The organism is Burkholderia sp. AU45388 (assembly GCF_030481585.1).
Lineage (GTDB): Bacteria > Pseudomonadota > Gammaproteobacteria > Burkholderiales > Burkholderiaceae > Burkholderia > Burkholderia sola.
In genome coordinates this window covers 1-54,519 of sequence record NZ_JAUJPV010000018.1, presented here as the reverse complement: position 1 = coordinate 54,519, position 54,519 = coordinate 1, and the positions used below count along the sequence as shown (strand labels likewise).

Annotated in this window: 54 protein-coding genes, 5 tRNA genes and 1 pseudogene (1 of these 60 only partly in view); 36 read left to right on the top strand and 24 right to left on the bottom strand. The window is 66.4% G+C overall.

Annotated elements, in window-relative coordinates:
* From QZM72_RS25035 to QZM72_RS25025, 3 genes are all read right to left on the bottom strand, one after another.
* Positions 1–975, bottom strand: the 5' portion of a protein-coding gene (locus QZM72_RS25035; RefSeq protein ID WP_089466901.1) for an exonuclease domain-containing protein. The gene continues 153 nt to the left of window position 1, outside the view; 975 of the gene's 1,128 nt are visible here — the first part of the coding sequence; its start codon is at positions 973–975; its stop codon lies off the left edge, out of view.
* Between the two features lie 141 nt (positions 976–1,116).
* A complete protein-coding gene (locus tag QZM72_RS25030; RefSeq protein WP_027783827.1) occupies positions 1,117–1,320 on the bottom strand; it encodes a cold-shock protein in 204 nt (67 codons plus the stop codon).
* Between the two features lie 231 nt (positions 1,321–1,551).
* Positions 1,552–1,716 (bottom strand): hypothetical protein, encoded by a 165-nt coding sequence (locus QZM72_RS25025; protein WP_179233374.1) that lies wholly within the window; start codon positions 1,714–1,716, stop codon positions 1,552–1,554.
* Here QZM72_RS25025 and QZM72_RS25020 point away from each other — a divergent pair.
* Positions 1,715–1,981 (top strand): hypothetical protein, encoded by a 267-nt coding sequence (locus tag QZM72_RS25020; RefSeq protein ID WP_089466900.1) that lies wholly within the window; start codon positions 1,715–1,717, stop codon positions 1,979–1,981. The genes QZM72_RS25025 and QZM72_RS25020 overlap by 2 nt on opposite strands.
* Before the next feature lie 498 nt (positions 1,982–2,479).
* The gene (locus tag QZM72_RS25015; RefSeq protein WP_089466899.1) at positions 2,480–3,625 is read left to right on the top strand and encodes a porin; all 1,146 of its coding nucleotides are present in this window, start codon (positions 2,480–2,482) and stop codon (positions 3,623–3,625) included.
* Positions 3,626–3,708: 83 nt separating this feature from the next.
* Here QZM72_RS25015 and greB read toward each other — a convergent pair whose 3' ends face one another.
* Positions 3,709–4,272, bottom strand: coding sequence for a transcription elongation factor GreB (gene greB, locus QZM72_RS25010; protein ID WP_089466898.1), 564 nt, complete (start codon positions 4,270–4,272; stop codon positions 3,709–3,711).
* A gap of 129 nt (positions 4,273–4,401) precedes the next feature.
* Between greB and QZM72_RS25005 the strand changes: the two genes are divergently transcribed.
* From QZM72_RS25005 to QZM72_RS24995, 3 genes are all read left to right on the top strand, one after another.
* Positions 4,402–4,478, top strand: a tRNA-Arg gene (locus QZM72_RS25005).
* A gap of 66 nt (positions 4,479–4,544) precedes the next feature.
* Positions 4,545–4,621: transfer RNA gene (locus QZM72_RS25000), tRNA-Arg, on the top strand.
* Positions 4,622–4,682: 61 nt separating this feature from the next.
* Positions 4,683–4,759: transfer RNA gene (locus QZM72_RS24995), tRNA-Arg, on the top strand.
* Between the two features lie 201 nt (positions 4,760–4,960).
* Here the strand turns inward: QZM72_RS24995 and QZM72_RS24990 are convergent.
* The 4 genes from QZM72_RS24990 to QZM72_RS24975 form a co-directional block, all read right to left on the bottom strand.
* Positions 4,961–7,327, bottom strand: coding sequence for a bifunctional (p)ppGpp synthetase/guanosine-3',5'-bis(diphosphate) 3'-pyrophosphohydrolase (locus QZM72_RS24990; protein ID WP_089466897.1), 2,367 nt, complete (start codon positions 7,325–7,327; stop codon positions 4,961–4,963).
* 63 nt (positions 7,328–7,390) lie between these two features.
* Complete coding sequence (gene rpoZ, locus QZM72_RS24985) at positions 7,391–7,594, bottom strand: DNA-directed RNA polymerase subunit omega (RefSeq protein WP_006025620.1); 204 nt, start codon at positions 7,592–7,594, stop codon at positions 7,391–7,393.
* A gap of 58 nt (positions 7,595–7,652) precedes the next feature.
* Complete coding sequence (gmk, locus tag QZM72_RS24980; protein ID WP_089466896.1) at positions 7,653–8,336, bottom strand: guanylate kinase; 684 nt, start codon at positions 8,334–8,336, stop codon at positions 7,653–7,655.
* A 7-nt stretch (positions 8,337–8,343) separates the two neighbouring features.
* The gene (locus tag QZM72_RS24975; RefSeq protein ID WP_089466895.1) at positions 8,344–9,267 is read right to left on the bottom strand and encodes a YicC/YloC family endoribonuclease; all 924 of its coding nucleotides are present in this window, start codon (positions 9,265–9,267) and stop codon (positions 8,344–8,346) included.
* 173 nt (positions 9,268–9,440) lie between these two features.
* Here QZM72_RS24975 and rph point away from each other — a divergent pair, with 173 nt between their 5' ends.
* From rph to QZM72_RS24930, 9 genes are all read left to right on the top strand, one after another.
* Complete coding sequence (rph, locus tag QZM72_RS24970) at positions 9,441–10,181, top strand: ribonuclease PH (RefSeq protein WP_089466894.1); 741 nt, start codon at positions 9,441–9,443, stop codon at positions 10,179–10,181.
* Positions 10,174–10,800 (top strand): RdgB/HAM1 family non-canonical purine NTP pyrophosphatase, encoded by a 627-nt coding sequence (gene rdgB, locus QZM72_RS24965; RefSeq protein ID WP_089466893.1) that lies wholly within the window; start codon positions 10,174–10,176, stop codon positions 10,798–10,800. The genes rph and rdgB overlap by 8 nt, the downstream gene beginning before the upstream one ends.
* A gap of 34 nt (positions 10,801–10,834) precedes the next feature.
* Positions 10,835–12,049 carry a radical SAM family heme chaperone HemW gene (gene hemW / locus QZM72_RS24960; RefSeq protein WP_011544847.1) on the top strand — a complete coding sequence of 405 codons (1,215 nt, stop codon included), beginning with the start codon at positions 10,835–10,837 and terminating at the stop codon, positions 12,047–12,049.
* 44 nt (positions 12,050–12,093) lie between these two features.
* A tRNA-Ser gene (locus QZM72_RS24955) sits at positions 12,094–12,181 on the top strand.
* Positions 12,182–12,322: 141 nt separating this feature from the next.
* Positions 12,323–12,718, top strand: a complete 396-nt coding sequence (locus tag QZM72_RS24950; protein ID WP_089466892.1) for a hypothetical protein — start codon at positions 12,323–12,325, stop codon at positions 12,716–12,718.
* Positions 12,719–12,961: 243 nt separating this feature from the next.
* Positions 12,962–13,255 carry a hypothetical protein gene (locus tag QZM72_RS24945; protein WP_089466891.1) on the top strand — a complete coding sequence of 98 codons (294 nt, stop codon included), beginning with the start codon at positions 12,962–12,964 and terminating at the stop codon, positions 13,253–13,255.
* Between the two features lie 315 nt (positions 13,256–13,570).
* The gene (locus QZM72_RS24940; protein WP_089466890.1) at positions 13,571–14,062 is read left to right on the top strand and encodes an energy transducer TonB; all 492 of its coding nucleotides are present in this window, start codon (positions 13,571–13,573) and stop codon (positions 14,060–14,062) included.
* Positions 14,063–14,368: 306 nt separating this feature from the next.
* Positions 14,369–15,679 (top strand): MFS transporter, encoded by a 1,311-nt coding sequence (locus tag QZM72_RS24935; RefSeq protein WP_089466889.1) that lies wholly within the window; start codon positions 14,369–14,371, stop codon positions 15,677–15,679.
* A gap of 104 nt (positions 15,680–15,783) precedes the next feature.
* Positions 15,784–15,963, top strand: a complete 180-nt coding sequence (locus tag QZM72_RS24930) for a hypothetical protein (protein WP_089466888.1) — start codon at positions 15,784–15,786, stop codon at positions 15,961–15,963.
* A gap of 14 nt (positions 15,964–15,977) precedes the next feature.
* Here QZM72_RS24930 and waaC read toward each other — a convergent pair whose 3' ends face one another.
* Positions 15,978–16,976, bottom strand: a complete 999-nt coding sequence (waaC, locus tag QZM72_RS24925; protein ID WP_089466887.1) for a lipopolysaccharide heptosyltransferase I — start codon at positions 16,974–16,976, stop codon at positions 15,978–15,980.
* Positions 16,977–17,167: 191 nt separating this feature from the next.
* Here waaC and QZM72_RS24920 point away from each other — a divergent pair, with 191 nt between their 5' ends.
* Entirely contained in the window at positions 17,168–18,724 is a 1,557-nt protein-coding gene (locus tag QZM72_RS24920) for a chloride channel protein (protein ID WP_089466886.1), read from the top strand.
* Positions 18,725–18,840: 116 nt separating this feature from the next.
* Here QZM72_RS24920 and QZM72_RS24915 read toward each other — a convergent pair whose 3' ends face one another.
* The 5 genes from QZM72_RS24915 to QZM72_RS24895 all read right to left on the bottom strand — a co-directional run bounded on the left by QZM72_RS24915 (position 18,841) and on the right by QZM72_RS24895 (position 22,122).
* A complete protein-coding gene (locus QZM72_RS24915) occupies positions 18,841–19,242 on the bottom strand; it encodes a YXWGXW repeat-containing protein (protein WP_089466885.1) in 402 nt (133 codons plus the stop codon).
* Positions 19,243–19,403: 161 nt separating this feature from the next.
* A complete protein-coding gene (minE, locus tag QZM72_RS24910; RefSeq protein ID WP_006476634.1) occupies positions 19,404–19,658 on the bottom strand; it encodes a cell division topological specificity factor MinE in 255 nt (84 codons plus the stop codon).
* Between the two features lie 12 nt (positions 19,659–19,670).
* On the bottom strand, positions 19,671–20,486 hold the full coding sequence (gene minD, locus QZM72_RS24905) for a septum site-determining protein MinD (RefSeq protein ID WP_006476635.1): 816 nt from the start codon (positions 20,484–20,486) through the stop codon (positions 19,671–19,673).
* Between the two features lie 59 nt (positions 20,487–20,545).
* Positions 20,546–21,328: a septum site-determining protein MinC gene (gene minC, locus QZM72_RS24900; RefSeq protein ID WP_301739486.1), complete on the bottom strand. Its 783-nt coding sequence runs from the start codon at positions 21,326–21,328 to the stop codon at positions 20,546–20,548.
* A 170-nt stretch (positions 21,329–21,498) separates the two neighbouring features.
* Positions 21,499–22,122 (bottom strand): GNAT family N-acetyltransferase, encoded by a 624-nt coding sequence (locus QZM72_RS24895; protein ID WP_256979659.1) that lies wholly within the window; start codon positions 22,120–22,122, stop codon positions 21,499–21,501.
* 556 nt (positions 22,123–22,678) lie between these two features.
* Between QZM72_RS24895 and QZM72_RS24890 the strand changes: the two genes are divergently transcribed.
* Positions 22,679–23,839 (top strand): alkane 1-monooxygenase, encoded by a 1,161-nt coding sequence (locus QZM72_RS24890; RefSeq protein ID WP_301739485.1) that lies wholly within the window; start codon positions 22,679–22,681, stop codon positions 23,837–23,839.
* Positions 23,840–24,169: 330 nt separating this feature from the next.
* Here the strand turns inward: QZM72_RS24890 and QZM72_RS24885 are convergent.
* Together QZM72_RS24885 and serS are read right to left on the bottom strand one after the other, a co-directional pair.
* A tRNA-Ser gene (locus QZM72_RS24885) sits at positions 24,170–24,260 on the bottom strand.
* A 115-nt stretch (positions 24,261–24,375) separates the two neighbouring features.
* A complete protein-coding gene (gene serS / locus QZM72_RS24880; RefSeq protein ID WP_089466883.1) occupies positions 24,376–25,677 on the bottom strand; it encodes a serine--tRNA ligase in 1,302 nt (433 codons plus the stop codon).
* Positions 25,678–25,922: 245 nt separating this feature from the next.
* Here serS and QZM72_RS24875 point away from each other — a divergent pair, with 245 nt between their 5' ends.
* Positions 25,923–26,192, top strand: coding sequence for a DUF2164 domain-containing protein (locus tag QZM72_RS24875; protein WP_089467906.1), 270 nt, complete (start codon positions 25,923–25,925; stop codon positions 26,190–26,192).
* Between the two features lie 16 nt (positions 26,193–26,208).
* On the opposite strand, the gene QZM72_RS24870 is transcribed toward QZM72_RS24875, so the two are convergent.
* From QZM72_RS24870 to QZM72_RS24860, 3 genes and pseudogenes are all read right to left on the bottom strand, one after another.
* Positions 26,209–27,519, bottom strand: a complete 1,311-nt coding sequence (locus tag QZM72_RS24870; RefSeq protein ID WP_089466882.1) for a replication-associated recombination protein A — start codon at positions 27,517–27,519, stop codon at positions 26,209–26,211.
* A gap of 278 nt (positions 27,520–27,797) precedes the next feature.
* A pseudogene (gene lolA / locus QZM72_RS24865) lies at positions 27,798–28,472 on the bottom strand (outer membrane lipoprotein chaperone LolA); the annotation flags it as partial.
* A 46-nt stretch (positions 28,473–28,518) separates the two neighbouring features.
* Positions 28,519–30,828 carry a DNA translocase FtsK gene (locus tag QZM72_RS24860; protein ID WP_089466880.1) on the bottom strand — a complete coding sequence of 770 codons (2,310 nt, stop codon included), beginning with the start codon at positions 30,826–30,828 and terminating at the stop codon, positions 28,519–28,521.
* A gap of 382 nt (positions 30,829–31,210) precedes the next feature.
* Between QZM72_RS24860 and trxB the strand changes: the two genes are divergently transcribed.
* The 3 genes from trxB to QZM72_RS24845 all read left to right on the top strand — a co-directional run bounded on the left by trxB (position 31,211) and on the right by QZM72_RS24845 (position 33,699).
* Positions 31,211–32,173, top strand: a complete 963-nt coding sequence (gene trxB, locus QZM72_RS24855; protein WP_050011600.1) for a thioredoxin-disulfide reductase — start codon at positions 31,211–31,213, stop codon at positions 32,171–32,173.
* Between the two features lie 136 nt (positions 32,174–32,309).
* Positions 32,310–33,089, top strand: a complete 780-nt coding sequence (locus tag QZM72_RS24850) for a Smr/MutS family protein (RefSeq protein ID WP_089466878.1) — start codon at positions 32,310–32,312, stop codon at positions 33,087–33,089.
* The gene (locus QZM72_RS24845; RefSeq protein ID WP_089466877.1) at positions 33,076–33,699 is read left to right on the top strand and encodes a trimeric intracellular cation channel family protein; all 624 of its coding nucleotides are present in this window, start codon (positions 33,076–33,078) and stop codon (positions 33,697–33,699) included. The genes QZM72_RS24850 and QZM72_RS24845 overlap by 14 nt, the downstream gene beginning before the upstream one ends.
* Before the next feature lie 97 nt (positions 33,700–33,796).
* Here the strand turns inward: QZM72_RS24845 and QZM72_RS24840 are convergent, their stop codons facing one another.
* The 4 genes from QZM72_RS24840 to QZM72_RS24825 form a co-directional block, all read right to left on the bottom strand.
* Positions 33,797–34,915, bottom strand: a complete 1,119-nt coding sequence (locus QZM72_RS24840) for an ABC transporter ATP-binding protein (protein WP_089466876.1) — start codon at positions 34,913–34,915, stop codon at positions 33,797–33,799.
* A gap of 112 nt (positions 34,916–35,027) precedes the next feature.
* Positions 35,028–35,885, bottom strand: coding sequence for a carbohydrate ABC transporter permease (locus QZM72_RS24835; RefSeq protein ID WP_301739483.1), 858 nt, complete (start codon positions 35,883–35,885; stop codon positions 35,028–35,030).
* Entirely contained in the window at positions 35,875–36,813 is a 939-nt protein-coding gene (locus tag QZM72_RS24830; protein WP_011544827.1) for a carbohydrate ABC transporter permease, read from the bottom strand. The genes QZM72_RS24835 and QZM72_RS24830 overlap by 11 nt, the downstream gene beginning before the upstream one ends.
* A 138-nt stretch (positions 36,814–36,951) precedes the next feature.
* Positions 36,952–38,199 carry an ABC transporter substrate-binding protein gene (locus QZM72_RS24825; protein WP_301739482.1) on the bottom strand — a complete coding sequence of 416 codons (1,248 nt, stop codon included), beginning with the start codon at positions 38,197–38,199 and terminating at the stop codon, positions 36,952–36,954.
* 431 nt (positions 38,200–38,630) lie between these two features.
* On the opposite strand from QZM72_RS24825, the gene zwf reads away from it, so the two are divergent.
* From zwf to QZM72_RS24790, 7 genes are all read left to right on the top strand, one after another.
* Positions 38,631–40,100, top strand: coding sequence for a glucose-6-phosphate dehydrogenase (zwf, locus tag QZM72_RS24820; protein WP_089466873.1), 1,470 nt, complete (start codon positions 38,631–38,633; stop codon positions 40,098–40,100).
* Positions 40,101–40,188: 88 nt separating this feature from the next.
* On the top strand, positions 40,189–40,869 hold the full coding sequence (pgl, locus tag QZM72_RS24815; protein ID WP_301739481.1) for a 6-phosphogluconolactonase: 681 nt from the start codon (positions 40,189–40,191) through the stop codon (positions 40,867–40,869).
* Positions 40,847–42,775 carry a bifunctional transcriptional regulator/glucokinase gene (locus QZM72_RS24810; protein ID WP_301739480.1) on the top strand — a complete coding sequence of 643 codons (1,929 nt, stop codon included), beginning with the start codon at positions 40,847–40,849 and terminating at the stop codon, positions 42,773–42,775. Before pgl ends, QZM72_RS24810 begins: the two co-directional genes overlap by 23 nt.
* 315 nt (positions 42,776–43,090) lie before the next feature.
* Positions 43,091–43,318 (top strand): hypothetical protein, encoded by a 228-nt coding sequence (locus QZM72_RS24805; protein WP_301739479.1) that lies wholly within the window; start codon positions 43,091–43,093, stop codon positions 43,316–43,318.
* Positions 43,319–43,333: 15 nt separating this feature from the next.
* Positions 43,334–43,765, top strand: a complete 432-nt coding sequence (locus QZM72_RS24800) for an STM2901 family protein (protein WP_301739478.1) — start codon at positions 43,334–43,336, stop codon at positions 43,763–43,765.
* The gene (locus tag QZM72_RS24795) at positions 43,765–44,121 is read left to right on the top strand and encodes a DUF1493 family protein (RefSeq protein ID WP_089466868.1); all 357 of its coding nucleotides are present in this window, start codon (positions 43,765–43,767) and stop codon (positions 44,119–44,121) included. Before QZM72_RS24800 ends, QZM72_RS24795 begins: the two co-directional genes overlap by 1 nt.
* Before the next feature lie 103 nt (positions 44,122–44,224).
* Complete coding sequence (locus QZM72_RS24790; protein WP_301739477.1) at positions 44,225–44,653, top strand: type VI secretion system amidase immunity protein Tai4; 429 nt, start codon at positions 44,225–44,227, stop codon at positions 44,651–44,653.
* 60 nt (positions 44,654–44,713) lie between these two features.
* Here QZM72_RS24790 and QZM72_RS24785 read toward each other — a convergent pair whose 3' ends face one another.
* Positions 44,714–45,931, bottom strand: coding sequence for a Bcr/CflA family multidrug efflux MFS transporter (locus QZM72_RS24785; RefSeq protein ID WP_089466866.1), 1,218 nt, complete (start codon positions 45,929–45,931; stop codon positions 44,714–44,716).
* 248 nt (positions 45,932–46,179) lie between these two features.
* Between QZM72_RS24785 and QZM72_RS24780 the strand changes: the two genes are divergently transcribed.
* The 9 genes from QZM72_RS24780 (at position 46,180) to QZM72_RS24740 (ending at position 54,316) form a co-directional block, all read left to right on the top strand.
* Entirely contained in the window at positions 46,180–46,638 is a 459-nt protein-coding gene (locus tag QZM72_RS24780) for a hypothetical protein (protein ID WP_089466865.1), read from the top strand.
* 171 nt (positions 46,639–46,809) lie between these two features.
* Positions 46,810–48,093 (top strand): glutamate-1-semialdehyde 2,1-aminomutase, encoded by a 1,284-nt coding sequence (hemL, locus tag QZM72_RS24775; RefSeq protein ID WP_089466864.1) that lies wholly within the window; start codon positions 46,810–46,812, stop codon positions 48,091–48,093.
* 15 nt (positions 48,094–48,108) lie between these two features.
* Entirely contained in the window at positions 48,109–49,230 is a 1,122-nt protein-coding gene (ribD, locus tag QZM72_RS24770) for a bifunctional diaminohydroxyphosphoribosylaminopyrimidine deaminase/5-amino-6-(5-phosphoribosylamino)uracil reductase RibD (protein WP_089466863.1), read from the top strand.
* Positions 49,231–49,244: 14 nt separating this feature from the next.
* Positions 49,245–49,874: a riboflavin synthase gene (locus QZM72_RS24765; RefSeq protein ID WP_089466862.1), complete on the top strand. Its 630-nt coding sequence runs from the start codon at positions 49,245–49,247 to the stop codon at positions 49,872–49,874.
* Between the two features lie 315 nt (positions 49,875–50,189).
* Complete coding sequence (locus tag QZM72_RS24760; protein WP_089466861.1) at positions 50,190–50,708, top strand: DUF1993 family protein; 519 nt, start codon at positions 50,190–50,192, stop codon at positions 50,706–50,708.
* Between the two features lie 195 nt (positions 50,709–50,903).
* On the top strand, positions 50,904–52,046 hold the full coding sequence (gene ribBA, locus QZM72_RS24755) for a bifunctional 3,4-dihydroxy-2-butanone-4-phosphate synthase/GTP cyclohydrolase II (protein WP_089466860.1): 1,143 nt from the start codon (positions 50,904–50,906) through the stop codon (positions 52,044–52,046).
* A gap of 53 nt (positions 52,047–52,099) precedes the next feature.
* Positions 52,100–52,615, top strand: a complete 516-nt coding sequence (gene ribH / locus QZM72_RS24750) for a 6,7-dimethyl-8-ribityllumazine synthase (protein WP_006476661.1) — start codon at positions 52,100–52,102, stop codon at positions 52,613–52,615.
* Complete coding sequence (gene nusB / locus QZM72_RS24745) at positions 52,612–53,049, top strand: transcription antitermination factor NusB (RefSeq protein WP_006476662.1); 438 nt, start codon at positions 52,612–52,614, stop codon at positions 53,047–53,049. Before ribH ends, nusB begins: the two co-directional genes overlap by 4 nt.
* A gap of 70 nt (positions 53,050–53,119) precedes the next feature.
* Complete coding sequence (locus tag QZM72_RS24740) at positions 53,120–54,316, top strand: pyridoxal phosphate-dependent aminotransferase (protein ID WP_089466859.1); 1,197 nt, start codon at positions 53,120–53,122, stop codon at positions 54,314–54,316.
* Positions 54,317–54,519: the final 203 nt, after the last annotated feature.

Below are 54,519 nucleotides of genomic sequence, written 5' to 3'. Positions count from 1 at the left end.
ATAGCACCAGCCGTCGATCACATGAAACAGGCGGCGCTCGCTGTTCGCCTCGAACGCGACCGCGCCTTCGAACGGCCAGGGTGCACCGCCCGCGCGGCCGGCGTCGGCCGTGGGCCGCCGGTTGTACGACGGGCGCAACCGGGCGATCCATTGCGCTTCGGCCAGCATCGCCCCCAGCTCGTTGCCGGTCTCGCGCCATTCGACACGCCGCACCTGCTGCGCGAGCCGCATTTCCTTCGACGAACGGCGCTCGCCGGTCAGCAGGGCGCGCAGCCGCTGGCGCACGCGCACGCTGCGGCCGACATACAGCGCTTCGTCACGTTCGCCGAACAGCGCATACGCGCCGCACCCTGCCGGCGCGGTATCCAGCCAGGCTTCGGTCAGATCGCCGCCCAGACGGAAGTGGCGCGTCGTGCGCGCGATCTGGTCGCGCAGCCGATCGAGCGGCACGATGTCGTGCAGCTGGCGCCAGAACTGCCAGATCAGGTCGGCATCGGCCAGCGCGCGGTGACGCGCGGCCGGAACGAGCCCATGCCGTTCGATCAACGCATCGAGCCCGTGCCGCGATTCGCGCGGAAACAGCGCGCGCGACAGCCGTACCGTACAGAGCACATCGGGATTGAACGCCAGGCCGGCGCGCTCGAATTCGGCCCGCAGGAAGCCGCGGTCGAAGCTCGCGTTGTGCGCGACGAACAGCTTGCCGTCGAGCCGCTCGAACAGCGCCGGCGCGAGCGAAGCGAACGTCGGCGCATCGCGCACCATCGCGTCCGAGATGCCCGTCAGTTGCTGAATGAACGGCGGAATCGCCTGCCCCGGATTGACGAGGCTCGTCCACGTCGACACGCCGAGCGGTCCGATTTCGACCACGCCGATTTCGGTGATGCGGTGGTCGGCGGACGAGCCGCCGGTGGTTTCAAGGTCGACGAAGACGAGTGGCTGCTCGCGGGCGGGATCGGACGGAACGGAATCGGACATGAAAAGACAGGGAAACGATGCTTCCGTGAGTATGCACCGGCACGCGTACTCGGGCCAGCCCGGACCGGCCCCGCCCCGTCTCCGGAAAACAAAAAGCCCCCGCCATGCGGGGGCCGGACGTGATCGGCAATGCGCGGCGCGTCAGACCGCCTGGATATTCGCTGCCTGCTTGCCTTTCGGCCCGACTTTGACCTCGAACGAAACACGCTGGTTTTCCTTCAACGTCTTGAAGCCGTCCATCCGGATTTCGGAAAAGTGCGCAAACAAATCTTCACCGCCATTGTCCGACGTAATAAAGCCAAAACCTTTAGCATCGTTAAACCATTTCACGATACCGGTATCCATGTCTTCGTTCCCCACTCTATAAGATCAAAAAAGCTATTTTTATAGCCGTTTCCCGAAATCCCGAAACATTGCGCCAGCACCCGCACCAGCACGCCGCCCGAGGACGGAGTGCTGACTTTATAAATTGGACAATCCGGGTGCGTCAAGAAAATTTTTAGCCGCTGCTTTCTTGAAAAGACGCTAATACCACTGGAATCGGTACACCATCACCGATTGATTAATTGATTCGCATCAAAAACCTGTCAACATTACCGGGATCGGATCGTTAATAATCCCCGCAAGTGAAATTTCTACCGGGGACAAATCGACCCGGTAAAATCCTCGGGTTTTTTCGGGTTGCATAACGTCGGCGACGTTGCGATCCTGAATCAACACCGAAAGGAAGGAGAAGGTCATGTGGCTGGACGCAATCAAGCGCTTCGCGAGCCGGCTCGGACGCGTACGCCGCAAGTCCCGCGCCTTGGCCGAGTCCCCCCGCGAAGCGCCGTACGATACTGAATTCGATATGACGTGGCACGGCGATCACTGGCAGAACCTGCTCGCATCGCCGCTGGATGCCCGTCACTACGTGATGGAAGACTGGACCAACACACCGGCGCCGATCGAAGCGGAGAAGGCCGCGCCCGCGGGCAAGCGCAAGCGTCGCTCGTACACGCCGTAGCGCCCCGAGCGGCGGGCAAAAAAAAGCGCGACTGGGAAGTCGCGCCGACAAAGGTTTGGAGATCTTTTCCGTCAACGAAAAAGTCTGCTTCGGAAAGCAGAGATCGCAGTATAGCGATAGAACTACCTTTCATTATCCATGCTCCACACAAACCTCTATTGCCGATGTGTCAATAATCGCGCTATAGCTGCCCCCGCCTACCCCTGATCGTCTGTCGCACACGCGCAACGCTCGTTGCGCGGTCCCAATCGTCATTTCGATTCGCTGCACCGCAGCGAACCCTTACGTGGCAATCGTTGACGCGCCTCTGCCGATTTTTGCGGATTCCAAAACACACTGTTTCTTAAAGCGTGGAGCGCCGCCTCTCCGCACACTTCGTACACTGCAGATGGATGTCTGATAAGCGCACCGCCGTTCTGCCGGACCGGCTACAGCGTCAAGCAAAACACGGCCGTCCGCCCAGGTTCGATCGACATCATCGTGTTGGGAGACAGATCCATGAAGAAAGCTCTGATCGTCGCCGCGTTGTCGGGGGTATTCGGTACCGCTGCCCACGCTCAAAGCAGCGTGACGCTGTACGGCCTGATCGACGCAGGCATCACCTACACGAACAATCAAGGCGGACACAGCGCCTGGCAGGAAACGAGCGGTTCGATCAACGGCAGCCGATGGGGCTTGCGCGGCACCGAAGATCTCGGCGGCGGCCTGAAAGCCATCTTCACGCTGGAAAACGGTTTCGGCATCAACAACGGCACGCTCAAGCAGAACGGTCGCGAATTCGGCCGGCAAGCGTTCGTCGGGCTCGCGCACAACACCTACGGCTCGCTGACGATGGGCCGGCAGTACGACAGCGTCGTCGACTATCTCGGGCCGCTGTCGCTGACCGGCACCCAATATGGCGGCACCCAGTTTGCCCACCCGTTCGACAACGACAACCTGAACAACTCGTTCCGGATCAACAACTCGGTCAAGTACCAGAGCGCGAACTACGGCGGCCTCAAGTTCGGTGCGTTGTACGGATTATCGAACTCGTCGGCGTTCGCGAACAACCGCGCGTATAGCGGCGGCGTGTCGTACAGCTACCTCGGCTTCAACCTCGCCGCGGCCTACTTGCAGTTGAACAGCGACGTGAACGCACTCGCGCAGGCCGCATCCGATCCGGGCGCGGTCACCGGCGACTGGACCTTCGCGTCGCGCGTGCAGCGCACCTGGGGAGCCGGCCTGAATTACGGGTTCGGCCCGGCCACGGTCGGCTTCGTGTTCACCCAGACGCGCCTGACCGGCCTGCGCGCGATCAGCGCCGGCCAATCGGGCGTGGTGGGCGGCATCACGGGCCTCGGCGACAGCGGGCGCTTCAGCAACTACGAAGTCAACGGCCGCTACGCGCTGACGCCGGCCCTGTCGCTCGCCGGCTCCTACACGTACACGCAGGGTCGCCTGTCCGGCGACAAGCCGACCTGGCACCAGTTCAACCTGCAAGCCGACTATGCGCTGTCGAAGCGCACCGACGTGTACCTGCAGGGCGAGTTCCAGAAGGTCAACAACGACGGACTGGACATCGGCGCCAACATCAACGGCCTGGGCGCCGCGTCATCGACCAACAAGCAGATCGCGGTCACGGCCGGCCTGCGTCACCGCTTCTGAGCGACCGGCACATTCGCCGTGCGCCGAAAGACGAAGCGCCCCATCGGGGCGCTTTTTCTCGGCCACGGCGCGCGGGCCGCGACTCAGGCGTCGCTCCGCGCCGGATACCGGACGTCGAGTATATCGATCGGCTGCGGGCCGACCGGTGTCATCAGCGTGACGGTGTCGCCGATCTTCGCCTTGATCAGCGCACGCGCGACCGGCGAGATCCAGCTGACGCAGCCGCGGTCTAGATCGACCTCGTCGATCCCGACGATCGTCACCGTGTGCGCCTCGCCGTCCGGCGTCTCGTAATCGACCGTCGCGCCGAAGAACACCTGGTCGACATTCTCCTGCCGGCTCGCGTCGACGACTTCGGCGAGGTCGAGCCGCTTCGTCAGGAAGCGGATGCGACGATCGATCTCGCGAAGCCGCCGCTTGCCGTAGATGTAGTCGCCGTTTTCCGACCGGTCGCCATTCGACGCTGCCCACGACACGAGCCGCACGACCTCGGGACGTTCGACGTCGATCAGGTTCAGCAGCTCGTCCCTCAGCCGCTTGTGGCCGGCCGGCGTGATGTAGTTCTTGGCGCCCGCCGGAATCGCGGGTTGAGCCTGGTCGAGATCGTCGTCGTCACCGTCCGACTCTTTGACAAACGCCTTGTTCATGATGCAGATTCAACGTGGATGACTGATTCCCAAAGGGTACACGAAGGGCGGCCGGCCAACGCCATGGCACCAAATTCGCGAATAAGGCTTCCCTTTTTATACGACTCTGCTATACTTCCGCTTCTGCGTGCGGCTGTAGCTCAGTTGGATAGAGTACTTGGCTACGAACCAAGGGGTCGTGGGTTCGAATCCTGCCAGCCGCGCCACTTTTTCGAGGGCCTTCCGAACCGAAGGCCCTTTCAGTTCAAAGCAGTAGAAGTTTGTTGTTGCGTGCGGCTGTAGCTCAGTTGGATAGAGTACTTGGCTACGAACCAAGGGGTCGTGGGTTCGAATCCTGCCAGCCGCGCCACTTTTTTGGGGGCCTTCCCATCGCAGAAGGTTCCGACAGTTGAAGCAGTACCGTTTTGCGTGCGGCTGTAGCTCAGTTGGATAGAGTACTTGGCTACGAACCAAGGGGTCGTGGGTTCGAATCCTGCCAGCCGCGCCACCTTAAAAGGGCTTTCCTCCGGGAAAGCCCTTTTTCTTTGTGCGCCCGCCTCCCCCGTCGTTCCCGCCCTCGCCCCGCGCGCCTTCGGCCGGGCACCGTCAACATCGCTCCCGCCGCGCTTTCGGCAGCCCCAATGAAAACGGCGGCCATCAGCCGCCGTCCGTCGATCATCGAATCCGCCCGCCGCGGCGCGCGTCAGCGTCAGTAATCCTGCCGCTCGCGCTCGATACGCATGCCGCCGTCATGGCGCGCATGCGCACCGTCGTCGGTCGAGCGCTCGCGCATGATCCGCATCACGTCCGGATTGGTCCTCACGCGCCGCATCACGTTCGCGAGATGCACGCGGTCGCTGACCTGGATCACGAAGCGCAGCACCGTCGACTCGTGCGTCAGATCCTCGTCCATCGCGATATGAACGATATTCGCGTCGGCCGACGTGATGTCCGCCGCGACGCGCGCGAAGATGCCCTTCGTGTTCTTCACGAGCGCCTTCACCGCGACATCGAACAGGCGGCCCGGCTGCGGCGCCCATTCGACGTCGATCCAGCGGCCCGGATCGCGGCGATGGATGCGCTGCGCGACACGGCAATCCGTCGTATGAATCGCCATGCCCAGACCGATGCCGATATACCCCATGATCGCGTCGCCCGGGATCGGGCGGCAGCACGCGGACAACTGCACGGACATCCCTTCGGTGCCGGTAATCACGACCGGCGGCGCATGATGCGCGGGATGCCGCTCGGACTTCGGCAGATCGTCGTCGGCGTCGCGGCCGCTCATCAGCACTTCGATGCGCTTGGCCATCACCGCGGCGACACGGCGGCCGAGGCCGATGTCCGCGAAGATTTCCTGACGGCTCTTGTTGCCCGTCCACTGCACGAGCTTCTCCCACACCTCCGGCTCGACATCGGCCAGCGAGAAACCATAGCCCTTCAGGCTCTGGTCGACGAGCCGCTCGCCCAGCTGCACGGACTCGTTCAGGCGCATCGTCTTCAGGTAGTGGCGGATCGCCGAACGCGCCTTGCCGGTACGCACGAAGCCGAGCCATGCGGGATTCGGCTTCGAATACGGCGCGGTGATCACCTCGACGATGTCGCCGCTCTTCAGCTCGGTGCGCAGCGGCAGCAGCTCGTTGTTGATCTTCACGGCCACGCACTGGTTGCCGAGATCGCTGTGGATCGAATACGCGAAATCGAGCGCCGTCGCGCCTCGCGGCAGCGCCATGATCTTCGACTTCGGCGTGAACACGTAGACCGCATCCGGGAACAGGTCGATCTTCACGTGCTCGAGGAATTCGCTCGAATCGCCCGCTTCGCTCTGGATGTCGAGCAGCGACTTCAGCCACTGGTGCGCGCGCTTCTGCACGTCGCTGAGATCGGCGCTGCCGTTCTTGTACAGCCAGTGCGCGGCGACCCCCGCCTCGGCGATCTCGTGCATCTTGCGCGTGCGCACCTGGAACTCGATCGGCGCGCCGAACGGGCCGACGAGCGTCGTGTGCAGCGACTGATAGCCGTTGATCTTCGGAATCGCGATGTAGTCCTTGAACTTGCCGGGCACCGGCTTGTACAGCGCGTGCAGCGCGCCGATGCACGTGTAGCAGTCGAGCGGGCTGTCGACGACGACGCGGAAGCCATACACGTCGAGCACCTGCGAGAACGACAGCTGCTTGTCGCGCATCTTGCGATAGACGCTGTAGATGGTTTTCTCGCGGCCCGTGATCTCGGCGTCGATCTTCGCGTCGGCCATCGCGCGCTGCGCGGCCTCGAGGATCTTGCTGATCACTTCGCGGCGGTTGCCGCGCGCGGCCTTCACCGCCTTCTCGAGCGTCGCGTAGCGATGCGGGTTGAAGTTCGCGAAGCTCATGTCCTGCAGCTCGCGGTACGTGTTGTTCAACCCGAGCCGGTGCGCGATCGGCGCGTAGATGTCGAGCGTCTCGCGCGCGACGCGGCGGCGCTTTTCCATCGGCACCGCGCCGAGCGTGCGCATGTTGTGCAGGCGATCGGCGAGCTTGACGAGAATGACGCGCACGTCGCGCGCCATCGCGAGCAGCATCTTGCGGAAGTTTTCCGCCTGCGCTTCCTCGCGGCTGCGGAACTCCATCTTGTCGAGCTTCGACAGGCCGTCGACCAGTTCGGCGACCTTCGGGCCGAACCGCTCGGCCAGCTCGTTCTTGGTCACGCCCTGGTCTTCCATCACGTCGTGCAGCAACGCGGCCATCACGGCCTGCGCGTCGAGCTTCCAGCCGGCGCAGATTTCAGCGACGGCGACGGGATGGGTGATGTAGGGTTCGCCGCTCTGGCGATATTGACCGAGGTGGGCTTCGTCGCTGAAATGGAACGCCGCCTTGACCTCTTTGATTTCGTCCGGAGCGAGATACTCGGCAAGCGCCGCCGTCAGTTTCGCGATCGAAACGACGCCGTGCTTGCGCGGCTGCTCCGGGGTGGCGGTCGGCCCGAACAGATGCCGAAAGGACTGTTCGAGGACCGCGTCGATGTATTGGCGCGCAGGCGACTGGGCCGTGGCTTCGGTGGTCGAATCCGCGGAGGCGGACGATGGGGTGGTGCTCATATTCGCCTCCAGGTCGAGTCGTTGCGCGCGTGGACTACATGGCTGGAACGGGCCGGATGCGCGTTACACCGGCACCTTCTTCAGCATCTCGACGCCGACCTGGCCGGCGGCGATTTCGCGCAGCGCGACGACGGTCGGCTTGTCGCGGCTTTCGATCTTCGGCGTATGGCCTTGCGCGAGCTGCCGCGCGCGATAGGTGGCGGCGAGCGCCAGTTCGAAGCGATTCGGGATTTGCTTCAGGCAGTCTTCGACGGTAATGCGAGCCATGTTGGTAATTCCTTCTGAATATAGTCCTTATTCTACCTTATGTCCCTCGTGCCCCGCGTCATTCCGCGTGGGGCAGATGGATGCCGAGCTCGATGAACAGCTCCGCGTGTCGCGCGTACTGCGAAGCAAAACGCAGGCGCGTCGCCGCGACGATGCATTCGAGTTCCGCGAGCGCCCGCTCGAAATTCTCGTTGATCACCACGTACTCCGCTTCCGACGCGTGCGCGATCTCGCTGCCGGCGGCCAGCAGGCGTCGCGTGATCACGTTCGGCTCGTCCTGGCCGCGCTTCTTCAGGCGTTCCTCGAGGGCGTCGAGCGACGGCGGCAGGATGAAGATGCCGACCGCGTTGCGGAACTGCTTCTTCACCTGCAACGCGCCCTGCCAGTCGATTTCGAGCAGCACGTCGTGGCCGTTCTTCATCTGCTCTTCGATCCAGACGCGCGACGTGCCGTAGTAGTTGCCGTGCACTTCCGCGCTCTCGAGGAATTCGTGCGCCGCGTGGCGCGCGCGGAAATCCTCGACGCTCGTGAAGTGATAGTGCTGGCCGTCCTGCTCGCCCGGGCGCGGCTTGCGCGTCGTGTATGAAATCGACAGGCAGATGTCGCTGTCCTTCGACAGCAGCGCATTCACGAGCGTCGACTTGCCGGCGCCCGACGGCGCGACGACCATGAACAGGTTGCCGGGATAGACGCCGCCGTGCAGCGAATGCGACGCGTGGCCGTCGCGGTTAGGGTCGATCATGTTGCTTTTACTCCAGGTTTTGCACTTGCTCGCGCATCTGCTCGATCAGCAGCTTCAGCGCCATCGACGCGTCGGCGAGTTCCTTCGCCGCCGCCTTCGAGCCGAGCGTGTTCGCTTCGCGATTCAATTCCTGCATCATGAAGTCGAGACGCTTGCCGACGCGGCCGCCCTTCTCGATCACGTGACGCGTTTCGTTCAGGTGCGCGGTGAGCCGCGACAGCTCTTCCGCGATGTCGATCCGGATCCCGTACATCGTCACTTCCTGACGGATGCGCTCCGCGGCTTCCTCGCGCGTGACGACCGTCGAGCCGCCTTCGGGCGCCGCGAGGCCGAGCGCTTCCTGCAGCCGCTCGACGATCTTCTGCTGGTGCTTCGCGATCAGCTCCGGCACGAGCGGCGTGATGCGCGCGACGATCGCCTCCATCTCGGTGACGTTCGACAGCAGCATCGTCGCCAGTTGCGCGCCTTCGCGCGAACGCACGACGACGAGCTCGCCGATCGCTTCCTTGCCGCAGGCGAGCACCGCGTCGCGGATCGCTTCGGCCGACACGCCGCTCTCCGCGAGCACGCCGGGCCAGCGCAGGATTTCACCCGCGCGCAGACGGCCGACGCCCGGGAACGAATCGAGCACCGCGCGTTCGAGATCGGCAAGCTGGCCGAGCGCCGACTGGTTCAGCGCGCCCGCGCCGATGCTCTGCTCGCCGCGCTGCAGGTTGATGCGCACGTCGACCTTGCCGCGCGACAGCTTGTTCATCAGCATTTCGCGCAGCGCGGGTTCGCACGCGCGCACGTCGTCCGGCATCCGGAAATTGAGATCGAGGAAGCGCGAGTTCACGGTGCGCAGTTCGACCGACACGCTGGTGCCGCCGTTGCCGGCGGCCGTCGCGAGTTCGCGCGTCGCGCTCGCGTAGCCCGTCATGCTGTAGATCATGGTTCGTCTCGCCGTCTGGTGCCCTCGCGGGCGGGGAATACATCGAGGCGCCCGGCGCATCGGAAGGCGCGGGGCGGGAAGCGCGCATTATCCCATTTTTGCGGACCACCCCGCCGGGCACGCCCGCCGTTCGGCGCTAAAATCGGGGTTTCCTCTCCTTCCGCGATTTCCCCATGACGTCTTCCGTTTCCCGCCCGAGCGGCCGCCGTGCCGACGCACTGCGCCAGGTCGCCCTCACGCGCCACTACACGAAACACGCCGAAGGCTCCGTGCTGGTCGAATTCGGCGACACCAAGGTGCTCTGCACCGCCAGCGTCGCCGAGCGCGTGCCCGAGTTCCTGCGCGAGCGCGGGCAAGGCTGGCTGACCGCCGAATACGGGATGCTGCCGCGCGCGACCCACACGCGCAGCGACCGTGAAGCGGCGCGCGGCAAGCAGACGGGCCGTACGCAGGAAATTCAGCGCCTGATCGGCCGCGCGCTGCGCGCGGTGTTCGATCTCGAGGCGCTCGGCCCGCGCACGATCCACATCGACTGCGACGTGATCCAGGCCGACGGCGGCACCCGCACGGCCAGCATCACCGGCGCGTTCGTCGCCGCGCACGACGCCGTGACCAAGCTGATCGCGGCCGGCAAGCTCGCGCGCTCGCCGATCACCGACCACGTCGCCGCGATCTCGGTCGGCGTGTACGAAGGCGCGCCCGTGCTCGACCTCGATTACGCGGAAGACTCGCGCTGCGACACCGACATGAACGTCGTGATGACCGGCGCGGGCGGCTTCGTCGAAGTCCAGGGCACGGCCGAAGGCGTGCCGTTCTCGCGCGCCGAGATGAACGCGCTGCTCGACCTCGCGCAGGGCGGGATCGCCGAACTCGTGCGGTTGCAGAAAGACGTGCTGGGTGTGAACCATGCCTGACGACCGCGCCGTCGCGCCGCTGTCGCGCATCGTTCTCGCGTCGAACAACGCCGGCAAGCTGCGCGAATTCACCGCGCTGTTCTCGACGGTCGGCATCGAGATCGTCCCGCAGGGCGACCTCGCGGTGCCGGAGGCGGAAGAACCGTTCGGCACGTTCATCGAGAACGCGCTGACCAAGGCGCGCCACGCGTCGCGGCTCACCGGGCTGCCGGCGATCGCCGACGATTCCGGCCTGTGCGTGCGCGTGCTGCGCGGCGCGCCGGGCGTCTATTCGGCGCGCTACGCGCAGCGCGCGGGCCGCGACAAGGGCGACGCGGCGAACAACGCGTATCTCGTCGAGCAGTTGCGCGGCGTCGACGACCGGCGCGCGTACTACTGCTGCGTGCTCGCGCTCGTCCGCCACGCGGACGATCCGGAACCGCTGTTCGCCGAAGGGCGCTGGGCCGGCGAGATCGTCGATACGCCGCGCGGCGAACACGGTTTCGGCTACGACCCGTATTTCTACCTGCCGTCGCTCGGCGCGACGGCCGCCGAACTCGAGCCGGCCGTGAAGAACACGCACAGCCACCGCGCGCTGGCGCTGAAGGCGTTGCTCGCGCGGCTCGCGGAGGAAGCATGAACATGCCCGACACCCCTTCGCTGCGGGAGGCGGCATGAGCCAGGCCGCGGACACCGGCGCGCGCGTCGTCGCGACCTTCACGTCGCCCGGCCAGGTGCGCCTCACGTCGCTGCCGCCGCTCGCGCTGTACGTGCATTTCCCGTGGTGCGTGCGCAAGTGCCCGTACTGCGATTTCAACTCGCACGAATGGAAAGGCGAACGGTTTCCGGAAGCCGACTATCTCGACGCGTTGCGCGCCGACCTCGAGCAGGCGTTGCCGCTCGTGTGGGGTCGGCAGGTGCATACCGTGTTCATCGGCGGCGGCACGCCGAGCCTGCTGTCGGCGGCCGGTCTCGACCGGATGCTGTCCGACGTGCGCGCGCTGCTGCCGCTCGACGCCGATGCCGAGATCACGCTCGAGGCGAATCCGGGCACGTTCGAAGCCGCGAAGTTCGCGCAGTTCCGCGCAAGCGGCGTGAATCGCCTGTCGGTCGGCATCCAGAGCTTCAACGAAGCGCACCTGAAGGCGCTCGGCCGGATTCACGACACCGCGCAGGCACGCGCGGCCGTCGAGATCGCCGCGAAGAACTTCGACAACTTCAACCTCGACCTGATGTTCGCGCTGCCGAACCAGACGCTCGACGAATGCCGCACCGACATCGAGACCGCGCTGTCGTTCGCGCCGCCGCACCTGTCGCTGTATCACCTGACGCTCGAGCCGAATACGCTGTTCGCGAAGTTTCCGCCCGTCGTCCCCGACGACGACGCGTCGGCCGACATGCAGGAATGGATCCACGCGCGCACGGCCGAAGCCGGCTACGGGCGCTACGAAGTATCCGCGTACGCGAAGCCGAATCATCAGTGCAAGCACAACCTGAACTACTGGCGCTTCGGCGACTATCTCGGGATCGGCGCGGGCGCCCACACGAAGCTGTCGTTCCCGAACCGGATCCTGCGGCAGGCACGCTACAAGCATCCGGCGACCTTCATCGAACAGGCGAAGGCCGGCACGGCCGTGCAGGAAGAGCGTGAAGTCGGCGCGCGCGACCTGCCGTTCGAATTCATGCTGAACACGCTTCGGCTCGTCGAGGGCTTCCCCGTGCACAGCTTCGCCGAACGCACGGGCCTGCCGATGAGCACCATCGAGCCGGCGTTGAAGGAAGCGGAACGGCGCGGATTGATCACGCGCGATTTCACGCAAATCGCGCCGACGCCGCTCGGCCAGCGCTTCCTCAACGACCTGCAGGAATTGTTCCTGCGCGACGACTGAACGGATGAACGAGGCGGCATTTCGGTTACAATGCCGCCTCGTGTGGAAGCGTGGCCGAGCGGTTTAAGGCACTGGTCTTGAAAACCAGCGACGGGAAACTGTCCGTGAGTTCGAATCTCACCGCTTCCGCCAGGAAGTTCGCCGAACCCCGTCCATTCGCAGAATGACGGGGTTTTTGTTTGTCCGCACGCGTGCGCCCCGCACGTTCCGACGCATCGCGCCGGATGCCGTTACAATCCCGCGCTCCGATTCGCGAAACGGGAAATCCACGTCATGAAGCCCTTCCTCGTCTCGTCGCTCGTCGCCGTGCTGGCCGCCGTCAGCACGCATGCGGCGGCCGACACCGCCTCCGGCAGCGACGCGCAGGCGTCGTGCGCGATCGCGTACGTGACCGGCGTCGGCGGTTCGCCGCGCGGCCTGAGCGAATATCTCGCGAGCCCGTCGCCGTACAACTACCTGAAGGACAACGAGCTGCAGTGCAAGGTGGGCGACGACGGACGCACGTCGAACTGCACCGGCGTGACCTACCTGCGCAACGAACAGGTCAGCGTGTACGACGATTCCGATCCGGCGACGCTGACCGTCGTCGCGCGCGTGGAACTCGATCATGGCCAGACGTATCCGGTGATCGTCGTGGTGCAGCGCAAGGACGCGCGCTGCAAGCAATGACGCGAAAAATACGATGATCCCCGTTTCCGTCGCCCGCTGATGGAACCGGCGCCCGATCGTCGACGCGCCGAAGCGACAGGGTGCGAGCGTCCGGGACGCCAGCCGCCGCACACCGTCGGACGCCTCCCGGCCCGCCCCGCCATCGCCTAGAATTCGTTCAACACGGCGACACGAACGCCGCCGCGTGTTCGATGTATTCGATGCCGCACGCGCCACCCCTGCGCGCGGCACACGGAGATCGCCATGACCGACCTGTCGAGCGCGACGGACCACGTCGATTACGAAGGCTTCGAGATCCATGTCGTGCCGGCCGCGATGCCCGGCAGCGACACGCGCTATACCTACACCGGCTACGTGTGCCATCCGGGCGTGAATCCCGCGCTGCCCGGCCATGCGGTGCCGTTCCACGCGGACGGCGAGGAAAGCTTCGCGAGCGTCGACGAGGCGATCCACGAAGCCGTGCATATCGGCAAGAGCATCATCGACGGCACGCACCCCGACCTGTCGGTCCTGTCGCTCGTGACGCACGGCTTCTGACGCGGCCGGAAGGCATCGCAGGTGATGGGTCGGCAGGCTGGCCGAGGTTGCCGCATCGGCCGAGCGCGCCGCCCGGCCGCACGATTGCAGCGCGCCGTGGCTTTCAACCTTCCGACACGCGCGTGCGCCGCAAGCGCCGTCACATGTCGCGTCACATCGCGATGCATCGCGCCCGATGCACGTTGCCCGACGCGGCGTCCAGCCGGCATCATCCGCGATCGCAACGACCGGTCCCGCGCGCTATGCGTTTCCCCCCATATCGTCTCGCGTCGGTACGCCTATCATTTTTTTATCGTCCCTCCCGGCCATCCCGTCATGCGCCCCCTTCTCCGTCCGCGCGTCGCCCGGCTGCGTGTTGCCGCGCTGGCCGTCGTCGCCCTGCTTGCCGCGTGCACGATCACGCCGCCTTCGTCGTTACGCTCGGTCCTGACGATTCCGTCGGTCATACGCGGCGGCAATCTCGACCAGTATCGCGTCGAGGTCGCGCACCGCGTCGCCGAGCGCAATCCGTCCGGCATGCTGCACGGCACACCGCAGGCCATGCTGCGCTCGCTCGTCGTCGTGGCCTTCACCGTCGATGGCAGCGGCCGCGTGATCAACGCATCCGTCTATCGCAGCAACGGCGACAGCGAGGCGGAAGCGCTCGCGCTCGCGTCGCTGCGCCGCTCGGCACCGCTGCCGGCGCCGCCGTCGCGGCTGCTCGACGGCAACGGTCGACTCGAACTGATGGAAGGCTGGCTCTTCAACGACGACGGCCACTTCCAGCTGCAAAGCACCGCGTCCGCGCAGGCGCAATCGATCGACTGACGCGCCGCCGCGGCCCGATTGCCGGTGGGCGGCGGCGCTGGCTATAATTTTCCGCACTCGCGCGGCCATCACGCCGCGCGCGCGTTCGCGCGCCGCACCCGGCAAGCGAGCCGACCACGCCGGCACCGGGCGGCGGCGACGTACCCGTCTCCATCGTCGACCGGCGAGTGACGTCCGCGCCACGGCGCGCATCCACGCCGCCACCGCGTCATCCGCATCAATCATGTGCCCGGCGGCTCCCGGCAGGCAGTCGCCTGCCCCAGCGCACGCCCAGCCCGCTGCCCCAACGACAAAACGGAGACATCCATGTCCGCATCCCCCCCGGCCGTTGCACACGCAACCGGTTCGGCCGGCGCCGTCAGCCACCGGCGCATCGTGTTCGCGAGCTTCATCGGCACCGCGATCGAGTTCTACGATTTCTACGTGTACGCGACGGCCGCCGCGCTCGTCATCGGCCCCGTGTTCTTCCCGCACGGCTCCGCGACGGCGCAAGCGCTATCCGCGTTCGTCACGTTCGGGATCGCGTTCATCGCGCGCCCGATCGGCTCGTTCCTGTTCGGGCACTTCGGCGACCGCATCGGTCGCAAATCGACGCTCGTCGCATCGCTGCTCGTGATGGGCGTGTCCACCACCGCGATCGGCTTCGTGCCCGGCTACGACACGATCGGCGCGCTCGCGCCGGTGCTGCTGTGCGTGCTGCGCTTCGGCCAGGGGATCGGCCTCGGCGGCGAATGGGGCGGCGCGGCGCTGCTCGCGACCGAGCACGCGCCGCAGGGCAAGCGCGGCTGGTTCGGGATGTTCCCGCAACTGGGGCCGTCGGTCGGCTTCCTGATGTCGAACGGGCTGTTCTTCGCGCTCGCGCTGTCGCTGTCCGATGAGCAGTTCCGCACTTGGGGCTGGCGGATTCCGTTCCTCGTCAGCGCGGTGCTCGTTGCGCTCGGCCTGTACGTGCGGCTCAAGATCACCGAAACGCCCGCGTTCCAGGCGGCGCTCGATCGCAACGAGCGCGTGCGCGTGCCGGTCGCGACCCTCGTCACGCAGCACTGGCGGCCGACGCTGCTCGGCGCGCTCGCGATGGTCGTCTGCTACACGCTGTTCTACATCTCGACGGTGTTCTCGCTGTCGTACGGCGTGTCGGCGCTGCATATTCCGCGCCAGAGCTTCCTCGGCCTGCTGTGTTTCGCGGTCGTCTTCATGGGCCTCGCGACACCGCTGTCCGCATGGGCGTCGGACCGCTTCGGGCGCAAGCCGGTGCTGGTCGTCGGCGCGCTCGCCGCGCTGCTGTCGGGGTTCGCGATGGAACCGCTGCTCGGCAGCGGCTCGATGCCGCTCGTCGCGCTGTTCCTGACGATCGAGCTGTTCCTGATGGGCGTGACGTTCGCACCGATGGGCGCGCTGCTGCCGGAATTGTTCCCGACCAACGTCCGCTACACGGGCGCGGGCGTCGCGTACAACCTCGGCGGGATCCTCGGCGCGTCGATCGCGCCGTATATCGCGCAACTGCTGGCTGCGCGCGGCGGGCTGTCGTGGGTCGGCGGCTATGTGTCGGTGGCGGCGGCGATCAGCCTGATCGGCGTGCTGCTGATGCGCGAGACGCGCGACGCGTCGCTCGTCTGACCCTTCGGGGCGACCCGGGTTGTACGACGGCGGGCGCTGCCTATACTCGATCCTGGGCGCGTCGATGCGCGCCCGGAGATCCCGCCCCGACAGGAGCCGCCGCCATGAACATCCGCCTTGCCAATGCCGATCTCGTGCTGATTCTTGCGCTCGCGCTCGGTGGCGCGCTGCTGCTCGCGCTGCGATTCCGACCGAAGACCTGGCGTGGCCTCGTGTTCGAGGCGCTGCTGGCGAATCTGGCGGCCATCGCCGCCGTCGTCACGATCGAAGCGCTGCTCGCCTGAGCCTCGGCGCCGAGTCAGGCGGACAGCCGCGCGCGCAACGCGCCATAGGCCGGGCAGACCGTATCGATCGCGTCCAGCGCCTCGTCGACGGTCGGCATCGCGCCCGGCTCGCCGATCGACAGCGCATTCGGCGTGCCGCCGATGCCGCAATGGTGGCGCGACGTCGCGACGAAAATCATCACGGTCGGCCGCTGCAGTGCGTGCGCCATGTGCACGAACCCCGTATCGACGCCCACCACCAGCGCGGCCCGGCCCAGCGCCGCGCCGAGCTCCCGTACCGTCATCGCCGGTAACACGATCGCGCCCGGCGCCCGCGCGGCGATATCGCGTGCATCGTCGTGCTCGGCTGCCGATCCCCACGGCACCAGCACGCGCACGCCGCGCGCCATCATCTCCGTGGCCAGCGCGGCCCAGTGGTCGGCCGGCCACTTCTTGTCCGGATTGGACGTCGCATGGAACAGCAGCATGAACGGCCCGCCGTCGGTCACCGCGGCCGGCAGACTCGCATCCTGCGGCGCGACGATGCCGTGCCTGGCCGGCCCTTCCGGCACGTAGCCGAGCGCCTCGCCGGCACTCACGCGCATCCCGTGCCATGCGTCACAGTCCGGACGCGGGCCGAAACGGTGCGAATACGCGAAACGCGCGCCCGTTTCGCCGAGATCCTGCGTCTGGTAGCCGACCCGGCGCGCGGCGCGCGCCAGCGACGAGATGATCGCGCTCTTGTACACGCCGTGCAGATCGATGACCGCGTCGTAGCGATGCGCACGCAACGCACCGATCGACGCCGAGATCGCCTTCAGGTCGCCGGCATTGCGCAGTTTCTTGAAGCGGCGCAGCGGCGCGCACAGGACGGCGCTCACGCCCGGATGCCAGCGTACGACCTCCGCGCACGATTCGTCGACGGCCCAGTCGACCGTCACGCCGGGGAACGCGCGATGCAGGTCGGCGACGACAGGCAGCGTCTGGACGACGTCGCCGAGCGACGTCACTTTCACGATAAGGATACGTTTCACGATAAGCGGGGGTCCTTGACTGGCCATTTGGGCATGCTAACGAGGGTTGCCATGTACAGACATTACGCGAACATTACATTTGCAACAAATTGCTTCGCTTTTGTGAATTTTTGTCGTCCGTCTCGAAGCGTTGTCGTCCCGCTGGCATCGGTTCCTTTTTATAATCTTCTCTTTGCCCTCCGGCCGAACCCATGCCGCGCCCCACTCTCCCCGCGCTGTTTCCCGCCCTCACCCGCCGCTCGCTCCGGATCTGGCGCCAGTATGGTGTTTTCTGGCTCGGCGCGATCGTCGTCGGCCTCGCGGCCGTCCTGTACGCGCGATTGATCGACTGGGGTTACGAGACTTTCCGCGCGATGCGCGATCACGCCGTCTGGCTGCCGCTGCTGCTGACGCCGGCGATCGCCGCGTTGTCGGCGTGGACCACGCGGCGCTTTTTCCGCGGCGCCGAGGGCAGCGGTATCCCGCAGGTGATCGCGACGCTGCATGCCAGCCCGAGCGCATTCGGCGCCCGACTGCTGACGCTGCGCCTCCTGTTCGGCAAGGTGCTGATCTCGTTCCTCGGCATTCTCGGCGGCTTCACGATCGGCCGCGAAGGGCCGACCGTGCAGGTCGGTGCGGCGCTGATGTTCAACCTGCGGCGCTTCTACCCGCGCTCGAACGCGCAGATCGAACGCCAGCTCGTGCTGGCCGGCGCGGCGGCCGGGTTGTCGGCCGCGTTCAATACGCCGCTCGCGGGCATCGTGTTCGCGATCGAGGAACTGACCCGCAGCTTCTCCGCGCGCGCCAGCGGCGTGCTGATCACCGCGATCATTCTCGCCGGCGTCGTCGCGCTCGGGCTGAACGGCAACTACACGTATTTCGGCACGATCAACGCCGGGCTCCATTTCCCGAAGCTGCTGGCGGTCGCGGTGCTGGTCACCGCGATCGTGACGGGCATCGCGGGCGGTCTGTTCTGCTGGTTGCTGCTGAACACGGGGCGCTGGCTGCCCGCGCAACTGCTGGGCCTGTATCGCGAGCGGCCGGTCGCGTTCGCCGCGCTGTGCGGCTTCACGATCGCCGTCGTCGGGCTCGTGTCCGGCGGCACGACGTTCGGCAGCGGTTATGCGGAGGCGCGCGGCCTGCTCGACGGCAGTCAGCAGCTGTCGGTCTTCTATCCGTTCCTGAAGATGGTGTCGATGGTCGCGTCGTACCTGCCGGGCATCCCGGGCGGGATCTTCGCGCCGTCTCTGTCGATCGGCGCCGGCTTCGGCAACGTACTGCATGCCGTATTCAGCAACATGAGCCTGCCGATGCTGATCGCGCTCGCGATGGTCGGCTATCTGGCCGCCGTCACGCAGGCGCCGATCACGTCGTTCGTGATCGTGATGGAAATGATCAACGGTCATGCGCTCGTGATTTCGCTGATGGCGACCGCGCTGGTATCGAGCCGGGTATCGCGCTTTTTCGCGCCGCCGCTCTACGAAACGCTCGCGCAGCGTTATCTGGCGCCGCCCGTCGCGGCCGCCGCGCCGGCCGCGGCAACCGCAGCGGCCGCGGCGGGCGACATGACCGACGTGACCGAACCCCGGGACGCGACCGCGGCCCCCGCCGATCCGCTCGACACGCTGCGCGACGAAGGCGGCGACGAGCCGACCGCCGCGGCGCCGGCCGACGGCGCAGCGCACACGGCGGCGGCGCACGATGCCGGGCCGGCTGCGCCCGACGCAAACGACCCGGCGCAACGGCACGGCCCGCGCGACGCTCAGTAGATCACGACGGGCGCCGGCCGGTAGTAGACCGGCCGCGCCGGCACGACGATGCACCCGGCCAGCGTGATCGCGACGAGCGCGATGGCGATTGCGGTTCTTTTCATCGCGCGCCTCCCTCAGGCCCAGTGGCCGCGCGTCCAGAACCAGTTCGGACCGCGCTGGTCCCAATGCCCGGGCACCCAGTGCATGCCGACGCGCTCGGCCTCCCAGTGGCCGCCGATCCACACGTAGCGCCCATGGTCCCAGTGCCAGTGCCCGCGGTCCCACACGTAGCCCACGCGCGCGGCCGGTACGACCTCGTAGCGCACGGGCGGCGGCGCATTCGGCGCGACGACGACGATTTCCTCGGTGCGCACGGCGGCCGGCTCCGCGATGACCATGCGCCCCTGCGGCGCGATCACCGGCGTGCCGACGAGAATCTCGTCCGCGTGCGCGGCAAACGGTGCGACGACGGCTGACAGGCCCGCGGCGAACAGCGCGAGCGCAACGATACGGCGGGAAACGATAGAGACAGCCATCACAACCTCCTGATTGAACAAGTCACGTGAGCGTATTCGTTCAATGCGGGAGGGTCGATGACGGCCGACAGGCGTCGTGTTACGGCATGCCCGAAAGTGCAACAGGGCGTAAGACGCGCACGGCGGCGGGCGCCGCCGTGCGGAGGGACACACGCCAAGCGTCAGGCTTGCGGAATCTCGATCTTCACTTCGAGGACTTCGAGGTCGTCCTGACGCTCGAGGCTCACGCGGATGTCATCGTCCGAAATATGGACGTACTTCGAGATGACCGCGACGAGCTCTTTCTGCAGCGCCGGCAGGTAATCGGCCGGCGGCCGGCCGCCGACCCGCTCGTGCGCGATGATGAGCTGCAGGCGCTCCTTCGCGACCGATGCGGACTTCTTCTTCTCGCCGAGGAGAAACGAAAGGATGGACATGGGCGGCCTCCGTTACTTGCTGCCGAAGAGGCGCTGCAGCAGGCCCGGCTTCTGGTAATCGGTGAAGCGCAGCGGCTTGTCCTCGCCGAGGAAGCGGGCGACGACGTCCTTGTACGCTTCCGCGACGTCCGTGCCGTCGATATGCACGGCCGGCAGACCCTGGTTCGACGCATGCAGCACGGCTTCCGACTCGGGCACCACGCCGATCAGCTTGATGCGCAGGATCTCGCTGATGTCCTCGAGCGACAGCATCTCGCCTTCGCTCACGCGCTTCGGGCTGTAACGCGTGATCAACAGGTGTTCCTTGATCGGCTCCTTGCCTTCGGTCGCGCGCTTCGTCTTCGACGACAGGATGCCGAGAATGCGGTCCGAGTCGCGCACCGACGACACTTCCGGGTTCGTGACGATCAGCGCTTCATCCGCGAAGTACATCGCGTGCAGCGCGCCGGCCTCGATACCGGCCGGCGAATCGCAAACGATGTATTCGAAGTCCATCGCGACGAGGTCGTTCAGCACCTTCTCGACGCCGTCGCGCGTCAGCGCATCCTTGTCGCGCGTCTGCGACGCCGGCAGGATGAACAGGTTCTCGCACTTCTTGTCCTTGATCAGCGCCTGGTTCAGGTTCGCTTCGCCCTGGATCACGTTCACCAGGTCATACACGACGCGACGCTCGCAGCCCATGATGAGATCGAGGTTGCGCAGGCCGACGTCGAAGTCGATCACGGCCGTCTTGTGGCCGCGCAGCGCGAGACCCGACGCGAAGCTCGCGCTCGTCGTCGTCTTGCCCACGCCGCCCTTGCCCGAGGTCACCACGATGATTTTTGCCATTTACCCAATACCCTGTGTTCGTCAATGAGAGCCGATCGACCCGGAGCGCGCCGCGTGAATCACGTCAGGCGCAGCGGTTCGATCATCAGTTTTTCCTCTTCGAGCCGGATCTGGACCGATTTGCCCAGTACGTCGGCGGGCAGCGGGTTCTCGGTCGTTCGATAGATACCCGCGATCGAAATCAGTTCCGGTTCGAGACACGTGCAGAAAATGCGCGCGTCGTGATTGCCGTGCACGCCCGCGAGTGCGCGGCCGCGCAACGGCGCGTAGATGTGGATATTGCCTTCCGCGATGATTTCCGCGCCGTGACTGACCGGCGCGAGCACCACGAGGTCTCCTTTCGCGTAAATCTGCTGCCCCGAACGCAACGGCCGGTCGATCACCAGCGTCTGGCCGCCGGCCTGCACGAGTGTCGGCGCAGGCTCCGACGGCTGTTCGGGCGCCGCTGCGGCTGCCGCGGCGGCGGGCTCGACGGCTGGCACGGCCGCCGGTTCCGCTTCGTCGGCCGGTTTCGCGGCCGGCGCGCGGCGATCGCGCGCCTCCAGCAACGGCAGGCCGGCTTCCCCCGCCCAGCCCTGCGTTGCCAGTGCGACGACGCCCACCGGACGCATCCGCACGTCGTTCAGCATCTGGCGGATGTCCGCGAGCGCGACGCGCTCGCCGTCAGCCAGGCGGCGGACGTCGATCGCGACGACATCGTCGGCGAAAAACTCGGGAGTCGCTTCGAAGCGCTTGACCAGTTCGGTACGCAACGCGTCGAGATCGGTCGTCTTCACGGTGAACAGCAACGTATCGACCGATCCGCTGCGCAGCTCGAAGAATGGCGATTTTTTAAGCGACATGGACACTCTGCAAAAATTTTTTGCGTATTTTACAGGCGTCCACGCAGGCGGCCATTATTTTTGGGACTCGGGATGGCGGCGGCCTGGACGGACGCACCACCGGCAGGCGGGCGGGCCCGCGGGCGATCGGGCTTTCGTCGCGCCGCGCGGCTGGCCATGTCGAGGTCGCGTCAGTGCTTCACCTGCGACACGAACAGCGATTTCATCGCGCCGGGCATCCGCGCGATCGGCGCATGTTCGCCGGTGTTGCCGAAACCGGCACGCTCGTAGAAGCGGATTGCGTTGCGGTTCGCATCGGCGATCCATGCGTAGACGTCGGTGGCGCCGCGCTCGGCAAGCCATGCGGTGGCCGTCTCCAGCAGCAGCACGCCGCCGCGCAGATGACGCACCGCATGCGCCACCCACAGTTCGCTGACGAACGCGCGCCGATCGGGCGTGTTGTCGAAATACGCGCCGATCATGCCGGCCGGGTGGCCTTCGGTGTACAGCAGGAAAGTCGTCGACTCGTCGGACACGGCGCGCTGCGCGGCGATCGCCGACGCCGCGTCCGTTTCGACGGTCAGCAATTCGGCCTCCGGCGCTTCGCCGGGCGCATAGGGCTCACGCAGCGATGCGGCGCGGAGTTCGCGATATACCCCGCCCTGATCGGCAGCGATACGACGAACGGTCAAGGTCGAACTCATGCAGGCACAGCCCCCTTCGGACAGCAAGCTAGTAGCTTCAACCGAAAGCGGGGCATGAGTCAAATCGTAATTTTCAAACGGCGGCGCGAATCGAAAGACAGCGGATGTCATCCACGACGACGTGCGCGGCCCGATGTGCAAGTGCAGCATCGATACGTCGACGCCGGGTGTTGGACGGTGAGCGCACTCTCATGATCCGGCGCTTCGCGTCGTTCTCCTTGCAATGCGCGGCCGGCCGGTTTCGAGCCGCGTTGCAACGCGTCGCCGCAGCCGTAACGCTACGTAATATAAGCGAACGAAAAGCGCTCGGCGCCCTTACTTCGGCGGCCTCATTATTGCGACGCAACATTCGTTGCAGCCCGCTCACACGCGCTCGCCCGCACTGCAGGCCGCGCCATTCATCTGACAAACGCGTCGCCGTCGCGAGCCCATCCGCCGTCGTCGGCCCGTTTCAATCGGCGCGTGTCGGCCCCTCCTCGCCCTGCGTCTCGGGCAGCGCGTCGTTTGGAGCATCGCGCCTAGCGGCGGTATTTGGCAAGCGCGCGCGCCGGTCGTATAACAGGCAGAACCGGACACCGATCCGGCGCCGCCGCGCGCATCGCGGACCACGAGGATTCGAACAATCATGCATGCGGCCGCCCGCGGGCCGGCCGACTGGAGGGAGACAATGGCAATGACCGATGGATCGGCCTCGGGCTGGTCGGATGGCAAGCGTTACCTGTGGCTGCTCGGCGCGCTGACGATCACGCTGCCGATCCTCGCCGCGCAGCTCGCGCTGTCGACGGGCCTTCACGTGTTCTGGTGGTTCGGCCCGCTGTTCGCGTTCGGCGTGATCCCGATTCTCGACACGCTGATCGGCGACGATCGCGACAATCCGCCCGAAGCCGTCGTGCCGCGGCTCGAACGGGAGCGCTATTACCGGTACATCGTCTATCTCGCGGCTTTCGTCGAATACGTCGCGTTCTTCATGGGCGTGTGGATCGTCGGCACGCACGCGCTCGCGTGGTACGACTACGTCGGCTTCGCGCTGTCGCTCGGCGCCTCGACGGGCATCTCGATCAATACCGCGCACGAACTCGGACACAAGACCGACCGCTTCGAACGCTGGCTCGCGAAGATCACGCTCGCGCCGGTCGCGTACGGCCACTTCTACGTCGAACACAATCGGGGCCATCACGTGCGCGTCGCGACGGCCGAGGATCCGGCGAGCGCGCGCTACGGCGAGTCGTTCTGGGCGTTCCTGCCGCGCACGGTGACCGGCAGCATCCGTTCCGCGTGGCGGCTCGAGAAGGCTCGCCTCGAACGGCTCGGGCATTCGCCGTGGAGCTGGCGCAACGAAGTGCTGCACGCATGGGCGATGACCGCCGTCGTGTGGGCCATCGCGATCGCGATGGCCGGCAAGGTCGTGATCCCGTTCCTCGTGATCCAGGCCGTCTACGGCGCGTCGCTGCTCGAAGTGGTGAACTATGTCGAGCACTACGGGCTCGGCCGCCGCAAGCTGCCGAACGGGCGCTACGAACGCTGCACGCCGCAGCATTCGTGGAACAGCAATCACGTCGTCACGAACCTGTTCCTGTACCAGTTGCAGCGACACGCCGACCATCACGCGAATCCGACGCGCTCGTACCAGGCGCTGCGCCACTTCGACGATGCGCCGCAATTGCCGGCCGGTTACGCGACGATGATCCTGTTCGCGTACGTGCCGCCGCTCTGGTATCGCGTGATGAACCCGCGGGTCGTCGCGCACTATCGCGGCGACATGGCGCAATCGAATATCAAGCCGTCGATTCGGGACAAGGTGCTGGCGCAGTATCCGGCGGCGGCGTGATGGGAGGACAGGACTGTGTGGATGCCGGCGAGCGCTGCTCGATGCGGTCGGCGCGCCGGCATCCGGCTTGCATGCGCACGGTTCGGCAGCGACGCCGTCACGCCATTTCCGGCAACGCGAACATGGCCCGGTGACGACGGCAGCCAGCAATGTAAAACCGTCAGGACTTCCGACAGTCGGTGCGGGACGATCGCGCCGCTATCGTCCCGGCACGATCCGATGCCCACCCCACCGTTGGCCTGTCGCCACCGCATCCGCAATCGACACGCCGCACGGACGGCCCAAAACGAAAAACCCCTTGATCCTTTCGGATCAAGGGGCTTCGTATTTTGGCGGAGAGGGTGGGATTCGAACCCACGGTACGGGGAAACCGTACGCCTGATTTCGAGTCAGGTACATTCGACCACTCTGCCACCTCTCCTTCCTTACTGCCTTCGCGGCTGGTCGTTTCCGCGAGAAAAAGATTATAAGACGAGTGCTTCGCGGCTGACAAGCCCTTTCTGCAAATTTTTTGCGAGGGCTTCGAAAGACCCGCGTTACGACGCCTGTGCCGGCGCGTCGATCCGCTCCATGCCGCCCATGTACGGACGCAGCACTTCCGGCACCGTGACCGAGCCGTCCGCGTTCTGGTAGTTCTCCAGCACTGCGACGAGCGTGCGACCGACCGCCAGACCCGAACCGTTCAGCGTATGCACAAGCTCCGGCTTGCCCTGCGCGTTGCGGAACCGCGCCTGCATCCGGCGCGCCTGGAACGCCTCGGTGTTCGAGCAGCTCGAGATTTCGCGATAGGTGTTCTGCGCAGGCAGCCACACCTCGAGGTCGAACGTCTTCGCGGCCGAGAAGCCCATGTCTCCCGTGCACAGCGTGATCACGCGGTACGGCAGGCCGAGCTTCTGCAGGATCGCTTCCGCGTGGCCGACCATCTCGTCGAGCGCCGCGTACGACGTTTCCGGCGCGACGACCTGCACCATCTCGACCTTGTCGAACTGGTGCTGACGGATCATCCCGCGCGTGTCGCGGCCGTACGAACCGGCTTCCGAGCGGAAGCACGGCGAATGCGCGGTGAGCTTGATCGGCAGCGCCGACGCGTCGACGATCGACTCGCGCACGGTGTTCGTCAGCGAAATCTCGGACGTGGAGATCAGGTATTGCGTGACCGTGTTTTCCGCGCCGCCCTTCTCGACGCGGAACATGTCGTCCGCGAACTTCGGCAATTGGCCCGTGCCGTACAGGATCTCCGGGTTCACGATGTACGGCGTATACGTTTCGGTATAGCCGTGCTGCTGCGTGTGCGTGTCGATCATGAACTGCGCGAGCGCGCGGTGCAGGCGCGCGATCGGGCCGCGCAGCATCGTGAAGCGTGCACCGGCGAGCTTCGCGCCCGTCTCGAAATCGAGGCCGAGCGGCGTGCCGACGTCGACGTGATCCTTCACCGCGAAGTCGAACTGGCGCGGCGTGCCCCAGCGGCGCGTCTCGACGTTGTCGGCTTCGTCCTTGCCGACCGGCACGCTTTCGTGCGCGACGTTCGGCATGCCCAGCATCAGGTCGGACAGACGCGCCTGGATCTCGCCGAGCCTGGCTTCCGACGCCTTCATTTCATCGCCGATCCCGCCGACCTCGGCCATCACGGCCGACGTGTCCTCGCCCTTGCCCTTCATCGCGCCGATCTGCTTCGACAGGCTGTTGCGGCGCGCCTGGAGCTCTTCGGTGTGGGTCTGGATCGCGCGGCGTTCCGCTTCGAGTGCGGAGAACGCGGCGACGTCGAGGGTGTAGCCGCGATCGGCGAGGCGCTTGGCGACGCCGTCGAGGTCTTTGCGCAGCAACTGGATGTCGAGCATGGGAGGACTTGGAAAATCGTTGTGTAAGACGGGAATTCTAACGCACCGCGCGGCCGCCACGGCGTCGGCCGGATGGACAATGCCGCAAATGGGCGACCATGGCAGTATCGCATTGGCGGTCCGCCGCATCGGCGCCCGGCGAATTGCCGCGCCTGGCCATGACGGATCGCAACACGCCCGCGCCGGCTCGCGGCAATCGAATCGAGCGGCGCGCCGGCTCCGCGTCACAGCTCCCAAGGAATCCGATGACCATCGAACTCGACAAGGATGTACGCGACCGCGCGATCGCGTCGCTGCAACGTTATTTCACAGAAAACATGGACGAGCCGATCGGCAACATCCAGGCCGGCGCCCTGCTGCATTTCTTCATTCAGGAAGTCGCGCCGGCGATCTACAACCTCGCGATCGCCGACGCGCAGGAACGCCTGCATGCACGGGTCGCCGAACTCGACATCGAATGCCACGAAGAGCCGTTCGAATACTGGAAGCAACAGCAGCCGGGCCGCAAGCGCTGACGCGCGCGCGGCGGCGTCAGTCCTTCTTGCCGGCCTCGCGATCGAGCTCGCGCAGCCACGCGAGCTTCTCGGCGATCTTCGATTCGAGCCCGCGCGGCACCGGCTGATACCAGCGCGGCTCGCGCATCCCGTCCGGCAGGTACGTCTCGCCGGCGGCGTACGCGTTCGGCTCGTCGTGCGCGTAACGATAAGCGTGACCGTAGCCGAGCTCCTTCATCAGCCTGGTCGGCGCGTTACGCAGGTGCACGGGCACCTCGCGCGACTTGTCCTGCTTCACGAACGCCATCGCCTGGTTGAACGCGTTGTAGCCGGCGTTGCTCTTCGCCGCGCACGCGAGATAGATCACGGCCTGCCCGAGCGCGAGTTCGCCTTCCGGCGAGCCGAGCCGCTCGTAGGTTTCGGCCGCGTCGTTCGCCACCTGCAACGCGCGCGGGTCGGCCAGGCCGATGTCTTCCCACGCCATCCGCACGATGCGCCGCGCGAGATACTTCGGATCCGCGCCGCCGTCGATCATCCGGCAGAACCAGTACAGCGCGCCGTCCGGGCTCGAGCCGCGCACCGACTTGTGCAGCGCCGAAATCTGGTCGTAGAAGTTGTCGCCGCCCTTGTCGAAGCGCCGCGCGTTCAGGGTCATCGCATTGCTGACGAAATCGGCATCGATCGTCGCGACCCCGGCCGACGTCGCCGCCGTCTGCGCCTGTTCGAGCAAGTTCAGGAAGCGGCGTGCGTCGCCGTCCGCGTAGCCGACCAGCGTATCGATCGCCTTGTCGTCGAACGCGAGGCCGTCGAGCGCGATTTCCTGCGCGCGCTTCAGCAACTGGCGCATCTCGTCGTCGTTCAGCGACTTCAGCACATACACCTGCGCCCGCGACAGCAACGCCGAATTGACCTCGAAACTCGGGTTTTCGGTCGTCGCGCCGATGAAGGTCACGAGGCCCGACTCGACGAACGGCAGCAGCGCATCCTGCTGCCCCTTGTTGAAACGGTGGATTTCGTCGACGAACAGGATCGTGTGGCGACCGGTACGGTTCAGCGTATCCTTCGCCTGCTCCATCGACTCGCGGATGTCCTTCACGCCGCCGAGCACCGCGGACAGCGCGATGAACTCGCAGTCGAACGCGGCCGCGGTGAGCCGCGCGAGCGTCGTCTTGCCGACGCCGGGCGGCCCCCACAGGATCATCGAATGCGGCTTGCCCGATTCGAACGCGAGCCGCAGCGGCTTGCCTTCGCCCAGCAAATGCGTCTGGCCGATCACCTCGGCGAGCGTTTTCGGCCGCAGCGCCTCGGCGAGCGGGCGGCGCGGCTCGACTTGAAACAGGTCGGACATGAACCCTCGCTCCACATCAAACGGTCGCGGCCGAACCGGCCGCCGGACCTGACATTATGACAGCCGCGCGACGGCGCCGCCGCGGCCCGGCGGGCAGTGCCCGGGTCTGTTGCCCGGGTCTGTTGCACGCGTCTGTTGCACGCGTCTGTTGCACGCGCCTGTTGCACGCGCCTGTTGCACGCGCCCGTTGCACGCGCCCCCAAACAACACGGGCCTGCCGTTGCCGGCAGGCCCGTATCGGGAAAACGGTGCAGCGACGGTCAGCCGTTGATCACGTCCGCGCCCTTCGGCACGACGAACTTGAACGTATCGCCCTTCAGCGGCAGGTTCGTCTGGATGTTCGTGAAGGTCAGCAGCGTCACGTTGCCGAACACGTCGTGCAGCTCCATCGCGGCGAGCGTGCCGTTGCGGAAACCGATGCCGATTCGCTGAAACTGCGTGTCCTGCGCCTTCGGCAGCATCTCGAGCCAGTCGATGCCGCCCTTCTCGCCGGCGTCGCGCAGCGTGTAGTTCTTGTCGAGATCGTTGCTGCCGAACAGGATCGCCGCGGGGCTCGCGCCCAGCGCGCCGTTCAGCTTGCGCTCGGTGACCTGGTTCAGGTCGCGGTCGTACACGTAGAGCTTGTCGCCGTCGGCCTGCAGCACCTGCTGGTACGGCTTCTGGTATGTCCAGATGAACTTGCCCGGCCGCGCGAACATGAACGTGCCGCTGGAATTGTCGGTGGGCTTCGGCGCGGCCTGCACGGCGCTCGCGCCTTTGGCCGCCGGCGCCTTGACGATCTGCTGCGTGAAATCGCCCTTCGCCGAACGCACCTGCGACACGAAGGCCTTCAGTTGCTCGGTGCCGCCCGCGAACGCGTGCGTCGCCGCGAGCATCAGCGATGCGCCGGCGAGCGCCACGCCGAGCCAGCGCCGCGTCGAACGAAGGGAAGGGGCGAACGAAAGTTGCTGCATGATGCGGTTTTCTCCGTGGGTGGCCGGCGCTGCGGGCGCCGCGGACTCATTCCGCGTCGCGCGCCGGCACAAGAATTTCGCGGTTGCCGCTCGACGACATCGCCGACACGAGCCCCGACTGCTCCATCTGCTCGAGCAGCCGCGCCGCGCGGTTGTAGCCGATTCGCAGATGACGCTGCACGAGCGAGATCGACGCACGGCGGTTCTTGATGACGATCTCGACCGCCTGGTCGTACAGCGGATCAGACTCGCCGCCGCCTTCGCCGGTTCCCGCGCCGGCCGAGCCCTCGTCGCCGTCGGCAGTGCCGCCTTCGAGCAGGCCCTCGACGTAGTTCGGCTCGCCCTGCTCCTTGAGCTTCTCGACGACGCGATGCACTTCGTCGTCGGCGACGAACGCGCCGTGCACGCGCACGGGCAGCCCCGAGCCGGGCGGCAGGTACAGCATGTCGCCCATCCCGAGCAGCGATTCGGCGCCCATCTGGTCGAGAATCGTGCGCGAGTCGATCTTCGACGACACCTGAAACGCGATCCGCGTCGGCACGTTCGCCTTGATCAGGCCGGTGATCACGTCGACCGACGGACGCTGCGTCGCGAGGATCAGGTGGATGCCGGCCGCGCGCGCCTTCTGCGCGATCCGCGCGATCAGCTCCTCGACCTTCTTGCCGACGACCATCATCAGGTCGGCCAGCTCGTCGATCACGACGACGATATTCGGCAGGCGCCCGAGCGGCTCCGGATCGTCCGGCGTCAGGCTGAACGGGTTCGGGATCTTCTCCTCGCGCTTCGCCGCCTCGTCGATCTTGTTGTTGTAGCCCGCGAGGTTGCGCACGCCGAGCTTGCTCATCAGCTTGTAGCGGCGCTCCATCTCCGCGACCGTCCAGTTCAGCGCATGGCCGGCCTGGCGCATGTCGGTGACGACCGGGCACAGCAGGTGCGGAATGCCTTCGTAGACGCTCATTTCGAGCATCTTCGGATCGATCAGGATCAGCCGCACCTGCTCGGCGGTCGCCTTGTACAGCAGCGACAGGATCATCGCGTTGATCCCGACCGACTTGCCCGAACCGGTCGTGCCGGCGACCAGCAGGTGCGGCATCTTCGCGAGATCCGCGCACACCGGCTTGCCGCCGATGTCCTTGCCGAGGCTCAGCGTCAGCGCCGACGATGCGGCCGCATACACCTCGGAGCCGATGATCTCGGACAGGTGCACCGTCTGGCGGCGCTGGTTCGGCAGCTCGAGCGCCATGTAGTTCTTGCCGGGAATCGTCTCGACGACTCGGATCGACACGAGCGACAGCGAACGCGCGAGATCCTTCGCGAGGTTGACGATCTGGCTGCCCTTCACGCCGGTGGCCGGCTCGATCTCGTAGCGCGTGACGACCGGGCCCGGATACGCGGCGACGACGCTCGCCTCGACGCCGAAATCCTTCAGCTTCTTCTCGATCAGGCGCGACGTGAATTCGAGCGTATCGGCGGAAATCGCTTCCTGCGTCTTCGGCGCGGGATCGAGCAGCGACACCGGCGGCAGCGTCGAATCGCCCGGCAGGTCGGTAAACAGCGGCACCTGGCGCTCGCGCTCGACGCGCTCGGACTTCGCCGGCGTGACGACCGGCGGCACGATCGTCACCGGCTCGTGATCCTCGATGCGCACGCGCTCCTCTTCGACCTTGCCTTCGCGGCGCACCGCCGCGGCCTCGCCGAGCTTGCGGTCGCGCTCGGCCTCGCGGCGCAGCTTCGCGACGTTGACGGCGGACAGGATCGCGCCGCCGACGCGCTCGGCGACCGACAGCCACGAGAAGCGGAAATACAGCGACAGGCCGATCGCGAGCGCGATCAGCAGCAGCAGCGTGCCGCCCGTGAAGCCGAACGCATGCGACATCGCGCCCGCGACGGCTTCGCCGACGACGCCGCCCGGCGCGCGCGGCAACTGCACCTTCAGCGACCACATGCGCAACGCCTCGATGCCGTCGCACGCGAGCACGACCAGCACGAACGCGAAGATTTCGGTCAGCCAGCCGATCGGCCGCTCCGGTTCGTCCGGCATCGCGTCGTGGCGCGTGATGCGGCGGTAGTTGACGGCGATGCGCCGCCCGAGCGGCACGATCAGCCAGTAGGCCGACAGGCCGAACAGCAGCAGGATGATGTCGGCCGTCCACGCGCCGACGCGGCCGGCCCAGTTCGAGATGTGATCGACCTGGGCGGCGTGCGTCCAGCTCGGATCGCGCCGGCTGTAGCTCAGCAGGGCCATCACCAGAAACGCGCAGAGCGCGACCTGGAGAATCCAGCGGATCTCCGTGAGGAGCTTCGACATCCGGTGCGGCAACGCCTGTGCCTGGGCGGAATAAGGAGCTTTTGCCATGAATCCGTATAAAGAGGACGGGCCGTGCGCCCGCCTGTCGTTCGATCGCGCTTATTGTAAACGCTGCACCGGGCCGCCAAGTGTAAATGACGGTTACATAACGGGGACGGGGTGCCGAACCGGCGCCGCCGGCAGCCGGCCGGATGCGCGCCCCCGCGACAACGCGCCACCGCATCGCGGGCCGCCGCCCGGCTCACCGCCGCGGTACGCGGGGGCACGCCACGAAACGCTATCGCCACGATTGAAACTCTCGTTCGGCAGCGCAGCAACGGGGCCTTTATAATGCGCGTCTGATACCCACCTATGACGGCATCCCGGTCAACCCGGACCGTCCGGCGAGCCCCTACCCCGCCCGCCGCAGCCGCCTTTTACGGATTCGCACATGTCCACGCCCAAACACGCCAAAGTCCTGATTCTCGGTTCCGGCCCCGCCGGCTACACGGCTGCCGTCTACGCGGCACGCGCCAACCTGTCCCCGGTGCTGATTACCGGCATCGCGCAGGGCGGCCAGCTGATGACCACGACCGACGTCGAAAACTGGCCGGCGGACGCGAAAGGCGTGCAAGGCCCGGAACTGATGGCGCGCTTCCAGGAACACGCGGAGCGCTTCAACACCGAAATCGTCTTCGATCACATCCACACCGCGAAGCTGCACGAAAAGCCGATCCGGCTGATCGGCGACTCGGGCGAATACACGTGTGACTCGCTGATCATCGCGACCGGCGCGTCCGCGCAGTATCTCGGCCTGGCCTCCGAGGAAGCGTTCATGGGCAAGGGCGTGTCGGCCTGCGCGACCTGCGACGGCTTCTTCTATCGCAACCAGGAAGTCGCGGTGATCGGCGGCGGCAATACGGCCGTCGAGGAAGCGCTCTACCTGACCGGCATCGCGAAGAAGGTCACGGTGATCCACCGCCGCGACAAGTTCCGCGCGGAGCCGATCCTGATCGATCGCCTGCTGGAGAAGCAAAAGGAAGGCGTCGTCGACATCAAGTGGGATCACGTGCTCGACGAAGTGACGGGCGAGGAATCGGGCGTCACGGGCCTGCGCATCAAGAACGTGAAGACCGGCGCGACGGAAGACCTGCACGTGCAGGGCGTGTTCGTCGCGATCGGCCACAAGCCGAACACCGACCTGTTCCAGGGCCAGCTGGAGATGAAGGACGGCTACATCCTGACGAAGAGCGGCCTGCAAGGCAACGCGACGTCGACGAGCGTGCCGGGCGTGTTCGCCGCGGGCGACGTGCAGGACAACGTGTACCGCCAGGCGATCACCAGCGCGGGCACGGGCTGCATGGCCGCGCTCGACGCGCAGCGCTACCTCGAAAGCCTGCACGACAAGAAGTAAGCCGGAAGCCTTTTCGCGGTGGGCGCTACAATGGCGTCCGCTGCCGCGAAGCGGGCTCGACCGGAAAGCCGCTGCCGCCGCGCAGCGGCTTTTTTTGTGCCCGCGCGCCCGAACGCGCCTGCCCCGTTACCGAATCATGGCGAAGAACCAGCCCCATCCGAGCGATCCCGCGAAGCGGAAGATCGCTGCCCGTCCCGTGACCCCGGCGCCCGCCGCGCCGCCGCCCGCGCCCGATGCGGCCGCGTTGCGCGGCCAGGGCCTCGCGGGCCTCGGCGCGTTGCGCAAGTCGCTGCAAGGCGAAGCTGATCGTCGCGAGCGCGCGCGCATCGAAACCGCGCAGGCCGAGCGCAAGGCGGAAGCCGACGCAAACCTGTTCCGCAACGAAATCGGCACGATCCGGCCGCTGAACGCGCCGCCGCGCGCGTCGTCGGGCCGCATGCCGCCCGACCCGGTGCCAAAACAGACGCAGCGCGACGAGGAGGCCGTGCTGAACGCGACGCTGTCCGACGAATTCGATCCCGAGACGCTGCTCGACAGCGACGACTCGCTCTATTACCACCGCCCCGGCATCAGCCGCGACGTCGTGCGCAAGCTGAGGAGCGGCGCGTGGATCGTGCAGGCGCAGATCGATCTGCACGGCATGCGGCGCGACGAAGCGCGCGATGCGCTCGCCGAATTCATCCGCGAAGCCGGCAAGAAAGGGCTGCGCTGCCTGCGCGTGATCCACGGCAAGGGCCTCGGTTCGATCGGCAAGGAACCGGTGCTGAAGGGCAAGGTGCGCGCGTGGCTCGTGCAGAAGGAAGAAGTGATCGCTTTCTGCGAGGCGCGCGGCCACGACGGCGGCGCGGGCGCGGTGCTGGTGCTGCTGCAGCCGCACGCGGCGCCGGCCGACCGGGGGCCGCGTGCCGCATCCTAGGCTGACGCTCGCGATCGCGATACTGGAGGCGATCGCCACGCTGGCTTTCGCGATTTCGGGGTTCATCGAGGCGCGCAAGAACCGCCTCGACTCGGTCGGCACGTTCGTCGTCGCGCTCGCGACCGCCTTCGGCGGCGGCACGCTGCGCGACATCCTGCTCGAGCGCCGGCCGTTCTACTGGGTCATGCACGACGACTACGTGATCGCGATCTTCGTGCTCGCGCTGTTCGCGCCGTTCGTGCTGCGCATGCTGTCGCGGCTATCGGCCGAACGGCTGCTGCTGATCGCCGATGCGATCGGGCTCGGCATCTTCAGCATCTCGGGCACGTCGATCGCGCTCGACGCCGAGATGCCGCGCTTCATCGCGGTGATGATGGGCGTAATCACCGGCGTGGTCGGCGGGATCGTCCGCGACGTGCTGTGCAACGACATCCCGCTGATCCTGCGCGATTCGCGGCCGTACGCGACCTGTGCATTCGTCGGCTGCTGGTTCTACCTGCTGCTCGTGTGGCTGCAGTTCGACTCGGTGTACAGCGTGCTGCTCGCGACCGGCTTCATCCTCGTCGCGCGGCTCGCGACGTTCAAGTTCGACGTGCGGTTGCCGCACTGACCGGCGCATCCGCGCGCGCGTCAGCCGCATCGGCGAAACGAAAAAGGGGCCGCTCATCGAAACGGCCCCTTCGTCTTTCATTCACCCAAGCGTCGCGTCACGCGATCCGCTCTTCCGACGCCGGATCGAACAGCACGGCCTTCGACACGTCGAACAGCAGCGATTGCGTCTGCCCCGGCTGCGGGTTCGCGGCCGGATGCACGCGGCTCACGATCCGTTTGCCGTTCACCTGCGCGAACACGTGCGTGTCCGGGCCGGTCGGCTCCGTCACGTCGACACGCACGTCGATCGGCTGCAGCTTCGACGCCTCGCCGTGATGTGCGTTGCGCGCGTCGGTGATGCGCTCCGGACGCAGGCCGAGGATCACCTCGCGGCCGACGTGCGACTTCAGCTTCGCCGCGTCGAACGGCAGGATCAGCGCGCTGCGCGCGAGGCCCGTGTCGATCTCGAGCGCGATCCCGCCGCCCTGCTCCACCAGCTTGCCGTTGATGAAATTCATCGGCGGCGCGCCGATGAAGCCCGCGACGAACAGGTTCGACGGCGAATCGTAAATGTCCTGCGGCGCGCCGAACTGCTGGACCACGCCGTCCTTCATCACCGCAATGCGATCGCCGAGCGTCATCGCCTCGATCTGGTCGTGCGTCACGTAGACGATCGTCGTGCCGAGACGCTGGTGCAGCAGCTTGATTTCCGCGCGCATCTCGATGCGCAGCTTCGCGTCGAGGTTCGACAGCGGCTCGTCGAACAGGAACAGCGACGGATCGCGCGCGAGCGCGCGGCCCATCGCGACGCGCTGGCGCTGGCCGCCCGACAGCTGGCCCGGCTTGCGGTCGAGCAGGTGCTGGATCTGCAGCATCGACGCCACGCGGTCGACGATCTGCTGCTGCTCGCTCTTCGGCACCTTGCGGATGTTCAGCCCGAACGAGATGTTCTCGCGCACCGTCATCGACGGATACAGCGCGTACGACTGGAACACCATCGCGATGTCGCGATCCTTCGGCGACAGGTCGTTGACGACCTTGCCGTCGATGCAGATCTCGCCGCTCGTGACGGTCTCGAGCCCGGCGATCATGTTGAGCAGCGTCGATTTCCCGCAGCCCGAGCCGCCGACCAGGATCAGAAACTGTCCGTCCTCGATCTCGATGTCGACACCCTTCAGGACCGGCACCCCGTTCGGGTAGGTCTTGTACACGTCACGGATGGAAAGGCTTGCCATGCTGTGAATCCTCTGTCTCGTCTCGCGCGGCGCACTCGGGCGCCGCGTCGGGTTCGTTTCGATGCGCCGCGCGTGGTGCGCGGCCGGTTCGTCGTATCGGATAAAGCCGCGCCTACCCCTTCACCGCGCCCGCCGTCAGCCCGCGCACGAAGTAGCGGCCGGCGACGATGTAGACGAGCAGCGTCGGCAGCGCGGCGATGATCGCGCCGGCCATGTCGACGTTGTATTCCTTCACGCCCGTCGACGTGTTGACGAGGTTGTTCAGCGCGACCGTGATCGGCATCGAGTCGACGCCGGAGAACACGATCCCGAACAGGAAGTCGTTCCAGATCTGCGTGAATTGCCAGATCAGGCACACCATGAAGATCGGCAGCGACACCGGCAGCAGGATCTTCGTGAAGATCGTGAAGAAGCCGGCGCCGTCGATGCGCGCGGCCTTCACGAGTTCGGCCGGCACGCTCACGTAGAAGTTGCGGAAGAACATCGTCGTGAACGCGATCCCGTACACGACGTGCACGAACACGAGGCCCGGAATCGTGTTCGCGAGGCCGAGCATCCCCTGCAGGCGCGCCATCGGCAGCAGGATCACCTGGAACGGGATGAAGCAGCCGACCAGCATCATCGTGAACAGCGCGTCCGCGCCGCGAAAGCGCCAGTGCGTGAGCACGTAGCCGTTGAACGCGCCGATCAGCGACGAGATCAGCACGGCGGGAATCACCATCTGCAGAGAGTTCAGGAAGAACGGCTTCATCCCGTCGCAGCGCACGCCGGTACAGGCGCCGCTCCATGCCTTGATCCACGGATCGACGGTCCAGTGCGTCGGCGGCGTCAGCAGGTTGCCGGTGCGCAGCTGGTCGAGATCCTTGAACGACGTCGACAGCATCACGTAGATCGGGAACAGGAAATACAGCGCGAACAGGATCAGTGCCGCATAGATCACTGCCCGGCTGATCGTCATCTTAGGCTGCATTGCGGGTGCTCCTCGATTCCATATACATCAGCGGCACCAGCACCGCGACCACGGTCGCGAGCATCATCACCGAGGACGCCGCGCCGAGCCCGAGCTGGCCGCGGTTGAACGAAAACGTGTACATGAACATGGCCGGCAGCGACGACGACGTGCCCGGGCCGCCCGCCGTCAGCGCGACGACGAGGTCGAAGGTCTTGATCGTGATGTGGCAGAGGATCAGCAGCACCGAGAAGAACACCGGGCGCATGCTCGGGATCACGATCTTGCGGTAGATGGTGGGCAGCGTCGCGCCGTCGACCTGCGCGGCCTTGAAAATCTCGCCGTCGACACCGCGCAGCCCCGCGAGGAACAGCGCCATCACGAAGCCGGTCGACTGCCACACGGCCGCGATCACCACGCAGAAGATCGCCTTGTCCGGATCGTCGAGCCAGCCGAACGAGAAGCTCGTCCAGCCCCAGTCGTGCATCACCTTCTCGAGGCCGAGGCCCGGGTTCAGGATCCACTGCCATGCGGTCCCGGTCACGATGAACGACAGCGCCATCGGGTACAGGAAGATCGCGCGCAGCGCGCCTTCGTTGCGGATCCGCTGGTCGAGCAGGATCGCGAGGAACAGGCCGAGCCCGACGCAGATCGCGATGAACGGAATCCCGAACCAGCCGAGGTTCGCGGCGGAGGTCCACCACACGTCGTTCTGGAACAGGTCCGTGTAACGGCCGAAGCCGTCGAATTCGTAGTTGGGCAACAGCCGCGAGCGGGTCAGCGACAGATAGCCGGTAATCAGGATGAAGCCGTAGATGAACACCACGGCGATCGCGACGCTCGGCGCGAGCACGAGCTTCGGGATCCAGCGATCGGCGAAGGCCGACATCGGCGACGTACGCCGTGCGGCGGCAGCGCCGGATCCGTTTCCGCTAAGAGGGGCAGCCACTTGATTCGACTCCTGGAACGAGGGCGGCGCAGGCCGGGCCGGCGCCGGGTACGGCACGGGCCCGCGGGCGAGCCCGTTTGCTGCACATGCAAAAACGCCCGGCCGATGAAGCGTTTCCGGCCGGGCGCCTGGCGCGCGTTACTTGACCTTCGCGGCCTTCGCGAGCGCGGCGACCGCGCTCTTCGAATCCTGCTGCGAGTTCATGAACTTCGTCACGACGTCCGTGATCGCGCCGGCGGTCGCGTCGTTCTGCGCCATCCCGTGCGCGAGCGACGGCACGTAGCCGCCCGACTTGATCGCGACCTGCTCGTCGGCGTACGACTTCTTCGCGCAGTCGTCGAACTTGTCCATCTTCACGCCGAGGCGCACCGGGATCGAGCCCTTCAGCAGGCTGAACTGCTCCTGGAAGTCCGGCGTCATGATCGTCTTCGCGAGCGCGAGCTGGCCCGGCGTCGCGTTCTTCTCGCCCTTCTGCTGGAAGAACACGAACGAGTCGACGTTGAACGTGTATGCGTTCGCGGTGCCCGGCACCGGCGCGCAGATGTAGTCCTTGCCCGACTTCTTGCCGGCGTTCTCGAACTCGCCCTTCGCCCAGTCGCCCATGAACTGCATGCCGGCCTTGCCGTTGATGACCATCGCGGTCGCGAGGTTCCAGTCGCGGCCGTTACGACCGGTGTCGAAGTAGCCCTGGATCTTGCGCACCGTGTCGAACACCGACAGCATCTGCGGCGACGTCAGCGTCGCCTGGTCGAGGTCGACCAGCGCCTTCTTGTAGAACGCCGGGCCTTGGGACAGCACCACGTCTTCCCACAGCGTCAGGTCCTGCCACGGCTGGCCGCCCATCGCGACCGGCTGGATGCCCGCGGCCTTCAGCTTGTCGGCCACCGCGAAGAATTCGGGCCAGGTGGTCGGCACCTTCGCGCCGACCTTGTCGAGCGCGGCCTTGTTGATGTACAGCCAGTTGACGCGGTGCACCGAGAACGGCGCGGCGACGGTGTGGCCCTTGTACTTGATGATCTTGTCGATTTCCGGCGGCAGGTTCTGCTTCCAGTCGCCTGCGACGGAATCGATGTTGACGAGCACGCCCTGGTCGGCCCAGTCCTGGATCAGCGGGCCCTTGATCTGCGCGGCCGACGGTGCGTCGCCGCTGATCACCTTGGTCTTCAGCGCGGTCATCGCCGCGGCGCCGGCGCCGCCCGCGACCGCGAAGTCCTTCCACACGTAGCCCTGCTTCTGCAGGTCGTCCTTCAGCACGCCGACGGCCTTCGACTCGCCGCCCGAGGTCCACCAGTGCAGCACGGTTACGTTCTCGGCTGCCTGCGCCGCCACGGCGCCAGCCATCAGACCTGCGGCGCAGAGCGCGCCCATGATCGAGCGAACTTTCATTACTTATCTCCTCCAGACTGAATCAACTCGTGAGGTTCCCTCACCGGGAACCGGCTTCTTGATAACGACGGGGAAATCGAGCCGCGGGACGCATGCAGCGTACGGGGCCGATGACCGGCCGGGCTCTTACAGAAAGCGTGAATCGAGATTCAACGGCGTGTCTCCTCTTTGTGTTTCTGGCCCGCCGCGATGATGCGACGCGAGCCCGGGGCCGACGGCGCGCGGACGATGCGCACCGCCAATGTCCGATAACATTCGGCACAAGGCGCTCCCGAAGGCGAAGCTCGCGCAGCTCGTCGACCGCGCTTCTTTTTTTCTTCACCCAGGTGCTACCCCTTGCGGCGGATTGTAGTTAAACTACAATTCAGTGTCAAAAATATTTTTATCGCACTACGGATCGCTTCCGGGCACCCCCAACACGGCGGAGACACATGCATACCGATTCCAGCTTTACCTTCGTACTTTTCGGCGGCACCGGCGATTTGTCGATGCGCAAGATCCTGCCCGCGCTGTTCGAAGCGCACCGCGCGAACATGCTGGCGGCGAGCGGCCGGATCGTCGCCGTGGCGCGACACGAATCGGATCGGGCGGCCTATCTCGAATGGGTCGACACGCACGTGAAGCCGCATGCGGCGAAGGCGGCCGGCAACGCGTTCGACGACGCGGCATGGAAGTCGTTTCTCGACCGCATCGAGTACGTGAAGCTCGATCTCGGCCGCGCGGAGGATTACGTCGTGCTGCGCGACGCGGTTGCATCGCTGCCCGGCATCCGCGTGTTCTATCTCGCGACGGGCCCGTCGCTGTTCGTGCCGATCTGCAAGGCGCTCGCGTCGGTCGGCCTGAACGAAGGCGCGCGCATCGTGCTCGAGAAGCCGCTCGGCTACGACCTGAAATCGTCGAACGCGATCAACGACGCGGTCGGCGAGATCTTCGCGGAAGGCCAGATCTACCGGATCGACCACTACCTCGGCAAGGAGCCGGTACAGAACCTGCTCGCGCTGCGCTTCGGCAATGCGCTGTTCGAGCCGCTGTGGCGCCGCGAATGGGTCGAGAGCATCCAGATCACGATCGCCGAGGAGCTCGGCGTCGAGGCGCGCGGCGACTTCTACGACAATACGGGCGCGCTGCGCGACATGGTGCAGAACCACCTGCTGCAGCTGCTGTCGATCGTCGCGATGGAGCCGCCGCACTCGATGGATTCCGACTCGGTGCGCGACGAGAAGCTGCGCGTGCTGCGCGCGCTGAAGCCGGTCGACCCGCGCGACATCGGCAAGGTGGCCGTGCGCGGCCAGTATCATGCGGGCGTGATCAAGGGCGCGCAGGTGCCCGCCTACGCGACCGAGCCGGGCGTGAAGCCCGACAGCCAGACCGAAACCTTCGTCGCGCTGAAGGTCGAGATCGAGAACTGGCGCTGGGCGGGCGTGCCGTTCTTCCTGCGCACCGGCAAGCGTCTCGCCGACCGCGTCGCGGAAATCGTCGTCAACTTCCGCCCGGTGCCGCACTCGGCGCTCGGGGCCTCCGCGCTGCGCGCCGGCGCGAACCGCCTCGTGATCCGGCTGCAGCCGAACGAGACGATCCGCCTGTACTGCCTCGCGAAGCAGCCGGGCGAAGGGATGAACCTCGCGAGCGTGCACCTCGACCTCGCGTTCGACCAGTTCTTCAAGGAAGGGCAGATGGAGGCGTACCAGCGCCTGCTGCTCGACGTGATCAACGGCCGGCTCGCCCTGTTCGTGCGTCGCGACGAACAGGAAGCCGCATGGCAGTGGGTCGAGCCGATCCTGAACGAATGGGCGCGCACGCTGAAGCCGCCGAAGCCTTACGCGGCGGGCACGTGGGGACCGGCCGCGTCGAGCGCGATGCTCGCGCAGCACGACACCTGCTGGCTCGAAGAAGAAAACTGATGCAAACCGTTGCGGCGTACGTCACCGTACGCGGCAACGTGCTCCACGATTCGTACGATTTGAACAGACAAAGCAGTCCGGAGGAGATGTGATCGAGATCCACGCTTTCGACACCCAGGAAGCGCAAAGCGAAGCGCTCGCGCGCGCCGTCGGCGATGCGCTGCGCGCGGCGCTCGCGGGCCCCGCGCGCCCGATGCTCGCGGTGTCCGGCGGCACCAGCCCGCGCCCGTTCCTGCACACGCTGTCGCACGCGGCGCTCGACTGGGCCGGCGTCGACGTCACACTGGTCGACGACCGCTGGGTGCCGGACGACGACGCGGCCAGCAACGCGCAACTCGTGCGCGACACGCTGCTGCGGCACGCGGCGGCCCCTGCCCGCTTCCTGCCGCTCGTCGACACGCGTGTGTCGCTCGACGCGCACGTCGCCGCGCTCAATGCGAACGCCGACTACCGCGTGCCGACCGTCGCCGTGCTCGGCATGGGCGAGGACGGCCACACCGCGTCGATCTTCGCCGACGCGCCCGAATGGGACCACGCGATCACGACGTCCGAGCGCTTCGTCGCCGTGCATCCGGGCGCCGCGCCCCATGCGCGCGTGAGCTATTCGCTCGATGCGCTGAAGCGCGTCGACCGGCTGTTCCTGCTGATCGCGGGCGCCCGCAAACGCGACGTGCTCGACGCCGCGGCCGCGTCGCTGCAGAAGAACGCGATTTCCCAACTGGCCAACGACAAGGGGACCCAGCTCGATGTCTACTGGTGCGCAAAGTAAGGCGGTCGTCGCGGGTCAGCATGCCGACGGCCCGCGCCTGCTCGCGGACGTCGGCGGCACCAACGCGCGCTTCGCGCTGGAAACCGGCCCGGGCGAGATCACGCAGATCCGCGTCTATCCCGGCGCCGATTATCCGACGATCACCGATGCGATCCGCAAGTATCTGAAGGACGTGAAGATCAGCCGCGTGAACCACGCGGCGATCGCGATCGCGAACCCGGTCGACGGCGACCAGGTCACGATGACCAACCACGACTGGAGCTTCTCGATCGAGGCGACGCGCCGCGCGCTCGGCTTCGACACGCTGCTCGTCGTCAACGATTTCACCGCGCTCGCGATGGCGCTGCCCGGTCTGACCGATGCGCAGCGCGTGCAGGTGGGCGGCGGCGCGCGCCGCCAGAACAGCGTGATCGGCCTGCTCGGGCCCGGCACCGGGCTCGGCGTGTCGGGGCTGATCCCGGCGGACGACCGCTGGATCGCGCTCGGCAGCGAAGGCGGTCACGCCTCGTTCGCGCCGCAGGACGAGCGCGAGGATCTCGTGCTGCAATACGCGCGCAAGAAGTTTCCGCACGTGTCGTTCGAGCGTGTGTGCGCGGGCCCCGGCATGGAGATCATCTATCGTGCGCTCGCCGCGCGCGACAAGAAGCGGGTGGCCGCATCCGTCGACACGGTCGAGATCGTCGAGCGCGCGCATGCGGGCGATGCGCTCGCGCTCGAGACGGTCGAATGCTTCTGCGGGATTCTCGGCGCGTTCGCCGGCAGCGTCGCGCTCACGCTCGGCGCGCTCGGCGGCGTGTACATCGGCGGCGGCGTCGCGCTGAAGCTGGGCGAGCTGTTCACGCGCTCGTCGTTCCGCGCGCGCTTCGAGGCGAAGGGCCGCTTCACGCACTATCTGCAGAACATCCCGACCTACCTGATCACCGCCGAGTACCCGGCGTTCCTCGGCGTATCGGCGATTCTCGCGGAGCAGTTGTCGAACCGCTCGGGCGGCGCGTCGTCGGCCGTGTTCGAGCGGATCCGCCAGATGCGCGACGCGCTGACGCCGGCCGAGCGCCGCGTGGCCGATCTCGCGCTGAACCATCCACGCTCGATCATCAACGATCCGATCGTCGACATCGCGCGCAAGGCCGACGTGAGCCAGCCGACCGTGATCCGGTTCTGCCGCTCGCTCGGGTGCCAGGGGCTGTCGGATTTCAAGCTGAAGCTCGCGACCGGCCTCACCGGCACGATCCCGATGAGCCACAGCCAGGTGCATCTCGGCGATACGGCCACCGACTTCGGCGCGAAGGTGCTCGACAACACGGTGTCCGCGATCCTGCAGCTGCGCGAACACCTGAATTTCGAGCACGTCGAGAACGCGATCGAGATCCTGAACGGCGCACGCCGCATCGAGTTCTACGGGCTCGGCAACTCGAACATCGTCGCGCAGGACGCGCACTACAAGTTCTTCCGCTTCGGAATCCCGACGATTGCGTACGGCGACCTGTACATGCAGGCCGCGTCGGCCGCGCTGCTCGGCAAGGGCGACGTGATCGTCGCGGTGTCGAAGTCGGGACGCGCGCCCGAGCTGCTGCGCGTGCTCGACGTCGCGATGCAGGCCGGCGCGAAGGTGATCGCGATCACGTCGAGCAACACGCCGCTCGCGAAGCGCGCGACCGTCGCGCTCGAGACCGACCACATCGAGATGCGCGAGTCGCAGTTGTCGATGATCTCGCGGGTCCTGCACCTGCTGATGATCGACATTCTCGCGGTCGGCGTCGCGATCCGTCGCGCGTCGACCAACGGCGAATTGCCGGAGGCCGTGGCGCAGGCGCGCGCGCGGGCGAGCGACGACGAAACGGCCGACGTGCTCGACTGGTTGAGCCACGGCGCGTCGCCGGCGGCGAAGGACGTCGCGCGGGACTGACGCTTCGGCGAAACACCGTCGATCCACGACACCCCGAACGCTGGATTCAGGCCCGGCGTTCGGGGTGTTTTGCATCAGCGGCACCGGTGCGAACCACATCAGCCCGGCAGGCATCGATGACGGCACGTGACGTCATACGTTCGTACATCCCCACATTTTCGAACAAGTCCAATTGTCAGCAGTTGTCCTGGCTCGGTAACTTCCTTCACTCCGCGTGATGCCGCCATCCCGGTCCGACGCGAGAAACGACGCGTTTCTCACCGAACCCCGATTGGCATCGACGGCATCACGTTCATCCAGCTTGCGGAGAGGGATATGACTAGACCACGTTTTTCAGCCGCATGGGCAGCAGCAATGCGCATTTACGCGCCGATAAATTCCGCGGAGAAAGTTGCGCGAACGATTGGGGACAACGTTGCCACCCATATCCAGCGATGGAACAAAGCAGCAGTGATCAAATTCCCGCCTTCGCTGGGCGGCAGCACCCTGGACGATAGGCAGGGGATCGTTCTCTTCGAGATTTCAGCCTCGTCGATAGCCTGAGAGAGGAATACTATAATGAACAATACCTATGCCTTTGGTACACATCGAGATCGCACGCCGATGGAGCTGTTTTTCCTTGTCTTTATCGATGAGACATGCAAGGAGCTTGGTGTTGACGATGTGGCAGCAGTGGTTGCCATTGTGGCCGGTCAAAATTGGATGCCAACACGAGCGAAGCCCTTTGGTACCACGCCGGGTACTTCCGTTGCGTCGATATTGAGTCGCAAGTATCTGGACTACGATTTGAAGAAGAAGATCCTCCCAACGCTGACCAATGCCAGCGTCAAGCGCTTGAAGTTCATTCTGGTAAGAAACATTGGGATTTTCGTTGGGCGCGCGGTTCCTGTCGTTGGCTGGGTCATTGCTGCCAAGGATGTCACGATGATCAGCATTCGTTCCGTGTCGCGCTATAACGCGCTTGTTAAACCTGAGGACAAGGTGTTCTGATGAGTCAGTTTACGTGGAACGAGTTTGAGGATTTTGTGAGAAGGGAGGCCGGTGTTGGTCCCCAAAAAATTCTCACAAAAGATCATGCCGTCGAGGGTGATTTGGATATCACTGGCGATGATGCGGTCGAGTTTATGGAGCGCTTCTTTGATAAATTTCCAGTGCAAGTTGGAGATTTTGAATTCAATCGCTACTTCTCAGGAGAGGGCTTTAGCTTGATTGAAGTTGCGCGGATGGCTTTCTCCAGAAAACGCCGAGAAAAATATGACAAAGTGCCACTGACTCTAGGCATGCTCTATCAGGCTATTTTGGATGGAGCGTGGAGCAATCAGCGCTTGGAAAGCCTGCCGCGCTGATTGCACCTCGCCAAATAGACCGGTTCATCTTTTAGGCGATGTGTTGGATCTGTGCATACCTCTGGAGTCTGCCATCAGACAAAATCCGCTGCTCCGGTGTGTGATGTTCTGGGCGCTGATGTTCGCGGCACAACCCAGCCACGCCACGGATACGTCGTCGCCGCAAGCCGGCGCCCGAACCTACGCGCAGAACTACAAGGACATGGTGCTCGCCGAATGCATCGCGACCGCTTATCGGAATGAACCGACCGCTGCGATGGACGCGGGAAGCAGTGCCAGTGCGCTGATGGACTGGACCGACTTCGATCTGGAGCGGAACCCCGACGCGAGCAAATCACTGGTCAATCGTTTTCTTGCACGCGACTATCGCAATCCGGTCGTCGAGTCCGAAATCAAGGGCGTGAGATTTGATTTTTTAAAATGCCTAGATCTGTATCACAGCCAGGAACTCGAGACTGAAGTCAGGCGATTCGTGATCAACCCGAAGCGCAGCTATCGACTCGACAATCGCTCGTCAGACCGTTCAAAGTGATGCAGAGGTGGGAAGTTCAAACCCGTCGACCGCCCTCCTCCGCCAGTTCCGCCGCGCTGCTTAAGCCCCGGTCGGCACGGGCGGTCCATGCCAGCGCAGCACCAGATAGCGCCCGACGAAGCACAGCACGCCGGTGATGCCGATCGTCACGCCCATCGCGAACGGCGTGCCGTCCGCGAGTACGCCGATCGCGACACTCGCGAGTGCACCCAGCGCGAGCTGCATCGCGCCGAACACGGCCGCCGACGCGCCCGCGTTGTGCGGATAGCGGTGCATCAGGTCGGTCGTGCAGTTCGCGGACAGGATCCCGACCACGCCGACGACGAAGAACAGGCACACGACGATCGACCACAGCCCGCCCCACCCCGTCAGCGCGACGAGCGCAACCGCGAGCGACGCGATGCAGCTCACGAGCGACGCGGCCGCGATGATGCGCAGCGACCCGATGCGGCCGACGAGCCGCGTGTTCGCGAAGTTGCCGATCATGATCCCGACGACGTTCAGCCCGAACAGCAGCCCGTAGTGCTGCGGCGACACGTGGAAATACTCGATGTACACGAACGGCGTCGCGGTGATGTACGAGAACATCGACGCGAACGCCATCCCGCCGCACAGCATGTGCCCCCATGCGACGGGGTCGGACAGGATGCGCCCGTACGATGCGAACGACGCGAGCACGGCCGCGCTCTTGCGCCGCTCCTTCGGCCAGGTTTCGGGCACGCGCAGATACGCGGTCGTCGCGCAGATCGCGCCGAACACGGCCAGCACGACGAACACGCCGCGCCAGCCGGAGAAACGCAGGATCTGGCCGCCGATCAGCGGCGCGAGCAGCGGCCCGACCGCGGTGACGATCGCGACCATCGACAGCACCTTCGCCGCGTCGCTCGGTTCGTGCGCGTCGCGCGCGATCGCCCGCGCGAGCACCGACGCGGCGCCGGCGCCGAGCGCCTGCAGGAAACGCACGACGATCAGCACGTCGATCGAACCCGACACGAAGCAGCCGATGCTCGCGAGCGTGAACAGCGCGATCCCGCCAAGCAGCACCGGGCGGCGGCCCCACGTGTCGGACAGCGGGCCGTACAGCAGCATGCCGATCGAGAAGCCGGCCATGAAGCTCGTCAGCGTGCGCTGCGCGGCGCCGGGGCTCACGGAAAAGCCGTCGGCAATCGACGGCAAGCTCGGCAGGTACATGTCGGTGGCGATCGGCCCGCAGGCCGCGAGCGCGCCGAGCAACAGGATCAGCCGGGCATCGGGCCGGCGCCGGACGACGTGAGACATGGGTATCCGGAATGGGTGCCCGCACGCATCGGGGCGCGCGTGGCGGTGAAGACGGCAGGCCGCGCCGCAAGCGGCGCGTTCAGGCTCATGATTGTACGCGCAACTTTTTTGCGTGCCTCGGCCCGCACGCGGCGGCGGCCGGGGACACGCCCATGCGCGTCGCGCGCCGAACGAGCCCGCGGGCGGATTCGATTAAGCTTGCTGCTGCCCGCCCCTCTCGTCTGACCTATTCGACGTACGACCGACCGATGACCGCTTTCCTGCTGATCTGGAGCCCCAAGAAATGGCCATGGCCCGAGCTGCCCGACGTCGCCGCGCGCGTGAAGGCCGGCGAGGCCGTGCATGACGTGTGGGGCTGCGGCTTCGCGCGCGGCATCCTGCCGGGCGACCGCGTGTTCCTGCACCGCGTCGCGAAGGAACCGAAGGGCGTGTTCGGCTCCGGCTACGTGACGCGCGCGCCGTACGAGGTGCCCGATCCGTCGACCAAGCGCGGCTACCGGCTGTGCATCGACTTCGTGTACGACTGGCTCGTCGACGCGCATCAGGACGTCGTGATCGCGCGCGACGCGCTGCGCGTGCATCCGTACTCGGTGCAGACGTGGGACGCGCAGAGTTCCGGCACGTCGATCAAGCCGATGGTCGAGGGCCCGCTCGAAAAGCGCTGGGCCGAGCTGACCGGCAAGCGCAAGCCGCCGCGATCAGCGTAAACCGGGTCGAATCGGGGCCTTTCCGCCCGGCCGATTCCCCAACGCGCCGAAAGGCCGCACAAGCGCTGGCGGGCCTGCCGCGCGTGTCTCCGGTACAATCAGACGATCGTTCCGCCCAGGCGCCGCGGCCCGTGCACAGGCCCCCGCGCCCTTCTCTCGCAGGTTTCGCTCATGTCCAACAATCAGATCCTCTTCGAACGCGCCCAGAAGACCATTCCCGGCGGCGTCAACTCGCCGGTGCGTGCGTTCCGCTCGGTCGGCGGCACGCCGCGTTTCGTCGCGCGCGCGCAAGGCCCGTATTTCTGGGATGCCGACGGCAAGCAGTACATCGACTACATCGGCTCGTGGGGCCCGATGATCGTCGGCCACGTCCATCCGGACGTGCTGTCGGCCGTGCAGAACGTGCTCGCCGACGGCTTCTCGTTCGGCGCGCCGACCGAAGCCGAGATCGAGATCGCCGAGGAAATCTGCAAGCTCGTGCCGTCGATCGAACAGGTGCGGATGGTGTCGAGCGGCACCGAGGCCACGATGAGCGCGCTGCGTCTCGCGCGCGGCTTCACGGGCCGCAGCCGCATCGTGAAGTTCGAGGGCTGCTACCACGGCCACGCGGACAGCCTGCTGGTCAAGGCCGGCTCGGGCCTGCTGACGTTCGGCAACCCGACGTCGGCCGGCGTGCCCGCCGACATCGCGAAGCACACGACCGTCCTCGAATACAACAACGTCGCCGCGCTGGAAGAAGCGTTCGGCGCGTTCGGCGACGAGATCGCCGCGGTGATCGTCGAGCCGGTCGCCGGCAACATGAACCTCGTGCGCGGCACGCCCGAATTCCTGAACGCGCTGCGCGCGCTGTGCACGAAGCACGGCGCCGTGCTGATCTTCGACGAGGTGATGTGCGGGTTCCGCGTCGCGCTCGGCGGCGCGCAGGCGTATTACGGGATCGCGGCCGACCTCACCTGCCTCGGCAAGGTGATCGGCGGCGGGATGCCGGCCGCCGCGTTCGGCGGCCGCCGCGACATCATGGCCCACCTCGCGCCGCTCGGCGGCGTGTATCAGGCCGGCACGCTGTCGGGCAACCCGATCGCCGTCGCCGCGGGCCTGAAGACGCTGCAACTGATCCAGGCGCCGGGCTTCTACGACGCGCTCGCCGCGCAGACGAAGCGCCTCGCCGACGGCCTCGCGGCCGAAGCGCGCGCGGCCGGCGTGCCGTTCGCGGCCGATTCGATCGGCGCGATGTTCGGCCTGTACTTCGCCGAGCGCGTGCCGACGAGCTTCGCGGAAGTCACGAAGAGCGACACCGAGCGCTTCAACCGCTTCTTCCACCTGATGCTCGACGAGGGCGTGTACTTCGCGCCGTCCGCATACGAAGCCGGCTTCGTGTCGAGCACGCACGACGACGCGGTGATCGACGCGACGCTCGCGGCCGCGCGCCGCGCATTCGCGGCACTCGCCGCCTGACCCGGGGCCGCCCGCATGTTCTCGGACACCGATTTCGCCCACATGCAGCGCGCGCTCGCGCTCGCCGCGCGCGGCATGTACACGACCGCGCCGAATCCGCGCGTCGGCTGCGTGATCGTCAAGGACGGCGACGTGATCGGCGAAGGCTTCACGCAGCCGGCCGGCCAGGACCACGCGGAAGTGCAGGCGCTGAAGGACGCTCGCGCACGCGGCAACGACGTCGCGGGCTCGACCGTCTACGTGACGCTCGAACCGTGCAGCCATTTCGGCCGCACGCCGCCGTGCGCGAACGCGCTGATCGACGCGCGCGTGGCCAAGGTCGTCGCGGCGATGGAAGATCCGAACCCGCAGGTGTCGGGCCGCGGCCTCGGAATGCTGCGCGACGCGGGCATCGACGTGCGCTGCGGGCTGCTCGCGCATGAGGCCGGCGAGCTGAACATCGGCTTCGTGTCGCGGATGACGCGCGGCCGCCCGTGGGTGCGGATGAAGACCGCCGCGTCGCTCGACGGCCGCACCGCGCTGCCCTCGGGCGAAAGCCAGTGGATCACCGGTGAAGCCGCGCGCCTCGACGGGCACGCATGGCGCGCCCGCGCCTGCGCGATCCTCACCGGCATCGGCACCGTGCGCGAGGACAATCCACTGCTGACCGTGCGCGGCATCGACACGCCGCGCCAGCCGCAACGCATCCTCGTGGACAGCCGCCTCGACCTGCCGCTCGACGCGCGGCTGCTCGAAGGCGCGCCGTTGCTGATCTTCTGCGGCCGGCTCGACGCCGCCGGCGAACTACGCGCGAACGTGCTGAAGTCGCGCGGCGCGGAAATCGTGCCGCTCGCGAATGCGCACGGCAAGGTCGACCTGCCGGCGATGCTGGCGGCGCTCGCCGCGCGCGGCGTCAACGAGTTGCACGTCGAGGCCGGCCACAAGCTGAACGGTTCGCTGCTGCGCGAGCACTGCGTCGACGAATTGCTGGTGTATCTCGCGCCGAGCCTGCTGGGCGCCGACGCGGCCGGCATGTTCGATCTCGCCGCGCCGGCCGGCCTCGATGCGCGCACGCGGCTGTCGTTCCACGGTATCGAGCGGATCGGCGACGACCTGCGGATCCTCGCGCGTGTCGCGCCGCCCGACGCCGCTCACTGAACGGAATCGTCACGATGTTTACCGGAATTGTCGCGGCCATCGGCCGCATCGAAACGATCGCCCCGCTCGGCACGTCGGCCGATGCCGGCGTGCGCCTGACCGTACAGGCCGGTGGGCTCGACCTGGCCGATGTCGCGCTCGGCGACAGCATCGCGATCCAGGGCGCGTGCATGACGGTGATCGAAAAGACCGCCGCCACGTTCGACGTCGACGTGTCGCGCGAAAGCCTGAACCGGACGGTCGGCCTCGCGCAGCCCGGCGAAGTGAACCTCGAGAAGGCGCTGCGCGCGCACGACCGCCTCGGCGGGCATATCGTGTCGGGCCATGTGGACGGCCTCGGCACCGTCACGCGCTTCGCGCCGGTCGGCGAGTCGCACGAACTGCGGATCGTCGCGCCGCGCGAACTCGGCCGCTATCTCGCGTACAAGGGCTCGATCACGGTGAACGGCGTGAGCCTGACCGTGAATACGGTCGACGATCGCGCGGACGGCTGCGAATTCTCGATCAACCTGATTCCGCATACGGTCGAGGTCACGACGCTGCGTCACGTGAAGGCCGGCGACAAGGTCAATCTCGAAGTCGACATGATCGCGCGGTATGTGGAGCGGATGTTGTCGGCATCGCAGGGCGTGCATCAGGACTGATCGGGCAGTTCCATTCTGTCCTGTATAGGGAACGATGGCTGACGGCTCGGTCCGGCATTGTTCGGCGCGCCGCGGCGCCCCCGGGCGTTGCCCCCATTCTGTTTCGCGCGGTGCCGCCCCGTCGCCGGCCATCCGAAGCGAGAGCAGCGCGATCGCGTCCGCTCGATGGCCGTCCGGCCAGCCGGCACCTGGACGAACGGCCAACGACGCGCACGGGTCATGCCGTCGCGCTAAGATGCGTCGACAGCGGTTTCCACGCCGCCACGCACGACGCGCCGCGTAGCGGCCGCGCCTCATCCCACAGGAGTCGTCCCCATGTCCATCTCGATGTACCAGGCTTCGCTGCCCGTCCTGATCCGCGGCCTCACCAACCTGCAGCACATCCTCGGCAAGGCGCAGGCCCATGCGGCCGAAAAGCAGATCGATCCGTCGGTATTCGTCGGCGCACGCCTCTACCCTGACATGCTGCCGCTCGTCCGCCAGGTCTACATCGCGACCGACACGGCCAAGGGCTGCGCCGCGCGGCTCGCCGGCGCCGAGATTCCGAGCTACCCGGATGTCGAGCAGACCTTCGACGAACTGCACGCGCGCATCCAGAAGACGATCGACTACCTGAAAAGCTTCGACGCCGCGCAGATCGACGGCAGCGAGACGCGCCAGATCGTGCTGAAGATGCGCGTGGGCCCGATCGAGTTCACCGGCCAGTCGTACCTGCTGCATTTCGTGCTGCCCAACTTCTTCTTCCACGTGACGACCGCGTACGACATCCTGCGCCACAGCGGCGTCGAACTCGGCAAGCTCGACTACCTCGGCGGGCGCGACCAGCACGCATGACGCGCGGCCGGGGTCGACCCGGCCCGCAACCGTCCGCACCCGCGTGCCGGCCACGCGCGGCGGCGGCCCGCCGGGCCTGCCGCGCAGGCCGCCCGCTCCGTTTTCCGGAGCGCTTGCCCGCCGCGCGCGGCCCGCGCCAGCCGAAACGCCGTCCGGCTGGCGTAAAATACGCACTTTCCTCTTTCTCGCCCCCTTATGACGCTCGCCTCCACGCTCGACATCATCGCCGAGCTGAAAGCCGGCCGGATGGTGATCCTGGTCGACGAAGAAGACCGCGAAAACGAGGGCGACCTCGTGATCGCCGCCGAATTCGTCACGCCGGAAGCGATCAACTTCATGGCCAAGTACGGCCGCGGCCTGATTTGTCTGACGTTGACGCAGGAACGCTGCAAGCAGCTTCACCTGCCGCTGATGACCTATCGCAACGGCACGCAGTACGGCACCGCGTTCACGGTCAGCATCGAAGCGGCCGAAGGCGTGACGACCGGCATCTCGGCCGCCGACCGGGCGCACACGATCGCCACGGCGGTCGCGCACGACGTGCGCCCCGAGCACATCGTGCAGCCGGGCCACGTGTTCCCGATCATGGCGCAGCCGGGCGGCGTGCTCGTGCGCGCCGGCCATACCGAGGCCGGCTGCGACTTCACCGCGCTCGCGGGCCTGACGCCCGCCGCGGTGATCTGCGAGGTGATCAAGGACGACGGCACGATGGCGCGCCTGCCCGACCTGCTCGAGTTCGCGAAGGAACACAACCTGAAGATCGGCACGATCGCCGATCTGATCCAGTATCGCAGCCGCACCGAATCGATCATCGAGCGGATCGCCGAGCGCACGATGCAGACCGCGCACGGCACGTTCCGCGCGGTGCTGTACCGCGACCAGCCGAGCGGCTCGCCGCACATCGCGCTGGTGCGCGGCACGCCGTCGCCCGACGTCGATACGCCGGCGCGCGTGCACGAGCCGCTGTCGGTGCTCGATCTGCTCGAGACGGGCGTGTCGACCCACTCGTGGACGCTCGACGCGGCGATGCGCGAGATCGCGGCACGCGACCTCGGCGTGATCGTGCTGCTCAACTGCGGCGATACGAAGGAACACCTGATCGACGTCTTCAAGGCGTTCGACGAGGAAGAAAAGGCGGCTGCGCTCAAGCGCCGGCCGGTCGATTTCAAGACGTTCGGCATCGGCGCGCAGATCCTGCGCGATGTCGGCGTCGGCAAGATGCAGGTGCTGTCGAATCCGCGCAAGCTGGGCAGCATGTCCGGCTACGGCCTCGAAGTCACGGGCTTCATTCCGATGCCCGGCGGCGAAGCCACGTCCTGCCCGGCGTCCCACGCGTAACCCGCCACGGCGCTTTCGCCCTATAACCGTTCATCCACACCACGGACCAGATCATGGAAATCGGACAATACCAACCGAATCTCGAAGGCGACGGCCTGCGTATCGGCATCGTGCAATCGCGCTTCAACGAACCCGTGTGCAACGGCCTCGCCGACGCGTGCGTCGAGGAACTGGAACGCCTCGGCGTCACCGGTGAAGACGTGCTGCTCGTGTCGGTGCCCGGCGCGCTGGAAATCCCGCTCGCGCTGCAGAAGCTCGCCGAAAGCGGCCAGTTCGACGCGCTGATCGCGCTCGGCGCGGTGATCCGCGGCGAGACCTATCATTTCGAACTCGTGTCGAACGAGAGCGGCGCGGGCATCACCCGCATCGGCCTCGACTTCAACCTGCCGATCGCGAACGCGGTCCTGACGACCGAAAACGACGAGCAGGCCGTCGCGCGCATGACCGAAAAGGGTCGTGACGCCGCGCGCGTCGCCGTCGAAATGGCGAACCTGACGATGGCGCTCGACCAACTCGGCGACGACGAGGACGAAGAGGAAGACGAAGACGACGAAGAGGAGCGCGCATGAAGAAGAGCGCCCGCCGACAATCGCGCGAGCTGGCGACGCAGGGCCTGTACCAGTGGCTGCTGTCGAACGCGCCCTCCGGCGAGATCGACGCGCAACTGCGCGGCGCGCTCGGTTACGACAAGGCTGACAAGGAGCTGCTCGAAGCAATCCTGCACGGCGTGATCCGCGAGCATGCGACGCTCGTCGAAGCGCTGGCGCCGTCGCTGGACCGTCCGATCGATCAGCTGTCGCCGGTCGAACGCGCGGTGCTGCTGATCGCGACGTTCGAGCTCACGCACCATGTCGAAACGCCGTACCGCGTGATCATCAACGAAGCCGTCGAACTCGCGAAGACGTTCGGCGGCTCCGACGGCTACAAGTACGTGAACGGCGTGCTCGACAAGCTGGCCGCGAAGCTGCGCCCCGCCGAAACGCAGGCGCGTCGCAACGGCTGATGCCGTTTGTTTGTCCACGGGCGCGCAAGCGCCCGTTTTTCATTCTTTTCCCCCTCCGCCCTGCCCGCCGATGAATACCACCGCCGATTCGCTCGTCACGCTCGCCGCACGCGTCGACGCGATCCAGCCCTTCTACGTGATGGAACTGATGAAGGAGGCACAGCGGCTCGAGTCCTTGGGACGCGATGTTATCCACATGGGCATCGGCGAGCCGGATTTCACCGCGCCGGAGCCGGTTGTCGAGGCCGCCGCGGCCGCGCTGCGCCGCGGCGTCACGCAATACACGAGCGCGCTCGGCATCGCGCCGCTGCGCGAGGCGATCGCCGCGCACTATGCGCACGCGTACGGCCTCACGATCGCCCCCGAGCGGATCGTCGTGACGGCCGGCGCATCGGCCGCGCTGCTCCTCGCGTGCCTCGCGCTGGTCGGTCGCGACGACGAAGTGCTGATGCCCGACCCGTCGTATCCGTGCAACCGGCACTTCGTCGCGGCGGCCGAAGGTCGGCCGGTGCTCGTGCCGAGCGGCCCGGACGCGCGCTTCCAGCTCACCGAAAACGACGTCCGCACGCGCTGGAACGATCGCACGCGCGGCGTGCTGCTCGCGTCGCCGTCGAACCCGACCGGCACGTCGCTCGAACCGGACGAGCTGAAGCGGATCGTCGAAGCCGTGCGCGCCCGCGGCGGCTTCACGATCGTCGACGAGATTTACCAGGGGCTCAGCTACGACGCCGCGCCCGTGTCGGCGCTGTCGTTCGGCGACGACGTGATCACCGTGAACAGCTTCTCCAAGTATTTCAGCATGACGGGCTGGCGGCTTGGCTGGCTCGTCGTGCCGCCGGCGCTCGTCGGCGCGTTCGAGAAGCTGTCGCAGAATCTGTTCATCTGCCCGTCCGCGCTCGCGCAACATGCGGCGCTCGCCTGCTTCGAGCCGGCAACGCTCGACATCTACGAAACACGCCGGCTCGAGTTCAAGCGCCGCCGCGATTTCATCGCACCGGCGCTCGAACGGCTCGGCTTTACGGTGCCGGTGATGCCGGACGGCGCGTTCTACGTGTATGCGCATTGCGGCGGCGTCGCCCACCCGGCGGCTGGCGACAGCGCCGCGCTCACACAGGCGATGCTGCACGACGCGGGGGTGGTGCTGGTGCCGGGGATGGACTTCGGTGTCCATGCGCCGCGCGACTATATCCGCCTGTCCTATGCGACCGCGTACTCGCGGCTCGAAGAGGCCGTCGACCGGCTCGCGACGCTGTTCGGACAGCGCTGAGGCCACGCGCCGCCGGTTTCTGCCGGCCATCGGCCCACCCACGGCGGCCGCGCACAAAAAAAGCACCCGCTCGGGTTAATGCCGTTCAGTTAAGGTTCTTTTTAAGGACACGGACGGCATAGCGTTTTGGCACAGCCTTCACGGCCCGCTCGAATTTTCGAGCGGGCCGTTCTTCTTTGAGTAGCGCGACCAGACGTAGTCGC

What these genes read in the sequence shown, in the direction of transcription:
- QZM72_RS24870 (WP_089466882.1), bottom strand. Translation starts at nt 27,519, where the DNA reads ATGTCCGACCTGTTTCAAGTCGAGCCGCGCCGCCCGCTCGCCGAGGCG.
- rph (WP_089466894.1), top strand. Translation starts at nt 9,441, where the DNA reads ATGACGTCTTCCGTTTCCCGCCCGAGCGGCCGCCGTGCCGACGCACTG.
- QZM72_RS24945 (WP_089466891.1), top strand. Translation starts at nt 12,962, where the DNA reads ATGACCGACCTGTCGAGCGCGACGGACCACGTCGATTACGAAGGCTTC.
- QZM72_RS24805 (WP_301739479.1), top strand. Translation starts at nt 43,091, where the DNA reads ATGACTAGACCACGTTTTTCAGCCGCATGGGCAGCAGCAATGCGCATT.
- QZM72_RS24895 (WP_256979659.1), bottom strand. Translation starts at nt 22,122, where the DNA reads ATGACATCCGCTGTCTTTCGATTCGCGCCGCCGTTTGAAAATTACGAT.
- ribBA (WP_089466860.1), top strand. Translation starts at nt 50,904, where the DNA reads ATGACGCTCGCCTCCACGCTCGACATCATCGCCGAGCTGAAAGCCGGC.
- QZM72_RS24915 (WP_089466885.1), bottom strand. Translation starts at nt 19,242, where the DNA reads ATGGCTGTCTCTATCGTTTCCCGCCGTATCGTTGCGCTCGCGCTGTTC.
- QZM72_RS24765 (WP_089466862.1), top strand. Translation starts at nt 49,245, where the DNA reads ATGTTTACCGGAATTGTCGCGGCCATCGGCCGCATCGAAACGATCGCC.
- minE (WP_006476634.1), bottom strand. Translation starts at nt 19,658, where the DNA reads ATGTCCATCCTTTCGTTTCTCCTCGGCGAGAAGAAGAAGTCCGCATCG.
- QZM72_RS25015 (WP_089466899.1), top strand. Translation starts at nt 2,480, where the DNA reads ATGAAGAAAGCTCTGATCGTCGCCGCGTTGTCGGGGGTATTCGGTACC.
- serS (WP_089466883.1), bottom strand. Translation starts at nt 25,677, where the DNA reads ATGCTCGACATCCAGTTGCTGCGCAAAGACCTCGACGGCGTCGCCAAG.
- QZM72_RS24930 (WP_089466888.1), top strand. Translation starts at nt 15,784, where the DNA reads ATGAACATCCGCCTTGCCAATGCCGATCTCGTGCTGATTCTTGCGCTC.
- QZM72_RS24800 (WP_301739478.1), top strand. Translation starts at nt 43,334, where the DNA reads ATGAACAATACCTATGCCTTTGGTACACATCGAGATCGCACGCCGATG.
- rpoZ (WP_006025620.1), bottom strand. Translation starts at nt 7,594, where the DNA reads ATGGCTCGCATTACCGTCGAAGACTGCCTGAAGCAAATCCCGAATCGC.
- hemW (WP_011544847.1), top strand. Translation starts at nt 10,835, where the DNA reads ATGAGCCAGGCCGCGGACACCGGCGCGCGCGTCGTCGCGACCTTCACG.
- minC (WP_301739486.1), bottom strand. Translation starts at nt 21,328, where the DNA reads ATGTCGCTTAAAAAATCGCCATTCTTCGAGCTGCGCAGCGGATCGGTC.
- QZM72_RS24890 (WP_301739485.1), top strand. Translation starts at nt 22,679, where the DNA reads ATGGCAATGACCGATGGATCGGCCTCGGGCTGGTCGGATGGCAAGCGT.
- QZM72_RS24920 (WP_089466886.1), top strand. Translation starts at nt 17,168, where the DNA reads ATGCCGCGCCCCACTCTCCCCGCGCTGTTTCCCGCCCTCACCCGCCGC.
- QZM72_RS25025 (WP_179233374.1), bottom strand. Translation starts at nt 1,716, where the DNA reads ATGACCTTCTCCTTCCTTTCGGTGTTGATTCAGGATCGCAACGTCGCC.
- QZM72_RS24810 (WP_301739480.1), top strand. Translation starts at nt 40,847, where the DNA reads ATGTCTACTGGTGCGCAAAGTAAGGCGGTCGTCGCGGGTCAGCATGCC.
- QZM72_RS24940 (WP_089466890.1), top strand. Translation starts at nt 13,571, where the DNA reads ATGCGCCCCCTTCTCCGTCCGCGCGTCGCCCGGCTGCGTGTTGCCGCG.
- ribH (WP_006476661.1), top strand. Translation starts at nt 52,100, where the DNA reads ATGGAAATCGGACAATACCAACCGAATCTCGAAGGCGACGGCCTGCGT.
- QZM72_RS24935 (WP_089466889.1), top strand. Translation starts at nt 14,369, where the DNA reads ATGTCCGCATCCCCCCCGGCCGTTGCACACGCAACCGGTTCGGCCGGC.
- QZM72_RS24850 (WP_089466878.1), top strand. Translation starts at nt 32,310, where the DNA reads ATGGCGAAGAACCAGCCCCATCCGAGCGATCCCGCGAAGCGGAAGATC.
- minD (WP_006476635.1), bottom strand. Translation starts at nt 20,486, where the DNA reads ATGGCAAAAATCATCGTGGTGACCTCGGGCAAGGGCGGCGTGGGCAAG.
- zwf (WP_089466873.1), top strand. Translation starts at nt 38,631, where the DNA reads ATGCATACCGATTCCAGCTTTACCTTCGTACTTTTCGGCGGCACCGGC.
- QZM72_RS24795 (WP_089466868.1), top strand. Translation starts at nt 43,765, where the DNA reads ATGAGTCAGTTTACGTGGAACGAGTTTGAGGATTTTGTGAGAAGGGAG.
- QZM72_RS24835 (WP_301739483.1), bottom strand. Translation starts at nt 35,885, where the DNA reads ATGCAGCCTAAGATGACGATCAGCCGGGCAGTGATCTATGCGGCACTG.
- QZM72_RS24990 (WP_089466897.1), bottom strand. Translation starts at nt 7,327, where the DNA reads ATGAGCACCACCCCATCGTCCGCCTCCGCGGATTCGACCACCGAAGCC.
- QZM72_RS24790 (WP_301739477.1), top strand. Translation starts at nt 44,225, where the DNA reads ATGTTCTGGGCGCTGATGTTCGCGGCACAACCCAGCCACGCCACGGAT.
- QZM72_RS24950 (WP_089466892.1), top strand. Translation starts at nt 12,323, where the DNA reads ATGAAGCCCTTCCTCGTCTCGTCGCTCGTCGCCGTGCTGGCCGCCGTC.
- QZM72_RS24860 (WP_089466880.1), bottom strand. Translation starts at nt 30,828, where the DNA reads ATGGCAAAAGCTCCTTATTCCGCCCAGGCACAGGCGTTGCCGCACCGG.
- QZM72_RS25030 (WP_027783827.1), bottom strand. Translation starts at nt 1,320, where the DNA reads ATGGATACCGGTATCGTGAAATGGTTTAACGATGCTAAAGGTTTTGGC.
- QZM72_RS24825 (WP_301739482.1), bottom strand. Translation starts at nt 38,199, where the DNA reads ATGAAAGTTCGCTCGATCATGGGCGCGCTCTGCGCCGCAGGTCTGATG.
- gmk (WP_089466896.1), bottom strand. Translation starts at nt 8,336, where the DNA reads ATGATCGACCCTAACCGCGACGGCCACGCGTCGCATTCGCTGCACGGC.
- QZM72_RS25020 (WP_089466900.1), top strand. Translation starts at nt 1,715, where the DNA reads ATGTGGCTGGACGCAATCAAGCGCTTCGCGAGCCGGCTCGGACGCGTA.
- nusB (WP_006476662.1), top strand. Translation starts at nt 52,612, where the DNA reads ATGAAGAAGAGCGCCCGCCGACAATCGCGCGAGCTGGCGACGCAGGGC.
- ribD (WP_089466863.1), top strand. Translation starts at nt 48,109, where the DNA reads ATGTTCTCGGACACCGATTTCGCCCACATGCAGCGCGCGCTCGCGCTC.
- QZM72_RS24875 (WP_089467906.1), top strand. Translation starts at nt 25,923, where the DNA reads ATGACCATCGAACTCGACAAGGATGTACGCGACCGCGCGATCGCGTCG.
- QZM72_RS24760 (WP_089466861.1), top strand. Translation starts at nt 50,190, where the DNA reads ATGTCCATCTCGATGTACCAGGCTTCGCTGCCCGTCCTGATCCGCGGC.
- greB (WP_089466898.1), bottom strand. Translation starts at nt 4,272, where the DNA reads ATGAACAAGGCGTTTGTCAAAGAGTCGGACGGTGACGACGACGATCTC.
- rdgB (WP_089466893.1), top strand. Translation starts at nt 10,174, where the DNA reads ATGCCTGACGACCGCGCCGTCGCGCCGCTGTCGCGCATCGTTCTCGCG.
- QZM72_RS24840 (WP_089466876.1), bottom strand. Translation starts at nt 34,915, where the DNA reads ATGGCAAGCCTTTCCATCCGTGACGTGTACAAGACCTACCCGAACGGG.
- hemL (WP_089466864.1), top strand. Translation starts at nt 46,810, where the DNA reads ATGTCCAACAATCAGATCCTCTTCGAACGCGCCCAGAAGACCATTCCC.
- QZM72_RS24740 (WP_089466859.1), top strand. Translation starts at nt 53,120, where the DNA reads ATGAATACCACCGCCGATTCGCTCGTCACGCTCGCCGCACGCGTCGAC.
- trxB (WP_050011600.1), top strand. Translation starts at nt 31,211, where the DNA reads ATGTCCACGCCCAAACACGCCAAAGTCCTGATTCTCGGTTCCGGCCCC.
- QZM72_RS24975 (WP_089466895.1), bottom strand. Translation starts at nt 9,267, where the DNA reads ATGATCTACAGCATGACGGGCTACGCGAGCGCGACGCGCGAACTCGCG.
- QZM72_RS24785 (WP_089466866.1), bottom strand. Translation starts at nt 45,931, where the DNA reads ATGTCTCACGTCGTCCGGCGCCGGCCCGATGCCCGGCTGATCCTGTTG.
- QZM72_RS24780 (WP_089466865.1), top strand. Translation starts at nt 46,180, where the DNA reads ATGACCGCTTTCCTGCTGATCTGGAGCCCCAAGAAATGGCCATGGCCC.